A 43,246-nucleotide genomic window follows, 5' to 3' on the forward strand; every position below is an offset into this window, starting at 1 on the left:
TGATGCTGAAAAAGCTGATGGTAAACCAGTAGCACTGGTGAGAATGAGGGTAGCAGTAAAAGCTGTAAAACTGCTGTTCAAAATGCTGATTGAGGTCAGGAAAGAAGCAGAAAAGTTTTAGACTGAATCTTGACAAAAGAGGTAGAAAGAATTGATACTTAGTTAATAACACTGATATCAGAAAGTAAAATACTGATGTAAAAATTGCTAAAACTATTCGTGTTGTGTTTATTCAAAAATCCTTTCGTCAATATTACTTAAGACGAAAGTGTTCGGAAGATGTTTTTCAAGTAACAAACCGCGCTGAAAAACTACTGTAACAGATGAATAAATTAATCATGTTTGGCTAAAACTGTGTCAGGTTATTTAGGGATTAACAGACCCCATGCTGGTATTGAAGTCAGAAGTAAAATCTGCAATTGTATAGCTTTTAGACAGCATAAATCTGGTTAGTTATATCAACTGATTGTTGTATTTACTTAAAAAATCAACTTCTATACCAATCAAATTCAGTGAGGATGAGGACGAATGACCTACAAGACTAAATCCGCTTTTTTTCCGCCCAAAACACTTGTAATTTTGGCTACAGCTTCTCTGTGTTCATTAGCAATTTCTCCCCAGGCTGAAGCTCTTACTTCATTAGGATCTTACACCGATTCATTCACTAATCAGATTACAGAACTTAATGGCACTCCTCTATTAACACTTCCTAAGTACAATGGTCCTGATACTTTACAGCAGGTAGTATTTACTGTCAGTTCCACATTGGCTAGTTCAGGTACTGTTACTAATACAGCTTCAAACTCCCAGACTTTTACGGTTACTCTCTCTTCGGATTATTATGATCTGTACGCATCTACTGGCTCTCCTGCGGCTTTATCAGCCTTGGTCAATCCAGGTACAGGTGCTACTTTCTCACCTTTTTATGACTCTGGTGTTACACAAATCGGTCGAACAAGATACGTCGGCTTGGCCGCTGGTGGTTCAGCCAATTTTGGACCTTTCAGTGTTAATGGCTCTACTGGTTACACTTTTACCAATCCCACTGATGTTGCAGGATTTGTAGGTTCAGGCACTTACTCTTTTGAGCCTTTTACTGGTATGGTAACATCTATTTCTGGAGGGGGTGGTAATGTTGCCACTAATGTTACCACATTGGCATCAACATCTATTACAGTAGAATACTTTGGTACTGTTACTCCTGTTCCCTTTGGATTTTCCACAAATGCGAGTTTAGTAGTATTTGGTGGTGTATTCTATGGTTTCAATAAACTCAGAAAAAACATGGCGGCAAAAAAGTCTCAGGCGTAAAGATAGAAAACAATACTCCTGGATTTAGATTTTATTACCCCGATAAATTGGGGGATAAATTTCTCAAACTCCCCTTAAAAAGGGGAGTCTGGTAGTTTTTTTAAGATTTGTAGCATCTGGCAGGTAAATATAGATCAACAATTCAATGCTTGCAAAAGCTGTTCAATTTCTGCTCCAGTATTATAGTGTGCTAATCCAATTCGTAGGAAGCCGCCAGAAGATTCTACACCCAACCTTTCTGTAAGTTCAATTGCGTAAAAATTACCATGCCAAGTAAATATTCCCTTTTCTCCTAACGTCTTCGCTACATCTATAGGTGTTTTTCCGGCAATTGTGATCGAAACTGTAGGAGTTCTCCACATAAATTGGTTAGGGTCTGTAATACCATAAACTTTTACACCAGGAACTTCTAACAACCCAGAAATCAACTTTTTACTTAATTCTCTTTCATACTGTTGAATTGCTGACATTGCAGCTAACAAAGCCGCACGACGACTATGATAAGCAGATGCTAACTCATGACTTGGTTGTTCTGGAGAAGTGAGAAACCGGGGACAATGAAAAGTAGTTAAACCTTCTCTATCTGCTTCTATTAAAGAATCAAGTAATTCATTATCTAAAGTTGGAAAAACGTGACAACCCAATTTTGCTAAATAATTAATTGTGGCTATTACTCCTGCTAAACCTTCGTGATTCAAAGTTCCGGTTTCCCATCTAGAAGGAACTTCATTAGATGCAGGTCTGACTTTATAGGGAGAAAACCGCTCTAAATGTTCTCTTTTTGCGTATAAAATACCCACGTGGGGAGCAAAGAATTTATAAGCTGAACAAACCAGAAAATCACAATTTAAATGATGAACATTAATAGGTGCATGGGGAGCATAATGAACAGCATCGACAAAAACCAAAGCCCCAACAGCATGAGCTAATTTAACGATTTTGGCAATATCATTAATAGTTCCCACAGCGTTGGAAGCATAAGTCACCGCTACTAATTTTGTGCGAGAATTAATTTTTGCTGCTAAATCATTTAAATTGAGGGTACAGTCTTCAACATTAATATCAACAATGCGAACTTTTACACCCTTTTCTTCTAAAGCATACCAAGGGGAAATATTCGCTGCATGATCCAGTTGGGTAACAATAATTTCATCACCTGGTTGCAGTTCTCTAGCGATCGCACGACTGACGCTAAAGGTGAGAGTGGTCATATTTGCACCAAATACCACCTCATCATTATTGCATCCTAAAAAATCTGCGATCGCTGCTCGTGCGGAATTAATCACCGCATCCGTTCGCGCACTAGTAGCAAAATATCCATGAGCATTAGCATTAGACCTAACTAAATAATCACTCATTCCATCCAACACTGCACCCGGTACTTGAGTTCCACCAGGACCATCAAAAAAGATTGCTGGATGACCATTAATTGTTTGGGTTAATGCTGGAAATTGAGAACGAATCCATTTTATATCTAGAGATTCCATAAATTTCCTGATTATTTACCTACAATACTTTGTATCTCCACAATAACCTCTTCTTCTACAATTGGCATCATCACCAGTTCCCTGACTGATTTAAGAAGTTGGGTATCTATATCTATATGTTGAAATTTTTATGTTTAATAAAAGAGAATTTTAACTTTGGTTACTATTTTCTATTCTATATTATTTTTCAGTAAATTGCCAAACACCATCCCAATTATCTGGTTTACCATTTCTCAATATATTAATGACTCGACTTAAATATAAATGGGCGGCTTTATCATCAGGATTGATAGCTAAAACTTTTTCTAAATATGTTTTGGCTTTGTCAAAATTACCCTGCCGATAATATTCTACACTCTGCTCAAAATCTGGCTGAGTTTGTAGTTTCACTAATCTGACTTCTTCTTTTTCTGCATCTAATACTTCATAAACAGAAATTGGTTCACTTCTACCCTTAACAACTACCCGGTCTAAAAAGCGAATTTGATATTTATTCACATCACTAAGATTGCCTAAAGCTTGTTCAGAAATTAATAAAGACACGCCGTAAAATTTAGTTAATCCTTCCAAACGTGCAGTTAAATTCACATTGTCAGATAAAGCATCTCCTTGAATTCTATTTTCTTCTCCTACTATTCCTAACATCATGTGACCTACATGAATACCAATACCAATTTTAATGGGAAAATAACCATTTTCCACCCGCTTTTTATTATATTCTTCTACTCGGTTAATTTTAGAAATACCAGCAGATATGGCATCATCCGCACCATCAGGAAACACTGCCATGATGCCATCACCTAAAAACTTGACTATCAGTCCATAATTATTACGAATTTCGGGACTAACTCGTTTTAGATAAGCATTCACAAAATTAAAGTTGTCCTGGGGTGTCATTCCTTCAGAAATGGTAGTAAAGGAACGAATATCACTGAACATGACGGCCATGATTTTACTAACATGATCACCTAACTGCACATCCGTAATACTTTCTTTACGCAAAAATCGCAGATATTCATGCGGCACATACCGTCCATAAGCTTGTAGTAAAGATTCTAGCTGGGCATTAGCATCAGTGAGTTCTTTTTCTCTAATTTTCACCGTTTTTACCATTTTAGTAAACACCCTTGCTAGTTGTCCTAGTTCGTCACTACGTTTAACAACTTCTGCTAAAATATCGGGTTGAAAAGCATCTCTTTCCACATCAGAAGCGGCAGTTGTGACTTTGCTAACCTGTTCAATATATGCTGATTGACGCATAATTTCAGCTTTAAATAAAGCTTCAGCTTCTTGACGTTTGAGAAAGTTAATATAAGCTTGGGAATGGTAACGAATACGGGCAATTAATTCCATTGCATTGGGCAGTTTTACCAAGTAATCATTTGCTCCCAATTCAAAAGCTTTAGCTTTAATATCTGGTTCTTCTTTACTGGAAAGAACAATTAAAGGTATATTGGCTGTAGGAGAATCTTGACAACGCAGAAATTTCACTAATAATAACCCTGCCATTTGGGGCATTACTAAATCTTGTAAAATAACTGTTGGTTGACATTCTTTAGCCATTTTCATAGCTTTGGTGGGGTCATTACAGTAGTGAAAAACAATATCAGTTTCTGGTTTTAGCATTTGATGAATAGCTTCACCAATAATATATTGATCGTCTATTAATAAAACTGTAATCTGTTCTTCCATAATCCGAACCTGTCACCTATTCTCTGAAACTTGAAACCGAGAAATTTCTGTTTTTAATAATTGTGCTGCTGCTGCTAATTCTTCTAAAGCATAATTAGTTTCTCGCAGTGCATCAACTGTTTGCTCAGAAGCTTCGCTTATTTGTGCCATCGCTTCACTAATTTGAATTGCTCCTTGAGACTGTTCTTGCACACGGTCACTAACTTCTTCAAACTGTGGAGGTAAGCTTTCTACTTGATTAATAACTTTGCTCATTTGATTATTAATTAAATTTACTTGTTTAACACTATTATGTACAGAGTTGGTAAATTTATCCATTTCCATTACACCTATAGCAACTGCTGTTTGCATATCTTGAACTATTTGATCTATTTCTAAAGTAGCGATACCAGTTTGATTCGCTAAACGCCTAATTTCTCCTGCTACCACTGCAAAACCTGCCCCATATTGACCGGCTTTTTCTGCTTCTATGGCAGCATTTAATGATAAGCTATCTGTTTGAGTAGCAAATTTATTAATTGTCAGGACAATATTATTAATATTACTGGCTTTTTTATTCATCACATCTAATTTAGATGTCAAAGAATTGGTAGCTTCTAGTAACTGTTGCATAGTAATTTTCATTTTTTGTAATTCATCTCGGCTTTGACTAGCAGCAGTGGATGTCATGTTAGTTATATCTTCTACTTTATTGATCATGTTGACTAAATTTCTGGAGGTAGTAGCAATTTCTTGTGCGGTTGCAGTCACTTCATTTGTAGATGCTAATTGTTCGGTAAATGTCGCTGCTAATTGTTTTCCAGAAGCGGCAATTTGGGTGCTGGAAGTTGTAATGGTTACACCAGAGTTTTGAATACTCAAAATCAAGGAATTTAAATCTTTATTCATGCTGTAAAAAGCATTTTGTAATTTCCCAATTTCGTCTTCAATTTCTGCTAATTGAATTGGTGTAGTTAAATTACCACTGGCAATTTTTTGGGCAATGTTAACTAATTCAGAAATTTTATGAGCAACTGTGTTAAAAGCAGTTTGTAGTTTAATAATTTCGTTATTTTCTTGTGATTGCTCTATTGAATAATTACTATTAGCTATAGTTGTGGATACTTTAACTAATTCTTCTATGGGTTTAACAAACTTATTGGCAATGACATTAGCTAAAATAGCAACTATTAATGCTAAAATTACAGCAGCCATTAATAATAGCCGTTGTAAATTATAAATTTGCTGATATGCTTCTGCTAAATTTATTTCGGAAATAATCGCCCAATTTACACCTTCAATGTTTAAAGGCGCGTACGAACTAAGCACGGTTTTATTTTGATAATTTTGATTGATAATTAATGTACCAGATTGCTTTTTAATTGCTAATTTAGCTGCTGCTGTATTCACTTGTTGCAAGAAAATTGAAGTCTTTAGTTGTTCTATTAAACGAATAGTCTTGTCTGATATACCCTGTGATTTTAAGACATTTGTATAAGCTGCGGCATCTTCCAATAACAGGCGAGAATTTGAACGCATCAATAAATCAGCACCTACCATATAAGTTTCTCCAGTATTTCCTAAACCGTCATTTTTCCAGTTTTTATTACTGGTCAAAACACGGTCGATTTGATCTATAGGTAATTGAACAGCGAGGATACCTACTAACTTTTCACCATTGTAAATAGGTGCAGCAATAAAAGCAGCAGGAGCCATATAGGATGGTTGATATGGTTGGAAATCTACGATCTGAACCACACCCTGATGGGGATTTTTTCTCACTCTATTTACTAATTGAGCGAAGTTACTTTTTGCCAGTATGCCGGTATTTAAATTTGCACCAAAATCAGTTTCTTTATAAACTGTATAAACAATATCACTTGTATTAGGATCAATCAAAAAGAAATCATAATAACCGAATTTCTTAATCAAATTTTGAAAAAGTTTATGATATTTACCATGAATATTACTATACCTACTTCCGTCTTGTGCAGCTAGGAGTTGATCCTTTTTACCTACGGGATAGGGATTATTAGCTAAATAATTATATTGCAAATAACGGGCAGCATTGCTAGAGGGTTTATTGGTCGATAAATTAGGTTCTTGAACAAAGGATTTACTCAGACGGGGAAAAAATTCTTGTTGATAAAAACTAATAATTTGGTTGTCCCAATCAATGGGAATAGGTTGTTGATTAATTTCTTGAAAAGCCTGATTAAATTCCATCATTGCTTCCACAACCATTCTATCTTCGGATAGAGTTTCTAAATGGTGGTGCAGGGTTTGTAAATAAAATTCAATCTGGTAGGCTTTAGAATTTCTCACACTAGTTAATTGATTAAAGATTTGTGTCTTGAGAGATTCTCTTGCCCAGGTTAACCCCAAATAGCCGACTATAAAAATAGAGCTAAAGCTGACTAATAGAAGTATGAGTTGTAATTGAGATTTAGTGCTTAAATGGTTAATTTTTTTCATCTTATTAATAGTTGTTGTATTATTTTAACCCCTAGGGGATTGGATAGCAAAACTTTTTAATAAGTTGGCAGCAATAGATTCTAAAGACAATACCTGAACCGCTGCATTCAACTCCACAGCGGCTTTGGGCATTCCGTAGACAATGCAACTTTCTTGATTTTGGGCGATGGTATGCCAACCTTGGAGTTTTAAAACACTTAATCCCTCGGCACCGTCTTTACCCATACCTGTAAGTAAAATTGCTGTTCCTTTATTTTGCCAATGTTCCGCAAGACTTTTGAAAAATACATTCACAGAAGGACGATAAGGATAATCCAGAGGATTTTGAGTATAAGTTAATGTTAAATCTGGTTTTAAACAGAGATGATCATTTGTTCCTGCTATTAAAACTGTGCCTTTTTGCAAGCGATCGCCCGGTACTGCTAATCTTACAGGTAAGGGTGTTTGCTGATTTAACCAATCTGCAAAACCGCTGGAAAAATTACCATCAACGTGCTGAACAATTGCCACTGCCGCATTAAAATTAGCAGGTAGTTTTGATAAAATTGCTGCTAATGCTTTGGGTCCACCAGTAGAAGCCCCAATGGCCACTAATTGCATTGATGTAAATACTTGATGGTGACGTTCTAAATTAATTTTACGGGGGATTTTCCTGGGGATAGAACTATTTTTAATTAACTTAGCAATTCTAGCTATTTTACCTAATAACTTATCAGTCATTTCTGAAAAGTTTTCTGTATCTATAACTGGCATATCAACTGCATCTAAAGCCCCGTGACCCATTGCTGCATAAACTTGAGAAATATTATCTTGTGTACTTTTAGTGACAATCAGAATGGCACAAGGTGAATTTTTCATAATGTATTGGGTTGCTTCTGCTCCATCCATTGCCAACATCATGATATCCATTAATATTAAATCAGGACAATTTACCCGACATTTAATAATAGCTTCATCCCCATTTTTAGCAGTCCAAGCGACTTGATAATATGGTACAGCTTGGACTATCCGCCGTAGTGTATTTAATCCTATTACTGTATGATTAACAATGGCAATTTTCATATATCAGTTATCAGTTATCACGGTTTATTGTTCACTATCGTTTATCCTTTGTCGGTTGCCACTAACAACTGACTACTGACCAATCAAATCAATCACTGCATTAATCAATGTATCATCATGAAAACTACTTTTGGTCAAATAATAATCAGCACCGACTTCTAAACCCTGAATTCTATCTTCTTCTCTGTCACGGTAAGAAATAATAATCACTGGCAAAGAGTTTAACCGAGGATTCGCTTTGATTTGCTTGACTAATTCAATTCCATTCATGCGGGGCATATCAATATCACTAATTACTAAATCATATTCTTTAGTACGCACCGCATTCCAACCTTCCACACCATTAACAGCAACATCTACTTGATAACCTCGATTTTCTAATAGTTTGCGTTCCATTTCTCGCACTGTAATAGAGTCATCAACTACCAAAATTTTGCGGCGTTGATGTACATTCTCTAATTCAGCTTGCATCATCAGCTTAGATAAATTGCCACCTTTGAGAATGGTATCCATAGAGCGCATCAAATCAGAAATATCAATTATCAATATGGGTGAACCATCTCCTAATACAGCAGTAGCACTAATATCAGGAACTTTGCCTAAGCGGGGATCTAAGGGTCTAACGACTAAACTTTTCTCTCCTAAGAACCTATCTACGACTAAGCCATAGCTACTATTTTGGTCACTAACTATTACAATAGAAACTGTAGCAGTTTGCTGTTTTGCTGGGGGTAGTTCTAAAACTTGATGAGCAGCAATTAAACCAATATTTTGGTTATTCAGGGTGAAATATTGACGATTTTCTACATCATAAATTTCCGACCTTTCCAAGTTGATAATTTGGTCAATTCGCGCTAACGGAATAGCATAAGGTTTTTCGGAAATTTCTACTAATAGTGTTCTGACTACCGACAAAGTGAGGGGAAGTTGAAAATGAAAACTTGTACCTTTTCCTGGTTGAGAATTTGCCCGTACTATTCCCCCTACTTCCTGGGCCATACTTTTGGCAATATCCAAACCTACACCCCTACCAGAAATTTCTGTTAACTGTTGGGCTGTAGAAAAACCAGGTAAAAATAGAAATTCTATTAACTCTGCATCGGAGAAGTGGTCAGCCATATCTGCTGTGACTAAATTCTGATTTATCAGTTGCTGACGTAACTGTTCACGATTGATACCTTTGCCATCATCGCTAATAGTAATAACTAACATTCCTCCGCGATGAACAGCTTCTAATCGAATTGTTCCTTCAGGAGATTTACCAGAGGCAATACGTTCTTCTGGTAGTTCAATACCATGATCTACAGCGTTTCTGAGAATATGAGTTAAGGGTGCTTCTAATTTGGTAAGAATATCACGATCAACAGGAGTAGATTTACCGACAATTTCTAACTTTACTCGTTTATTTAAATTCCGTGCTAAATCCCGAATCATGCGCGGAAAACCTTGTAAACCATCTTCAAAAGGTCTCATCTGGGAATTGATAACTTCTCGATAAAGACGATTTGATAAACTAGCAGTACGACGCACATATAACTCTAATTCATCCAAGCGATCGCCTATATAATCCAGACATTCCTGTTTTTGTTGTCGCACTTGTGTTAAATATTCTTTACCCTCTTGCTCATATAAATTCTGATCAAGAGATTCCTGCAACTGTTCCAAATTGCGGGAAATATCTACCATCCGAGATTTTAATGACATCATTGAATCTGCAAACGGTTGTAACCAATTTGCCTCAATCAATGATTCCCCTGCTAAATCCATAATCCGATTTAAATTATCAGCACTTAACCGCACCACACGATCATGATTTTTAGCAATATTTTCCACCCGACGATTAGTAGATGAAAATGGGAAATTGGGGATTAAAGATTGAGGACTGGGAACTAGAGACTGGGAACTAGGAATTGGAGGCTGATCAATTATCCGTACATCAATATCAATTTTGGCTTTTTGGTTTCTATCTCCCGGCTGTAAAATTGCTGCTACATGATCACAAATTTTCTGAAAATCAAATTGATGTTTTTCCACCCAACCGATTAATTCAACATCATTCAGTTGACTAATATTTTGCAGCAAGTCTACTCCTTCTAGTAACACATCCACATCTTCAGAAGTTAAAGTCATGGTTTGCTTTTGAGCAGCTACAAAACAATCTTCCATCACGTGGGCTAATTCTACGACTCCATCTAAACCAACAATTCTGGCTGCACCTTTAATGGAATGAGCCGCCCGCATTAAAGCCTCTAAATCGGATGCTGATTTAGGCTGATTTTCTATAGATAGTAATCCATTATTCAAGATGCTAACTTGCTCTTGTGCTTCCAACCTGAATAAATCCATTACAGAATTACCATCACTACTTATCTGTGGCACTTCTAAGGAGGAGGGATTTTTATTTTTATTGCTTACTCCTTGTTTTTTTTCTTCTACACTGTCACCTAGAACTTTTTCTCTATTAATTAAATTGACAATTATTTTCTCAGTAGTATTCCAATCCCAAGCATGATCCGTCATCCAGGAATCAAAATTACCTGCTGCGGCTTTACTCATACTCAAGAGTAAATCACTAGCATGAAGTAAGATATCAATTTCTTCCACTCCCAAAGAAATATTTTGTTTTTGAACAGAAATTAAACAATCTTTTATCAACTGCAATAAGTTAGCTGCTGCTGCCATTTCCACAATTGTGGTAGTTCCCCACAGAGATTGAGTAGCTTGTATTGCTTGGTCAATTTCTGACCAGGAAAACTGCTGATTTTTCAATAAAGTCAGACATTTTTTCAGGATAGCAATATTCGTTTCCACTTCCTGACGCAATAATTCTAATATTGTGTAGTTACTCATAAATATCTGGGAATATTGAATAGGTAATTACAATATTTTATGATTAAGTGTATAAAACAGTAAATCAGAATCCAGATAATTAACTTTTTTACCTTCCCAATTAAATATGCCTCTCGTATAACCTTCTTCTGATTTAGTTATGACAACTGGTGCATTTTGTAATTCCCGGAGATGAAAGCGGAAAATTCCATGTACTTCATCTACTGGAAATACCCATTTATCTTCTCCCTGTCCCGCTACTATCATACGTTGAAGATTCAGCAGTTTTATAGAAGATTTAGTCTTGTGATTGGGATGATTATTTAAATTTTTCTGATCTGGTTGGATCTGTAAAAGATGACTCAAAGCGGCACAAAGTAAGGTTTCTCCACGAATGTTGACTAACCCTAAAAATAATTCGTTGCTGCGATGGGGTAGAGGTTGAATAACACCAGGAGTGGTGATTTCTTGTAGCATTTTTACTGGTAAGCCTAATCTCTCCTGACCAATGCGAAAAATAATCATAGAAATTTGTTCATTAGTATGAATAATTCTGGTATTGTTGGCAACAAAGGCAGGATTTTCTGAGGGTGCTTCCAGAATTTCAATCCAATTTTCCAAATAATCTGCTGATGGTTCTCTTTCTAAGAGACTATCACCTACTGCTGCATATACTGGACATTCATAACAATGGATAACGGCTGCTAATTCGCTACAAGAGCGATCGCCCTTGACACCGATTTTATTCCAGCAATCATTAAAAATCGGTTGTTCTATATTGATATCGTTATTTTCTGTCATGAGCATTTCCTTTTTGATGCTCAATTCTGAATGTGAAAATGGGAAATTCCTTCTCTTAATGATTGTGCTGCTTCTTCCAGTTGTTCCAAAGCACCATTAGTTTCTCGTAAAGCATCAACTGTTTGCTGGGAAGCCTCCGTTAATTGTTCGATTGCTTCGCTAATTTGGGCAGCACCATCAGACTGTTCTTCTATACATTCACTTACCTGAATAAATTGCGGTGGTAGGCTTTGTACTTGATTGATTACTTTGCCAATTTGGTTACTAATTCTATTCACTTGTTCCACACTATTATTGACAGAGTTGTTAAATTTATCCATTTCCATTACACCCACTGCGACTGCTGATTGCATATCTTTAACAATTTGTTCTATTTCCAAAGTGGCAACAGCAGTTTGATTTGCTAACCGCCGAATTTCTCTTGAAACTACTGCAAATCCCGCTCCATATTCTCCCGCTTTTTCTGCTTCTATAGCTGCATTTAATGACAAAATACTGGTTTGGTCAGCAACTTTGGTAATAGTAACAACTACATTATTAATATTAGTAGCTTTTTTATTCATTATTCCTAATTTGGCAGTAATAGAATTTGTGGCTTCTATTAATTGCCGCATTGTATCTTCCATTTCTTGCAATTCATCATGGCTTTCACTAGCACTAGTCGCCGTGATTTTGGTCATATCTGCCACTTTCTCCATCATTTGCACTAAATTTCTGGAAGTAGAAGCAATTTCCTGAGCAGTAGCAGCGACTTGATTTGTAGATGCAAATTGTTCGTTGACGGTTGCTTCTAATTGCTTTCCTGAAGCGGCAATTTGTGTACTAGAGGTGGTAATTTGTACTCCTGATTGTTGAATGCGCCGAATTAAAGAATTTAAATCTTGATTCATCGCATAAAAGGCATTTTGTAATTTGCCTATTTCATCTGTTCCTGCTGTATGTTGAATTTGTGTTGTCAGATCGCCACTGGATATTTTTTGGGCAAAATTGACTAACTCACCAATCTTAGATGCCACTGTGTAAAAAGCAGTTTGTAGTTTACCTATTTCGTCTTGTCTATCAGATATTTGCATTGATGCTAGAGAATTGTTGTTGGCTATAGATTGGGAAACTTTGACTAATTCTTCAATCTTGCTGACAATCGGTTTACTGAAATAAAAACCAAAACCAATGGCAGTTACTGGACCAAATATCAAAGCTAGTAACAACAAAAATGAACCTGTAGCAGCATCTCTTTGTGCTTGTTTATAATTTTCATGACCATTTTTTTCACTCAATTGAATATCTTCAATGAGTAATTTTGTGGCTGCGTTTAATGAGGGATGATTATCTATAGATTGTTGTCTGAGTTGTGCTAACAAAGAATTGGCTTGTCTAGCTAATTCTATTTCTGGACTATTTGCTTGATTGAGCTTGATTAATTCTAGTTCCCTATTTAGTGGATTGAGAATACCCAAACTTTCAAACTGTTGATTCATTTGCATGAATCTTTCATGATTTTGTTTCCACTCATTCCAAACGTTTTGAAATTGAGCATATTCTCTCTTTTCTTCATCAGTTTTATCAGTGGCTTCATATTCATTAAATCCCTCATCAATCTGTTCCCAAGCTTTTTGAATTCTCGTTACTTCTGCATTTCTTTCTACTAAGGTTAGTTCATAACTGAGTAAAGTATGTTCTGAAGCTTCTATCTGAGTTTTGCCTTCATTGATTTTCCACAAACCTGTGATACTGGGAATAGTATTGGCGCTTAAAACATTAATTGTATGAATGAGACGCGCATTTACACTCCAGCCGACTATAGCGACAATGAGAACAATTAACCCTATCAATAGAAATCCACTGATTAAACGCACTTGTAAGCTGACGTTTTTGAGCATCACTTGTCCTTGTTGATATTGGCGGATATTTAGATGACAATAACTATATTTGTGATTATTTCACAATTTTTGTAACCGTTGCCATCTTTGGCGTAAAATGTTTGCTTTTTCCCTATCTCCTTGTTGTTCTTTGAGTAAAGCTAAATGTATTAAAGCTTGAGAATTTTTAGGGTCGAGATAAACTGCTTTTTGAAAGCACTCTTCGGCTGCTAATTCTACTCCTTGTGCTTGATAAATTTCACCAAGTAAAAGATATGCTTCTGCACTGGTGGAATTCTGATATATATAGTTTTGGCATTGGGATATGGCTGCTTTTAATTTACCTTGATCTGCCAAATTACGAATTGAGTCTAATTGAGACTTTTGGATTGTTGGTAATTGTTGAATTATCCTCCCCTTTTCAGGAATAGTTGGTGTTTGCGGTTGATGAATTTGGTAACTGTCTCCTAAAACTTGAGGTGGGGAAATTACATACTCTGAAGAATTTGCAGGAGGATTTTTAGGATTTTTATTTGTTGCAGGATTTTCTCTTTGTTTCTGTCCGACAAATACACCATGCAAGCGAATTATTTCTAAACCTAAATTAGCTAATTCTCCGGTTTCTGATGCACCAACCAATAACAGTCCTTGATTCTTTAAGAGACGATGTAAATTTTTTAAGGCTTTTTCACGAGCAGGAATATCAAAATAAATTAAAACATTGCGACAGAAAATAATATCATAATTTATTCTATTTGATAACAAATTGGCATCAAGTAAATTGGCTTGAGTAAATGTGACAGTTTTTTTGACATTTTCACTTAATTGATAACCTTGTTCTGTAGAAATAAAATAGCGTTTTTGAAATTTTAAATCATTACTGCGGAAAGAATTACGGCTATAAATTGCTTTTTTGGCTTTAGATAAAGCTTGCTGACTAATATCAACTCCATCAATATGAAACTGATTAGGTAATAAACCTAAATCTAATAATGTCATAGCTAAAGAATAAGGTTCTTCTCCTGTGGAACAGGGAACGCTTAGTAAGCGAATTTTGCCATAGGAAGATTTATGTAACCGTTGATAACGGAGATATTTGTTGATAGCAGTATAAATTTGATGATCTCTAAAAAACCAGGTTTCGGGAACAACAAGCAACTCCACTAATTCGTCTAATTCCTGTTTAGATTTTTGTAAAATTTGTAAATAATTATCTACATTCACACCGCATATTAAACAGCGAGTTTCTACAGCTTTAACAATTTTCCTAATCCCAATAATCTTGGCATCAAAGCCAACTTGACGACATAATAATTTCTCAATTTTTGACCAGATCATTGATATAATTTTCTCCTGTTGTTAATGAGTAAGTATTTTCTACTTTAGTAAACAGTTTTTCTAAGTTAATATGCTGAATAATTCCTTTACTATCCATGAGTATTCCTCCTAAATATGGTGCTTCTGGAATGTGAATACCAGAGTCTATAAAATCTGTTTCTGGTTTGTTCAAAGTTTCTGTAATTCTTTCTGCTATTAAACCCAAGTATTGACACCCTTGTTGTTGATGAGGATAATTCACTATCATGATCCGGGTACTTAAACAAAATCTGCTGGGTGTACCACGAATTAAAGAACATAAATCAATTACTGGTACAATTTTGCCTCGGTAATTAAATAAACCAGCTACATATTCAGGAACATGATGTATTTTTCTCAACCCCACTCTGGGGATTACCTCTACTACACAGGAACTTTCAATGGCGTATAAGTCTTTACTAACGTAAAAAAGCAGCAATAACATGAGTTTTTAATTAAATGTGTTTGTAAATATACAAATTATAATTGAATTATATATAGGAAATCAGGAGTTTGAAGATTTGTAAACTCCTTACAACTAGTAGTTGGTTTAATTTCCCCAATCACCAATCACTAATTACCTGATAGCTAAATGCTGATTGGTAAAGCAACATTTATTAAAATATTCATGGGACTTATATCTTTAACTAGTTGCATTTGTTGGGCATTTCGTACTAGCAAAGCACCAGCAAATCCTAAAGAATTGATAGAAATTGACTCAAATTCTTCTTGAGAACGCGGTACAATTAACATCCATTCTCGCGTAGCTAAAAAATTATAAGCCCCAGATTGAAGATTCTTCTCAACAGGTTTAATACCAACTTTTTCCATTAAACTATGATACTTATCTAAAGTAATTTCGGCGCTTTCTCCTGGGTTAAGAGTTGTGAAAGCGTGTAAAAAAGGTAGTCCCGGTATAGTTGCAATGGCATCTTGAAACTTAGCCTCTTTTAATAATGGTGTAATGGGAATTTCTGCCCCAGAAAGAGGAATAATTTGTAAATGTTTATGCCTTTGACTTGCTCCTGCCAGTTTACCACTATTGTAAAATACTAAACCATCAATATCAGCTAAACAAGCCCACATTGCAGCAAAATCTTCTAAGGTCAGGAAGCTTTCCTGTTCTTCAAAAGCACGAGTAATAATCAGTAGGTGATAATCTACGACATTGAATTTATTTAAAATGCAGACATGGGTTTCAGAAATATCTGCTACAAACAAATCTTGTTCGTAAGGTAAGAAAGGATTAAATTCTTTACCAGTGGCAGCGGTTTGTTTTTCTTGTTTTTCCTTAGCTGCTTGTTTGCGGTTGAGGTTTGATAATATTCTGACTAAGAATTTTATTCCGTCTTGTTCGACAAATTCAAATTCTGTCGGTATAGATTTGAGCGCACCACATTTTAAAGCGTGTTCGGTAGTTTGTTTGACTTTTGTCCATAGTGTACCTGGTGCGAGTAATATTTTCCCCTGAGTCATTTTTTGTTATCTATGATGATTTTTACCTACGCCAACTTTTAGTAATTGCAATTATCATCAGAGCAATTGCCAAAAGTATGGCTACATTTCTGATTAAAGAATTATCCCAGTGTTTGAGTGCGATCGCAACTAAAGCCCAAACAGTTACACCTGTGTAAGGAATATCCTGGTATTTGATCACCATCACACTACTAATTGCTGCTGCTGCCAACAGCATAATTACAGTCCAGACTTCGTTAGTAATGCCCCAACTATTCCAGTTATAAAAATACAGCGCACAGGCAACATTGACAATAGTCGCTACACTAATCCAACTCAGATATATACTAATAGGGGCATGAAGACAAAACTTTTTAATTCTACTCACGCGCTTGCTGCCAATTTCTAATCGTTGGTGAATAATAATTAAGGGGATCAAAATTCCTAACATTGCTACTATTGAAAGCGTAAAAAATCTCCCTAGGAATAAATACACCCAGATAGATTGAGAAACTGAAGCGATTACCAATAAATATCCTGTCTTGCGTAAATCATCATCATTTTTTTGACTGGGAAGAAATTGGTAAATTCCTAAAGCAAATAAACCTAAGTAAATCAATCCCCAAATAGCAAATGCGTAGTTAGCAGGGATAATTAAAACATCTTTAAATAAGGTGTTGGAAATTGCTCCTATATTGAGTCCGTTGAGGGGAAAAATATTGGATACTACGTTGACGATGAAAGCACCAACGATAGCACCCAATGTGGTAATCTGCCGAATAAAATCCTGATTATTGCCAGAAGATGATTGTTGCATGGGATAGTAGAATCAAATATATATTTTCTACTTTTAGCTTACATCTTCTGGACTGGAATTTTTTCGACTGAAGCTATAATTGGTTATCTGCTTCTATTTTCAAATCATAATTTTGACATTGGGCAATGAGTTTTTGTTTGATGAGCGATCGCACATTTTCCGGTGAGACTATTTCACAGTCTTCCCCATAACGCAACACTTCCCGCACCAACCAAAAAGGGTTTGACACTTTTCTTACCACTTGACGCACTTCTCCTACAACTTCGTTACTGATGTCATTGGGTTTTGCTTCATAAGCTTTCACCATTCCTCCATAAAAGTGTAAGTGTACTTTTAGGGTATCTAGCCCTTCTTGCCGCCACTGTCCGTTCACTGGGACAACAACTTTGATTCTATCCAGACGTAAACAACGGTTATGTATTAGTTCTGGAAAGTCAGGTTTGACAATATCTTCAGTTTCATCACACCAAATATTTAAGTAAAAACGCTTCTCCTCAAAAGCAATTTCCCCATAACGCACTGTAAATGATAGGTCTGTTCCTTGAGAATTGGTATAGAGTAGGTGAAATGGTTGTTGACTTTGGCGAAATTGATCTGCAAGTATGCGCCATGCTTCCGTCGGTTGGCTAACTTGTTGAAGTAGTAATTGACGCATCGGTGCTTCAAGTTGCCCGCGTTCAAGTAACAGACTAGAGACAGTTTGCGCTTGTTCAATAAAACCGGAATCCTTGAGTATTCCTATAGCTTGCTGGAGTGCGGTTACTTGTGTTGAGTTGAGGGTGAAAGGTTCACCGACTTCAAACTCTTTTTGGGCGATCGCTACAAGTAAACCAGAGATACTGGGAGACTTACCCCAGAAGATCCGCAATTTGCGGGCGATTTCTTCTAGTTGTTCCTTTGTGCCAGCCGGAATTGACAGTGTAATTGTTTCTTTTTTCCTAGACATTCACAAAATGTAATTACATTATTGACATATTGCTGATTTATAGTTATTGTATCTGTATACAAGGGGGATAAAAAACTTTTTAGGGTAAACCTACTGGGATACTTGTGTTTATGAAAGACAACTTAGCTGATCGTATGCTTGAAGTGATGTCAGATGCTTGCTGGCATTCTACAGAAGAGTTAGTAGAAAAGGTGAGTCATCGGTTTTCTGCAACTATGCACGTTCTCAAGAAACAAGGTTATCAGTTTGAAAAAAGACGTACTCACGGTCAAAAGTATGAGTATAGATTAGTAAAAGAGTCAAAAGCGATCGCTTCGCTCACTATAGGCAACGCTTAACAGGAATTTATTACATATTGGGGGTAGTTTCTCCTACTCCCATTTTCTAAAAATAATAGCTGGTGAAGTCAAAAACTATGACCGATGATAATTTGCTGTCCAGAATTTCCATTGATGCAAATATTTGTTTTGGGAAACCTTGCATTAAAGGTCATAGAATTTGGGTATCACTAATTTTAGATACCTTCTGATTTTTTAGACTAAAATTAGTAGGATCTACACCAAAGATTTTTCACTAACTCAGTAAACCATGAACGAACAAACATTACTAGAAAGAATCACATTTAACCCCCAAATTTTTGGCGGTAAACCAATCATTCGTGGTCGTCGTCTAGCTGTTGAACATATTTTAGGAATGTTAGCCGCAGGAGATACCATTGAAACTTTGTTAGAAGCTTATCCCTGGTTAGAAAGGGAAGATGTGCAAGCCTGTTTAATTTACGCACGGAGATTAGTTGGTCATGAACGAGTTGAACCTTTATTGATAGAGTCTCCAAGATGAAAATACTGCTAGATACTTGTATTAATGCTAGGGTGCTTAACGATTTACAAACGGCAGAATATGATGTGATTTGGTCTGGAGACTGGCCAAAAGATCCAGGTGATGAGGAAATATTAGCAACCGCCTATCGTGAAGGTAGGATTTTAGTCACCCTTGATAAAGATTTTGGAGAGTTAGCGATTCTGCGAGGAAATCCTCATTGTGGTATTTTGCGTTTAGTGAATCTCTCAACCAAAGAACAATCAATAGTTTGTTTACGGGTTCTTCAGCTTTACGGAAATGAATTATTTTCTGGCGCAATTGTCACTGCTGAATTAGATAGAGTCAGAATTAGACCACCTGAAAATAGATTTTGAAATTACATTACAATTTCCATCCTTTAATATGATTAAACGCGGTAGGCTTTTAAATCGTCCTCCCATATCATTGGAAGAACGTTATTTTAGCGAAATTCGTCCCCAGCTTTATGAAAATCATGCACATCATCATCAATATGGTGTGAGAAAGGGTACAACCCTTGCAGAACATTTAGACTCTGCTTGTCAATTTATTTTGACAGTCAGCCACATAGCACAAGTACCAGAAGATAAACGACCTTTATTATTAGCTGCAACTGCTGTTCATGACCTTAATAAATTAGATCCTCAAGAACGAAAAGTCAAAACCTTAGCTAGAGATAAAGACTTTTTAAAAGAAGAATTAAAAAAGGCTTGTGTTCTGAGCTTTGTATCCACTGAGGATGATTTAGAATTAGTCAGAAGACTAATTGAACGCCATTCAGGTCATAATGTTAGCGATGGTGCTAGATTTTTACCAGAAGACCCAAATATTGAACGTTGGGCGGCTATGCTTACTGCTGCTGACTTGTTTGATTTAGGTATTCCAGATGAGCTAAGATTTCGCAAAATAGAAACAGAATTAACCGTTGCTTTTAGCAGAAAATGTAATCTTTTCAGAGTGCGTTTATCAGAAGATAAAGGTTATATTACATCTCTGTTATTGGGTTCTTGTGAAGAAGTTTTACAAAAGTATGGCTTTCATCCAATCGCAATTTTTCCAGATAGTGAACTGTTTGAAGGGTCAAATTTACCAAATGTAGATTTAACAAAAGAAATCGCTGCTGTTTGGCAAAGTAAAATTGATCAAGTTTTTGGTAATAATATTGAAAAACTTGTCAGACCTACTAAAGATGGTATCAAAGTTACTCATCAGGCTATTCAACAAAATGTTGATGAAGTTTTGATAAATGTTCAGGCTCTTTTAGAAAAGAAAAAGGCTGGTTATAAATTAGATAAAATTGCTAAAGATGTAACAAAATGGGGTGAAAATGCTGGTGAAGAAGCACTAAAAAAAGCTGTTGAACTAGGATTATTACCTGTAAGTAATGCAGAAGAATTTGCTATATCTGAAGGTTTGAAAGCAGTTTATCTGAGTTATAGAGAAGCAGGTTTAAATCCTAAAGAAGTTTGGGATAAAATCGCTCATCATACTGGAATTTCTGAACATCAACGTCTTGCACTTGAACCATTTAATGGTCAGTATGGACGACCTTTATTTGCAGCAAAAGCCGCTATTAATGGCATTGAAGGTATTAACGAAGCTCTCAAAGAGTCTTTTCAATTAAGAAATAATAGTACGGAAACTTCTGAAGAAATAGAAGTATCTGAAGAAATGATTTTAGCAGTTAACAGAATGGTAAATTTACCTTTTGCTAATCAGCTAATTGGAATTAATGATTTAAGTTCCTATGTAGAAGCTAATCCTAGACAAAGATGTTCTTTAGGTTCTACATCCAGTGACATAGATGAATTAATTTCCGCAAATATGCCTCCTGGAACAAAAGTACAGGCTTTTTCTAATCGTTTACCAGGTGGTATTAGTGCCGAACCAAAAAGACAAGCAGATTCTATTGCTGCTTTAGCTTATCAACTAATGACAGTGGGTGCTAATTTTCCTAAAGTTAGCAAACAAGAACCTCTTTATTTACATTTAGCATTACCAAAAGGTTCTGCACCCGAACTTTTGAGAATTTGGCGCGAACTGTTAAAAAAACTGGCTGCAACAAATACTGAAGGTGGTACTGTTACAGTTGATCAATTGCAACTTTATAGAGATAACAAACTTGAATTTAAAGCTAATAAGGTAGTTGGGGCAGCATTACCTAAACGACCGGATTTTATTCATACATCTGTGATTATTCCTTTAGTTTGGGGAGATGTTAATGCTTCTTTAGCTTTACTAAAATCACTGAGATTAGGATTAGAAATATCTTTATCTTTAGATATTGGTTTTCCTTTTACTTTAAGCAGCAATATGGAGGTAGATTTATTTGATGATGTGTATGGCAGAGTTGAAGGTATTCCTGCTGCACTGCAACCTTTACTGGGAAATGGACAATATGATCAAAGTCAGGATGCAGAAAAAATTCTTGAAAGATTACGTTGTCTTGGAGAATTAGCAATATCTGTTGCTAGTATTCAAAAATCTGATGATTGTTTATATGATTTGGCTCGTACTTGTGATAGACCAATTGAACTTTACTTTGTTTTGTTACGTTGGATTTTACGAGAACAAGATGAACCAAATTTGAGTGTTATTTGGAGTCGAATTTGTCAACCTTTAAATACATTAATGGAGAGCCTTATGCCTAATGATAATTCACTGCTGACTAAGTATTTGAAAGAAGCTGCTCAAATAGCAGCAGAAGCGAACCTCAAGGGAAGTTCTTTCAAACGTACATCTTTGACAGAACCATTTACTGCTTTTACTTCAGCAGTTCGTTCACATAAACCTTATATGGATTTAGAGTTTATGTTTGCAGCTTTAGCCCAAAAATATCATAATCGCCTAGACCGTATCCGTGAATATAGAGTAGGTGCAACAAAACATGAACAAGTGAAGGAGTATTACGAAGTTTTGAAAAAGCTTTATCAAGAAATTTACCAAGGTCGTCCTGAAAAACTTCTATCTGATCAAAGAAATCTTGAAGCTGCATATTTATTTTTTTGGCAAGAGGCATATCAGCAGCTACCAAAAAATAAATCTGAAGATGATTCTGAAGATTGATAAATACAAACAAAATTAATTCATTAGGAGATAATTATGTCACTTGAAAAACTTAACAAAGTTCTTGCTGCTGGTTACGAAAACTTTCCCAAAGGTCGATTTATTTCTCTAGTAATTTTGAGAACAACTCATTCTGAAACAATATTTCGTACAGAAGGTTCTGGTGAACCAATGTCTAGCGAGTTTGTACAAGCTGGATTAACTGATGAAACTATTATTCCTCGTTTGGTAATGACTAAACGCAAACAAATAGCTCCCGAACGTAGATATGGACGCGAATTTTTACGATCACATAATCTTCTATACACAAAAACAGTTAAGGATCAGGGAGAGGTTGTTTGTTCATTGAATACAAATAAACCATGTGAAATGTGTATAGATTGTTTCCTTTATGGCTTTGCTGCTGGTGGTGGTGGCGCGCAGAAAAGTCGTATTTGGACTGAAGATGCTTTTAGTGTTTTACCTGCTAACGATATTTTAGGAACTCGCACTATTAACGCCATCTACGAAAATGGCACAATGAGGTTAAAACGAGAAGAAGATACAAAAGCATCACAATCTCTTGTACCAGATGGTGAATACATCAAACCAGGAGTTCATTTTTTAGATGTTGTCACCCTCAAAGATGTAACTGCTGATGAACTGCGGTACATTGTTGGAAATATTCTTTTTACCAGTCGTTATGGTGCAGTTTCCAGTCGTGTAGGAAGAATGGAAAATCAAATATTAGGTGTTTTTGGCAGTATTACCGAATTACCTAGCTCTTTGGAACTTGTACAAGCTACCTATGATGCTTTAGGTGAACCTTTAGAACATCCTTTAAATATTAATCGAGTCATTGCAGCAACCAAGCAAGTCATTACAAATTGGCAAAACAGAAGAGGGGTTTCTGTGCAATTATCTGATGAAGAATTAGCCAATTTAATTACTGATGTAGAAACCAATTGGTCAGAAGCAGAACGTGATACTTTTCTCAAACGTTTAAGTCAATCCTATGAACCTTTCCGTCAAGTAGCACCTGAAAAAAACAAAGATAAAGGTAAAGGTAAAGGTAAAAACAAAAATACTCAAGTTGAAGTAGAGAGTTAAATTATGTCAACAATTCCTTTTTCACAGGCAAAACTTATTGAATTAAACTGTCTTGAACCAGTCTTTTTTGCCTCTAGGGAGTTGTCTGATACCTATTACACTGAGGGGTTACTTGGGAATTATGCTTTAACCTATGCTTTAGGTTGGGTAAATTCCCCCTATCGTCTCCAAGGTCAGGCTACAGGACGACCAACCTACAAAGAAGATTTTCAAACAATAGCCCAATCTTGCTACATTTTACCAGCTTCACCAATAGGCAGAGTTACATTTAGATTTGAAAGATTTAACGCTCTTTCTGATGCTTATTGGTACACCATGACTAATAACCGTGTAGCAACTGCCAGAGAAGATTTACCATTACAACGTCAATTACAACTTCAAAGCAAGGGCAAACCCAATTCATTTAGGGCAAGTAATTTTCCTCAAACTGGAAGATTACGCATGATTGAAAGAGGTAATAAATTTCAAACATTAGTATTTGGAAATCAACCATTACCAGATTATATTCGCCTGGGAAAATTCGCTAGTAAAGTTAAAGTGAAGGTCTTAAAAGAGTTTCCTATAACTTTACTCCCAGAAGGCGAATATAAAAGTCAATTTTATCTAAACGTCGCTGATTTACCAACACAAATAGAAGTATTTGCTTTTGATTTAATCTCTATACCTCCTGCACCGATATTAAAAAATCTTCATTTTCGAGGTGCAGCTTGGCAAATTGGAGAAATGATTGTACCCGCAGGTTTACATTATTGTGGTAGAGAAAACAGAAATGAGTAATCAAAAATTAGTTATCAGGTTAGAAAATCGGAGCATTTCAGCTTGTGCATCTCCACCAAGTGAATTATCTTTCATGGGTCAGAAACCACTACAACATCAAATTGATGTGTTTGAAAAATCAAAAGATGCCGATATTATCCTTGATTTAGCACCCACTGGAACAGGTAAAACTAAAGCAGGACTAACAGTTTTATTGCATCAACCTACAAAAAGTGCTGTTTATATTGCTCCAACTAATGCTTTAATTGAACAACAAACAGAAGCAGCAAAAAAATTTGTTAAAGATGCCAATTTACCTCATGTTGTTAAATCAGCTTCGGCTAAGGATATTAAAAGTTGGCCTAGTGATAAAGTTGGCAATCGTCCAGGAGAAAAGCTATATAATGTTTTGCGGAATCCAGCAACAGTTTTTAGTGATGTCAGTGCTAATACACCGATTCTGCTAGTAACTAACCCTGATATTTTTTACTACGCAACTTTTTTTGCATACAACAGGTTAGATAAAGGTAATATTGCTAGTGGATTTTACACTAAATTCTCTACAGTCATCTTTGATGAATTTCATCTTTATGATGCTAAACAGCTAGTAGGGATGTTGTTTTACCTTGCTTATTCTCACGTTTTTAAATTTTTCCAGCATGGACGGAAAGTAGTATTATTGACAGCAACACCTGAACCAGCTTGTGAATTAGCATTAGAAAATTTACAAAATGCAGGTGTGAGAATAGCAAAAATTGATGGAGAAGCAAATAATGGTCAGCTTTTACCGTCACAAACAGCAGTTTATTTAGAATTACGACCTAACCCAGATAGTAAAGAAGAATGGATAACAGAAATAGCAGCAGAAGTTGTTCAACGTTTTCAAGAAAAACCAAATGAAAATGGTGCAGTAATTCTTGATTCCCTTGATAATATTAATCTTCTTAAAAAGGAGTTAGACAAGCAAGGTCTGAATAATTTTATAGGACGTATCACAGGACCCGCACCGAAAAAAGATAGACATAGTGCTATGCAACGTCAAATTATTTTAGCAACTAGCACTGTAGATGTAGGATTCAATTTTGAAAGAACTCCTCAACCCACACGACAAAATTTAGACTGGTTGATTTTTTCAGCACGCGATCGCTCGGCATTTTGGCAGAGAATAGGTAGAGTAGGCCGTGTTTTAGGTAAATCTGAAACTAATATTGATTCAGAAGCTATTGCTTACTTACCTGCTGAAGCTTGGGAACAAGATATAACTTCTCTTGATACCACTGGTGGACGTGCAGCACTAAAAGAGATGTTAGATAAACTTCCCTGTTTAGATAAACCTTTTCTAAAAGCTTATTGGCATTCAGAAGCATCACTTGAAATAGCACGTCCTTTATTAGAATTGGAAGAATTACTTGATAAAATACCTGGTGCTGAATTAATTCCCAAACTGTTTGATACATTAAAAACAATTTTTGAAAGTAAACGGACTTGGGAAAAATGCCGCTACAGAATGAAAGTTTTACGAGGTGCAGAAGCTATTGCTGAAAAAACTATCCAAGAAATTAAAAAAGATTGGATAAGAATTAAAGGTCGTCAAGCTTTTATTAAAAGATTTATCGAAGTAACATCACCTGAAGAATGGAATGATTTACAAGCTGGATTTACAACCATAGAAAAATATGAGGATGAGTTTAGAAAGCGAGATGATATACTGGCTGATTTAAAAGTATTTGCTGAAATATTCAGTACCAGCTATGCACCTTTATTTAGTTTCCGCTATAGCTTATTTGATACTCTTCCGATTCGAGATCCGCATGGATTTATTTTAGATGAATCTGAAGAAACACAATTAGATCCTTTTCACTTATTGCGGTATTATGAATTTTTCCAAAACGGTGAAGTTATAGAAATCCAAAGTCGTGCTAAGGAAATCTATAACATCAGTTTTAGAATGCGTTACCCTGATAGCAAACAAGAGTTTGTTAATACAGAACTAAATAAATTAACAGCTTTTACAAATTGTCAAGTTGTTCGCAGTATTGGAGATGCAGTCAGACCAACACCTGCATTACAAATGTTATCAAAATATCTATTACCAGGAGTAATTATTTGTCCAATAACTAATGCTGCTGTTATTTTTCAATTACGTAAACAAGGAATAATTTCCTATCCTATAACTATTGTTTGTAATGATGGAGAAAAAGAATATCAATTTTTAACAGGTTTATCAGGTATCTTAACAATTGCCATGAAGTTTAAACAGTTACAACTTCCAGATGATGAAGTTTTGATTGCTTAATTCCCAATTTTAAAATTTCAGATCCCCCCAACCCCCCTTTTTAAGGGGGGCTTTTAAAAATTCCTAACCATCAATAATATGCCCCACAGTCTCATCCTCAACATCACCCCCCAATCTCCCATTTACCCCAATTTCCTCACCGGCAGACACTATCACGCCTTATTCCTTAATCTAGTCAGTTCTGTGGATAGAAAATTAGGTGACTACCTCCACGAATCAAACGCCGATAAACCCTTTACCCTCTCACCTTTACAAATCCAAACTAAACACAAAACCCAATCTCATATCTTGCAATATGCCCATCAAAATCCTATTTCCGCAGGTACTTATTGTTGGTGGCGAATATCTTTATTAGATGACAAATTATTTAGTCAACTCACACCTTTATGGTTGAATCTTAATCCCGAACAACCTTGGCATTTAGGGTCAGCTAATTTATTTATTACTAGCATTCAAGGTACACCCCAATCTACCCAACCTTGGGCTAATGTTTGTTCCTATTCCCAATTATATGAACAAGCAAGTGAAACAGAACGCATAATTAATCTCATCTTCTCTACACCTGTAGCCTTTCGTCAAGGTGGTTTTGACAACGTTTTACCAACACGAGAATCTGTATTTAATAGTCTTCTCAATCGCTGGAATAAATATAGCGGTATTGAATTAACTAATATTCCCCTTGAATCAGTTTATCCTAGTGCGTTCAATATCATAACTGAAGTTATTAGCAACTATGAAAATAAATTTATTGGTTGTTTAGGAGAAATTAGTTATCGCATTCTTGGCAATGTAGAAGCAATAGGAATTAAACAAATTAATGCTTTAGCTAATTTTGCTTTATATGCGGGAATAGGAAGGAAAACAACAATGGGAATGGGTATGGCCAGAAGAAAGTAGGTTGGGTTGAGGAACGAAACCCAACGTTATCAATCAGATTATTAACGTTTTTGTTGGGTTGCGCTGTCGCTTAACCCAACCTACAGATTAATTGTTTTTTATTGTCGCAAAAATCAAATTGGGAATACTATATGCTATTATCTATTACCTCTCCAGAAGATTACGTTAATATCGCCTCATTAAATCAATATTCCTACTGTCCTCATCGTTGTTGGTTGATTCATTGTGCTGGTGAATTTACAGATAATCAATATACCATTGAAGGCACAAGTTTACATGAACGAGTTCACACAATGAGCGAAGTAAACAGAGATGAAACTTACCAAATACGGGCTATTTATCTAAAATCTGACCAATATCAATTAATTGGTAAATCTGATTTGATTGAATTTGAAAATGGTGAATATTACCCTATCGAATATAAACGCGGACGCAAGGGAGAATGGGATAATGATGAATTACAAGTGTGCGCTCAGGCTTTGTGTTTGGAAGAAATGACGGGTAAAAATATCAATTCTGGTTATATCTATTATGCCCAAACACATCAACGTCAATTAGTAGAAATTACTCCAGAATTACGCGCAAATACTATTGCCACTATTGAGACTGTAAAAATGTTGTTGTTTACAGGTGCAATGCCGAAAGCTATCAAAACAAAACGCTGTGATGGTTGTAGTTTATTTTCTCGATGTTTACCCCAAGCTGTTGATAAAGTTGAGCGTTATCAAGAAGTAAATTAATTATCAGTAGTAATTGGTAATTGGTAATTGGTAATTGCTTAAAACTGTCACCTGTCACCTAAAAACTATCAACTATTTGGAGAATGTTATCATGGGTACTCTTTACATTTCACAAGCTGATTCTTTTATTGGCAAGGTTGATGAACGAATTCATGTGAAGTTTGAGAAGAAAACTATCATTGATGTGGCTTTTATTAAGTTAGATGGTGTGGTGGTTCTGGGTCGTTCTACTGTTTCCCCTGCGGTAGTTTCTGAGTTGATGGAACGTCATATACCGCTATCTTTTATTGATGAAAGAGGTCATTATTTAGGACAGTTGCAACCGGAAATGTCTGGTAATATTTTTGTGAGAAAGGCGCAATGGCAAGCCGCAGGAAATACTACCCAATCTGTTCATGTTGTCCAGGGTTTTGTGAGAGGTAAATTAAAAAATTATCGGCAACTTTTGGTGCGTCGTCAACGCGAGGCTGATAATCTTGATTTATCTGCTGATGTTACTCGTTTAGAAAATGTCATTGCAGCAATTGATAAAACTGAAAGTATTGATTCTTTACGGGGTTTAGAAGGTGCTGGTAGTGCATTTTATTTTGGTTGTTTTAATCAGTTAATTCGTAATTCCAATTTTGAATTTACCAAGCGTGTCCGTCGTCCACCTACTGATCCGGTAAATTCTTTGTTGAGTTTTGGTTATTCTTTGTTGCGTCATGATATCCAAGCTGCGGTAAATCTTGTCGGCTTTGATCCTTATTTGGGATATCTCCATTTTGACCGTTATAATCGTCCTTCTTTGGCTTTGGATTTAATGGAGGAATTTAGACCTTTGGTGGTTGATTCTTTGGTCTTAACTTTGTTGAATAAACAATTTTTAAAACCAGAGGATTTTATTAGTGAACCTTTGAGTAATGCTGTTTCTCTGACTCCTGAAGGGAGAAAAATTTTTCTGACTAATTATGAGAAGAAAAAACAATCAGAGTTTAAACATCCGGTGATGGGTAAAAAGTGTACTTATCGAGAATCTTTTGAGTTACAAGCTCGGTTATTAGCTAAATATTTGATGGGAATAACTGAAAAGTATCCGCCTTTGTTTATTAGGTGACAGGTGACAGGTGACAGGTGACAGTAAATAGTTTATTACCTAACCACCAATTACCAATTCATTATCAACTATCAATTGTCAATTATCAATTTATGAATGTTGTTGTTTCTTACGATATTTCTGAGGATAAACGACGGACTAAAATTCACAATCTCCTCAAGTCCTATGGCCAATGGGTGCAGTATAGTATTTTTGAGTGTGAGTTGACTGATACTCAGTATGCTAAACTGCGATCGCGTCTTAATAAACTCATTAAGTCTGATACCGATAGCATCCGTTTCTATTTCCTTTGTGCTTGCTGTTTTGGTAAAGTGGAAAGAATCGGTGGTGAACAACCCCGCGATCATACTGTTTTCTTCGCTTGATGCGCGGATGGGTGGGTGTAAAAATTTCAGGTCAACAAAAAATGGCTGGAATCTTCTCTACATCAGCTTTTGATGGATTTTATCAAAGTTACCCACCCGCGCACCTTACACCGTAAGGGTTTCAGCAATTTTCGCTCTTGACACGATCTCTGAAATCGACTATGATTATGACATCCGCGCAACTGAACCTTGAAAACTATATATACTAAGGGTTTCAAAATGCCGCAGTTGAAATTTCCATTACTCCCTATTAGGGATTGAAACACCGCAAACAGTATTTAATTTGCATTGCTCAAGACGTTGAAATTTCCATTACTCCCTATTAGGGATTGAAACTTTCGGAACTGATAATTTTATAGAACCTTCAAAAGTTGAAATTTCCATTACTCCCTATTAGGGATTGAAACATTACTACTTGGTGCTGACCGAAAAGTATGACGTTGAAATTTCCATTACTCCCTATTAGGGATTGAAACTCAAAATTCAAAAAATAGAAATTACCAAAATCTTCAAACGTTGAAATTTCCATTACTCCCTATTAGGGATTGAAACCACTAATGTTTGTTCAGTAGGTTGATCATGGCTTGGTTGAAATTTCCATTACTCCCTATTAGGGATTGAAACTATTACGCTGGTACTAGAGAGAATAGTACAGAATCGTTGAAATTTCCATTACTCCCTATTAGGGATTGAAACTTGACAACGATATTCTCTACAAGAAACCAGTACGCGATGGGTTGAAATTTCCATTACTCCCTATTAGGGATTGAAACGTTTTTAGAAACTTAGATTTTACTGGACACCTAGCACCGTTGAAATTTCCATTACTCCCTATTAGGGATTGAAACTAGCTAAGAATATAGAGATTGAAGCTTATGCTGCGTTGAAATTTCGTTGAAATTTCCATTACTCCCTATTAGGGATTGAAACCTTGATGGCAAAACAGGATTTCGGAGGATATGGCCATTTCACGTTGAAATTTCCATTACTCCCTATTAGGGATTGAAACCTATAGCCTGGATGTACAGTATCCATGCCGATGAGGTTGAAATTTCCATTACTCCCTATTAGGGATTGAAACTTGTCTTCGGACGGAGGATGAAAATTACTTTTGAGTTGAAATTTCCATTACTCCCTATTAGGGATTGAAACGAAATTTGAAGTAAGGGTAGAGGGTAATAAAGATGCGTTGAAATTTCCATTACTCCCTATTAGGGATTGAAACTAAAAGTGGGGATCTATTAATTAAAATTCTTCCCAAGGTTGAAATTTCCATTACTCCCTATTAGGGATTGAAACCCCCTGATAGTTGCATTGCAAGTATATTTAATAATAGTTGAAATTTCCATTACTCCCTATTAGGGATTGAAACCGCACCCGGTTCTGCTACTTTGCGCCGCCGAATGGGTTGAAATTTCCATTACTCCCTATTAGGGATTGAAACTACCTGCTGAATTTATAGATATAAAAGCTAATTTTTTAAAGTTGAAATTTCCATTACTCCCTATTAGGGATTGAAACTCTACCTGGTGAGAAACCCACTGAACAGAATTTGCAAGAGTTGAAATTTCCATTACTCCCTATTAGGGATTGAAACATCTTGAAAGTTTGATGATTGATTGCTTTTTATTTTGATGCTGTTGAAATTTCCATTACTCCCTATTAGGGATTGAAACTTCCTACAATCATTGCAAGTATAGGAGGAGAAGGGTTGAAATTTCCATTACTCCCTATTAGGGATTGAAACAAATCATCCAACCCTAATCTATGGCAATAAAAAAGGTTGAAATTTCCATTACTCCCTATTAGGGATTGAAACATATTTGGCGGCGTGTAGTGTGCCGTATTCAGCCTTGAGTGTTGAAATTTCCATTACTCCCTATTAGGGATTGAAACGTACTATCAAGTTCAACGCAGGTGCAAAATGCACGTTGAAATTTCCATTACTCCCTATTAGGGATTGAAACCATCAATTGCTGGAGTTTGCGAACCATCAACGACAGAAGTTGAAATTTCCATTACTCCCTATTAGGGATTGAAACTCCCCCTTTTCGATGTTTACTATCTCTAAATCAGGGTTGAAATTTCCATTACTCCCTATTAGGGATTGAAACTTTTGCACCGTTGCAGCAGAGCCGAAGCCATAGCCTTGTTGAAATTTCCATTACTCCCTATTAGGGATTGAAACTTGTTTTTAAGTCTTTTAAATACTGCTGTCCTTGTTGAAATTTCCATTACTCCCTATTAGGGATTGAAACAATAGGTTATGAACCAATACCATTTAAAAAACCAGGTTGAAATTTCCATTACTCCCTATTAGGGATTGAAACTCCTTTAAATTGCGTAGTGTTTCTCCATAGTCCTCTCTCGTTGAAATTTCCATTACTCCCTATTAGGGATTGAAACAGATCAGCGGAAACCAACCGGCTGATTCAAATTCAGAAGTTGAAATTTCCATTACTCCCTATTAGGGATTGAAACATGGTTCTTTGCAGTTTGCTTGCTATGATAGTTGCCGTTGTTGAAATTTCCATTACTCCCTATTAGGGATTGAAACCTGATAATGTTTGAATGTTTAATGAAGACTGCGCCAAGTTGAAATTTCCATTACTCCCTATTAGGGATTGAAACAATTTATTGACCTTAAAACGGGTGTTTCTCAAAAAACGTTGAAATTTCCATTACTCCCTATTAGGGATTGAAACGTAAATTTTCCCGTTAGCGAGAATTTCGACTGGAGTTGAAATTTCCATTACTCCCTATTAGGGATTGAAACCTTGGGGGACTCCGAATGGTTGGATATCAGTGGGATGGTTGAAATTTCAATTACTCTCTATTAGGCATTGAAACTTGTCTAATACTGAAATTGACACTCCCCTGCCTAAAGGCGAGGGGATTCTTGGTTCACAGACTCGCCATTAGACGACAGGTTGACACCAATCGCCCAAGAGGGCAAATCTCCCCAAGCGTAGCTTCCGGCGTGTCCCGCCGTAGTTAATCCCAGCTTTAGGATATTTATACTGGCGTTGATATCTCTATCTTCAACGAACCCACAATGAGTACAAACATGGGTTCTAGTTGATAGAGATTTTTGTACTTTCTGGCCACAATTAGAACAATTTTGAGAAGTGTTATGAGGAGGAACTGCAACAGTTACCTTTCCATATTTATGCCCAAAATATTCTAACCATTGCCTAAAAGTAGACCAACCAGCATCAGATATTGATTTAGCTAGATGTCGGTTTCTTAGCATGCCTTTCACATTTAAGTCTTCATAAGCTACCAAATCGTGAGATTGGATGACGGAATATGCTAATCTCTGGCAATATTCTTTTCGCTGCCTACTTACCCTTAAATGTTTACGGGCATACCTATTTCTAGCTTTGTGATAGTTGTTAGATTGTCTTTGTTTTGCCTTTTTGCGTTCTGGGCTAAACTTCTGGGATTTTTTACGATTAGCAGTAAACGCCTTGGTTAGCTTTCATCCCTTGCCTAAAGTACGTATAAGTTTTTCCGCCACGCTCCAAAACTTAACCGTTCGGCTGACGCTCACGGCGAAGCCTCAAGGGTTTTCATCTGTTTTCTTATAATAGCAACAATAAATTTTTTTAATCTAAAATCTAAAATTCCTGGTCTCCTGTCACCTACCATATTTCCATAATCATTGCATAAGCCCTAACAACTAATTCAGTATTTTGTCTCTTTTTTTATATCCAAAGTTGATAATTTTGCATAAATTTACTTCCTCAGACACTCACAGATGGAATAGAGATTATGCCATCTGACACATGAATTACTGAGAAAAGATACTTATGATCAAGGAATTAAGAGGAATGAATACCTCTTAGTCAAGTCTGTAACGTAAGTGAGGTAAATAATCATGTCAAATCAAACTACCCTATTTGATTTACTCAAAGAGTTATCCACAGAGGAACAAGAATTATTAACTGGTGGACAAAATACCGGACTACCACCTGGATTTCCAGGCACAAACAATCAAACAACCCCTCCAGGGACAAACAATCAGACACCCCCTCCGGGTACAAACAATCAGCCAACCCCTCCATTTAATCCACAACGCAGAGGTGCGACTGGGTATATAGTTCCTGACGATAACCCACGTCAATACTATACCTGGAGACTCGACAGCGTGTAGAGTGATGTTGGGCGATCGCACTTGTTTGTCCACAGCCCAAATCAATACTACACCTGAAAACTCGACAAGTCATTTTCACCTTGGCAAATAACAAACAAGTTGAGAAAGACTAAAATTCCCATCACAAACAAAATCCCCCGCAAAAAAACCGGGGGATAGCCTAAACAGATAGGACAATTGTACTATATTTATGGAAGTGCGATCGCTATTCCTCTACATTTTCCTTTCTAGGAATCGCTAAGGTGCTTAGAATATCCACAAATGATCAAACCCAGATACCAAAAGACTTTTCAAGCTGTCACCTGTCACCTATCACCTGTCACCAAGATCTCAAGGTCATCCTCAGACCCGCAGGTATGATTTTCAAGCTGTCACCTGTCACCTATCACCTGTCACCTGTCACCTGTCACCTGTCACCTGTCACCTGTCACCTATTACCGCCTTTGCCCTTGAATTTTGTCAAAAATAGCACCATCATCAAAAAACTTCTTCTGCACACCATCCCAACCCCCTAAATTACCCACAGTATAAAGTCGGGAAATCTTGGGAAACTTACTCTGTACCTCTTTAGCTACAGTTGGGTTAACTGGTCTAAAACCAACCTTAGCAAACTCACGCTGGGCTTCTGGTGTAAACAAAAACTTCACAAAAGCCTCTGACACCTCACGAGTACCGTGTTTGTCTACATTCTTATCAACCACAGCCACAGGCCCTTCTATAGAAATATTGGTTGATGGCACCTCATAAGATACATCTGTTTTACCCTGTTGTGCTGCTAAAATCACTTCATTTTCATAATTTAGCAGCACATCACCTTGATTTTTTTTGTAAAACACATCACTAGATTCTCTAGCGTCCTTCGGTAAAATCACCACATTCCTAAACACCTGAGTTACAAAATTCAAAGCTTGGCTTTCATTACCGCCATTTTTAGCAACTGCACCCCACAAAGCTAAAAAATTCCACCTTGCACCACCAGAAGTTTTAGGATTAGCGGTAACAATCTTTACCCCAGGTTTAGCTAAATCAGCCCAAGTCTTAATCTTTTTAGGATTACCAGGACGAGTTTCTAAAGCTACTACAGAACGGGTGACAATAGAATTATTGGGCGCTTCCTTTTCCCATCCTGGATTAATCAAACCAGCTTTTTCAATCTTTTTCGTATCCAAAGCCAAGGCTAAAGCTACCACATCCGCTTGTAAGCCATCAATCACAGCACGGGTTTGAGAACCAGAACCACCATAACTCTCCTTAATTACCACATCCTGACCTTTTTCCCGTTTCCACTTGGCCACGAACTGGGGAATGATTTTGCTATAAGCAGCTTTAGTCACTGCATAAGAAACCAAAGTAATTTCTTTTTTACCCTTTTGACTAATTAACTGCGTCCTTTGGGCTGTAGTTCCCGCAGATACAGGTAAGAAGGTACTCGCACTCAAGCCCAAGGCCAAGAGTACGGATGAAACTGTGGTTGATAATAATTTACCTGATTTTTCCGTGTTGTATGTCATAAAAGGTTATTGCTGGTATGAAAATAATCTACAGTAACTTGGTAGGAAAACAGTAATAAGCTTACAGACACAGACATTATCAGATACTATGGAGAAAATCAAGTCAAAAATACAAATTACCTATCGGTAAATGCGTGTATGATTGTTTAATCAACCCCAGCCAACAACGTATAAGTCTTGATTATGTATATACCGATATTTGACGAATATTTTTGATGCCAACAAAAACTGATGTCCCCTGAACCTGCTACAATCCCCCTATTCCCTATCGTAAATGTGAAGTTTACCCGCAATTGAGATTCAAAGGAGAAGAAATCATGACTTGGCAACAACATCCACGACCAAAAACAAACTCGTTGAAAACCTTGATATCCCTGTTTTTAGCCAGCACATTTTTGAGTGTGGTGTTAGCGGCTTGTGCTGGTGGAAACCAGAATAATACCAACACAGAAAATGCTACAGCCACCAAAAAACAGGATGTAAAAATCACCCTAGTTTCCTTTGCTGTCACCAAAGCTGCCCATGAAGCCATCATTCCCAAATTTGTGGAAAAATGGAAACAGGAAAAAGGGCAAAATGTCACCTTTAAACAAAGCTACGGCGGTTCAGGTTCACAAACTCGCGCCGTAATTGATGGTTTAAACGCAGATGTTGTTCATTTAGCATTGTCTGGAGACACAGAAAAAATTCAGAAAGCGGGACTAATTGAACCAGGATGGGAAAAAGAAGTTCCCAATAATGGCATTGTCTCTAAATCAGTAGCAGCTATCATCACTCGTCCAGGCAACCCCAAAGGCATCAAAACTTGGGCAGATTTAGTCAAAGGTGACATTAAATTAATTACCGCCGACCCCAAAACATCAGGTGTTGCAAAGTGGAATTTTCTAGCACTGTGGAATTCTGTGATTAAAGCTGGTGGAGATGATGCCAAAGCAACGGAATTTGTTGCTAACGTTTACAAAAATGTGCCAATTCTCACAAAAGACGCACGAGAAGCAACAGATGCCTTTGCTAAACAAGGACAAGGAGATGCTTTAATCAACTATGAAAACGAAGTTGTCTTAGCACAACAAAAAGGTGAAAAAGTTGATTATATTGTTCCTGACGTGAATATATCCATTGATAATCCAGTCGCAGTAGTAGATAAAAATGTTGATAAACATGGTAATCGTGAAGTAGCAGAAGCATTCGTTAAATACCTGTTCACACCAGAAGCCCAACAAGAGTTTGTGAAATTAGGTTTTAGACCAGTGAATGAGACTGTAGCCCAAACCAAAGAAGTCAAAGACAAATTTCCTCAAGTTAAAACTCTGGGTACAATTCAAGATTTTGGTGGTTGGTCAGCAGTTGATGAAAAGTTCTTCGCCAATGGCGGCATTTTTGACCAAATCCAACTCAAAAATAAGAAGTAATTGAAAATAGGTGACAGGTGACAGGGAATTTTAGATTTTAGATTTTAGATTTTAGATTTTAGATGAAAAAATTTGGTATGGATTCGGAGTCCTTCAGGACAGAAAAATTGTCAATCCCAAATCCAAAATTTTCAATCTCTACACTTGAGAGTGGAGTCCATCCGCAATCCAAAATCGTAAATCCAAAATCGAGTGATAGGTGAGAGTCTATTTTACCTTCTCCTCAGTTCCTGTTTTTGAATTTTGTTGACGTAGCCTGCTGGAAGCACTATTTTGAATCTTGAATTTTGAATTTTAACTTATGGCTGTATCTCCCACTGTAGAAAATCACACTAAACCTCCTATTTGGAAGGTGTTTGTAGATAGTTTAATTCGTCTACCTTGGACTTGGCGAATTACGATTGTGTACTTGACTTTTATGTTATTTATGCCCATAGTGGCCATGTTCATGAAAGCCAGCACAGAACCACCAGATAAATTTTGGGCAATTGCTACCAATGAGTTAGCATTAGCAACCTATAACGTTACCTTTGTCACTTCATTATTTGCAGCGGCTATTAATGGTGTCTTTGGTACATTAATTGCTTGGGTTTTAGTCCGCTACGATTTCCCTTTGAAACGCATTATTGATGCCACCGTCGATTTACCCTTTGCCTTACCCACATCTGTGGCAGGTTTAACACTAGCAACAGTCTACAGTGATAATGGTTGGATAGGTTCTTTGTTAGCACCTTTGGGAATTAGAGTCTCATTTACCCGCTTGGGAGTGGGGGTAGCAATGATATTTATTTCTCTACCTTTCGTTGTCAGAACTGTACAACCTGTACTGCAAGAAATGGAAAAAGAAATTGAAGAAGCAGCTTGGAGTTTAGGCGCTTCCCCATGGCAAACTTTTACCAAAGTGATTTTACCACCTTTATTCCCGACGATTTTAACAGGTGTAGCTTTGGGTTTTTCCCGTGCAGTGGGAGAATATGGTTCAACAGTAATTATTGCTTCTAATACACCATTTAAAGATTTAATTGCACCAGTATTAATTTTCCAAAGATTGGAACAATATGATTATTCCGGTGCAACAGTAATAGGAGTAGTGTTACTAAGTATTTCTCTAGTTTTGTTAATCACAATTAACTTGTTACAAGCTTGGTCGAGAAGATATGACAACAGATAAACCAAAGACTTCCCAAAAGCAAAGTTTTGTTCCTGGCCTGTTAATTGGTATTGCCATCAGTTATTTATTTCTGGTGCAGTATATTCCCGCAATTAATGTGTTTTACCAAGCCTTTAAAAAAGGAGTAGGTCCATTTTTAGATAACTTAAGCAGAACAGACTTTCTCCATGCAGCTTGGTTAACACTCTTATTAGCTGTAATTGCCATACCTTTAAATACCGTCTTTGGTTTATGTGCAGCTTGGGCGATCGCTCGCCATAAATTCCCAGGACGTGCTATAGTCCTCAGTATCATTGACCTACCCTTTTCTATCTCTCCAGTCGTCGCAGGTTTAATGATAGTCCTACTTTATGGCAGACAAGGATGGTTTGGCCCTTGGCTACAATCCCATGATATTCAAATTATCTTTGCATTTCCAGGCATGGTATTAGCTACCGCCTTTGTCAGTATGCCCTTTGTCGCTAGGGAAGTCATCCCCGTCCTAGAAGAATTTGGCAAAGACCAAGAAGAAGCCGCAAAAACCCTCGGTGCAAATGATTGGCAAACCTTTTGGCGTGTGACTTTACCTAGCATCCGTTGGGGTTTACTCTACGGTTTAATCTTAACAAATGCCAGAGCAATGGGTGAATTTGGTGCTGTTTCTGTAGTATCTGGAAACATTGCCGATACCACCCAGAGTTTACCATTATTTGTAGAAGATGCCTATAAACAATATGAAACAGAAGCAGCTTTTTCTGCGGCAGTGCTTTTGGCATTATTAGCTGTTGTTACTTTAGTATTAAAGGAAATTCTAGAACGGAAAACCCGCATTAAAGATGTTGAATAATTGATAATGGATAATTGACAATTGATAATTGTTTCATTTAAGGTTTAAAACCTTTCCTAGCAAGGAGAAAAATGCAAACAGTTCCTATTTTGCAATTCTGTCACTTATAGGGAGAGGTAATTGTCAATTGTCAATTGTTAATTGTTAATTGTTAATACCTCTGATTATAGAAGGCATGGCCTTATTGAATTCATTCCCATACAGAGTATGGGAACGAGAGATTCAAAATTGGTATGAAAAGTTTAACAGTTTACCACCAACCGCCGCCATAGGATTGATTGGAGTAATCTTTGTGAGAGTAGCCTTTATGGGAATGATGATAGCGATGAGAATGACAAGAATGACCTCCTCCCATAACAGTTTGTATTTCCTGATTAGCTAGTTCATTCAAAAAGCTGGCAGAATCATCAAATAGTTCATAACCAACAGGAAGCAGTGTGGAAACTTGAATATTAGCCATGAGAATTCCTCCTTTATATATATGTTGAAATCTCTGAAACTGAGAAATAAAATCTGATGTGATTTCAACTAATCTATTTATGATGATTTCAAATAAAAACTTATAATTCAAGGGTTTGGCATCAATGGTCTGGACATAATTAATATATTTTTGTCTATTGAAATATGCACGAATTCCTATTAATAACTTAGATGCCGTAGTTCTTTAATATTGCGAATTAATAATCGAGAATTTCTATATATTAGTCAAAACAATTAAACATAACCCGCGCCAGATATAAAACTTAGGTTTATTAACAAATCGGGAATTTGTGCAGACAGAATCAGTGTAATTATGTCTGAGAAGATCATTTAATTTCTGTACCCATATCCCTTGAATACCAAGATCCCCAACTTCTCCAAAAAGTCAGGGATCTGAAACCTGAAATGAAAGAAAAAACCCCTACACCCCTACACCCTTACACCCTTACACCCTCGTTTCTTCAGAGAGGATCATATTTACAGCAGTAAGCAAATTTTTCACAATTAAGTCAGGTTGGTAGCTTTCTAATTGAAGGCGATCGCGGATGCCACTTTCTACCGCTATCATTTTAATATCATGTTTTTTGGCAGCAGCAATATCAGCTTCTGTATCTCCCACCATCCAGGTATTAGCAGCAGGAGGTAGTTCTGCTACAGCCCTTGTCATCAATAGGGGTTTGTCTTCAATGTCACGGGTTTTTACATAGTCATTACTGAGACAATAACGACGATTTTCAGGGAAAAAATTACCTAAATTGTATTTATCAATAGCATAGTCCAATTCTCGCACCCTACGCATAGTCATGACTACTAAATCAATTCCCGCTTGTTGAACTTTAGCCAAAGCATCCAAAGCCCCAGGGACGAGGATATCATACTGAAAGTAAGGCTGTGTATGTACTGTTTGCTTGCGAATTTTGGTAAACTCTTGGGCTTGTTCTTCATTTAAACCTGATTTTAAGGCAATATATTTTTCGGGAGTATGCGATCGCTTGAGTTGCCAAAATTCCGCTTTAGAAAGTTGTGTCACCTCTTGGTCAGGATATTTAGTTTTCTGCAAACATAATTGATAAACCTGATAGTAGCGTTCGGAAACATCCATAATTGGGCCATCAAAATCAGTAATTAGTCTCAGCATTAGTCACTCATGTTAATTTTTTTCATTATCTCAGAGGATGTGATTAGATTTTGGATTTTGGATTTTGGATTTTTACCTTTTACTTATAGCTGTAGACAAGGCGCTTAAGGCATTAACCAAACATAAAACTCAAACACTCAAAGCCTTTTACCACTGTCACCTGTCACCTGTTACCTGTCACCAGCTATATTCTCTGCTTCAGCCAAAACGAGTAGCATAAACTCTGCTTTTCAGGTTCGGTTTCTTGCACTATCATCTGCTCAATATCTTGATAAATTGATTAGTAATCCAGCTAATCTCCAGTAATTGCCATGAGTAATCTTTCCCATCATCAGTCAGATTATTTTGCACCTGAAGAAAATAATGATAGGCTTTGGCAATATGTAAAATCTTTGAAACCAGAAACTGTTGCCCAACTTTCTCAACCTCACTCACCAGAGGTATTACAGTTAATTGAAAAGTCTATTGTTGCCATGTTGGGTAATTTGCCTGGTGACAGGTATAACATTATGATTACTACTAGCCGCGATGAATTAGGAAAGCTATTAGGTTCAGCTATGATTGATGGGTATTTTTTACGTAATGTTGAACAAAGATTAGAAATGGAAAAGAATTTCCAATTAGTAGATTTTCAGTAAAAATTAAGGTGAAAATTGATTATATGTTGGCTTCCATACCCGCCCAGAAATGAATTTCCGGGCTAATAACCAAAGTAAACTAAAGTTTACTAAAAATTTTTGGGTTATTTAGTCATCTTTAGATGACTTTTGCTATGAGACTGGGAATTAATTCCCAGGCGGGTTATGGTTTTACTTATCTACATCCTAAAGATTCACGAGTATCAACACCAGTTTTAGGATTTACACCGCTGGCATTAACACAAAGTTTTTTCACCTGTACACCATCTAAAACTGCATTGGTGAAATCTGCACCAGTAACATCAACATTATCAAAAGTGGAACGCAACATCATTGCATCGGTTAATATTGCATCACTTAAATCAGCATTCTTAAACTTTGCTAAATAAGCAATACCTTGACTAAAATCTACACCATGCAGATTGACACGCTCTAATACAGTACCGTTAAATACTCCGCCCCGTAAGTCAGCATTGCTAAAGTTTGCATTTTCTAAGCTGACGTTGGTAAATTCTTTACCTATTAAACTTTGTCCAGAAAAATCCTGACCTTGCAGTTCTTCCCCAGCAGAACGGGTAATGCTGGAAGAACTTGCTGCTTGTGCTGTTGGAGGAAACACAAACAACACCACGGCTAAAACCAAACTAGCGAGTATTTGCCAATACTTCATAACTTTTGCTTAATAAATCTCAATAATTCCACTATTCATTATTAAAGCGCACTAGGGAGTGCAGATTAATTCTCTGCCAAATTAGAACTCTTCCCGTAGGATAGATAGATGTTGATGTGCGATCGCTTAAAATACCTGTGGCTAATCAAGAAGATATCACCCAATCTCTAGCGCGAACCCCTTTATATCAAACTGGTGTAGAACTCAAAGCCCGTTTTACCAGCTTTGGTGGTTGGGAAATGCCAGTACAATATAGCGGTATCATCCAAGAACATCAAGCTGTGAGAAATGCAGCGGGGATGTTCGATATTTCCCACATGGGTAAATTTACTCTCCAAGGTAAAAACCTAATTTCCCAACTAGAAAAATTAGTGCCTTCAGATTTAAGTCGTCTGCAACCCGGTCAAGCACAATACACAGTATTATTAAATTCCCAAGCCGGAATAATTGACGATATCATTATTTACTACCAAGGTGAAGACAATACTGGTATTCAAAAGGTAGTAATTATCGTTAATGCCGCCACCACCGACAAAGACAAAGCCTGGTTATTAAAATATCTTGACCTTGATGCAGTCCAATTTCAAGACCTGTCACGGGATAAGATATTAATTGCCGTTCAGGGTCCAAAAGCTACCAGCCATCTCCAGTCTTTAGTGACAGCAAATTTAACCCCCATCACAGCCTTTGGACACCTGGAAACAACCATCTTCGGTCAACCAGCCTTCCTTGCCCGTACAGGCTACACTGGGGAAGATGGTTTTGAAGTGATGGTAGATCCCGAAGTGGGTATAAAATTGTGGCAACATCTCTATGATGCTGGTGTTATCCCCTGTGGACTCGGTTGCAGAGACACCTTACGTCTGGAAGCAGCAATGGCGTTGTATGGCCAAGATATTGATGATAATACAACACCCTTAGAAGCTGGTTTGGGTTGGTTAGTACATTTAGATACTAAAGGCGATTTTATTGGTCGTAGTGTTTTAGAACAGCAAAAAGCTGAGGGAGTGCAGCGTAAACTTGTAGGTTTACAAACCCAAGGCAGAAATATTGCCCGTCATGGCTACCCCGTATTATCATCAGGTCAAGTAGTAGGAGAAGTAACTAGTGGTACTCTCTCACCTACCCTTGGTTATCCCATTGCTTTAGCTTACGTTCCCAGTCAGTTAGCAAAAGTCAAACAGCAGCTAGAGGTGGAAATTCGCGGTAAAGCTTATCCCGCAGTCGTGGTTAAACGCCCCTTTTATCGCTCAAAAAATCGTGTTAGTAATTGATAACCTTTGAGGTTTTTAAGGAATAATGTCTTTTGGGTTACTCTGGTAACACTAATTTTTCTAACGTGGAAGAGGAAGTTTTATGTCTTTGGAATATCCGCAGGATTTGCGTTATCTAGATTCTCATGAATATGTACGCTTAGATGATGACATTGCCACTATTGGGGTTACGCAGTTTGCTATAGATCAATTGGGTGATATCGTGTTTTTAGACCTGCTAGAAGTTGGTATCGCTGTTAGCAAGGGAGACTCTTTGGGTACAATTGAATCAGTGAAAGCTGTGGAAACACTTAATTCACCAGTCAGCGGTACAGTTATAGAACGCAATGATGCTTTGATTGAATCTCCCGAAGATGTAGGAGACGACCCCTACGGTGCGGGGTGGTTTTTGAAATTGCGTGTCGATGACGCGGAAGATATTGAGGAGGATACCATGACAGCAGATGAGTATAGTGCTTTGGTTGAAGGTGAGTAAGTAATTTACAATACCCTGGTATGTGACATTTAGAGGCGTTTCATGAAACGTCTCTACAATATTGTTGGATAACGAATATTTGAATTTACCTGGCCTAATTTTTTTAAATTAATTAGATAGTTCTTCCTTATCGAAATCTATTGTATCAGGTTTTGAGTTGGCCGTCAATACCCTCATCTGATAATTTCCGCACAAATGACTGACAAATTACTGTTAAGGGACTTCCAGAAATTAAATTATCCAATTTTGATAGCGAAAAATTTTTCCTCCCCTGCGTCCCC

Annotated in this window: 35 protein-coding genes, 2 pseudogenes and 1 CRISPR repeat array; of the genes and pseudogenes, 20 read left to right on the forward strand and 17 right to left on the reverse strand. The window is 36.7% G+C overall.

Features of this window, described 5'->3' with window-relative positions:
- The first annotated feature begins 528 nt into the window (after positions 1–528).
- Positions 529–1,311 (forward strand): choice-of-anchor E domain-containing protein, encoded by a 783-nt coding sequence (locus tag A0J48_RS14835; RefSeq protein ID WP_200324261.1) that lies wholly within the window; start codon positions 529–531, stop codon positions 1,309–1,311.
- A gap of 134 nt (positions 1,312–1,445) precedes the next feature.
- Here the strand turns inward: A0J48_RS14835 and A0J48_RS14840 are convergent, their stop codons facing one another.
- The 12 genes from A0J48_RS14840 to A0J48_RS14895 all read right to left on the reverse strand — a co-directional run bounded on the left by A0J48_RS14840 (position 1,446) and on the right by A0J48_RS14895 (position 18,069).
- The gene (locus tag A0J48_RS14840; RefSeq protein WP_200324263.1) at positions 1,446–2,798 is read right to left on the reverse strand and encodes a cysteine desulfurase-like protein; all 1,353 of its coding nucleotides are present in this window, start codon (positions 2,796–2,798) and stop codon (positions 1,446–1,448) included.
- 180 nt (positions 2,799–2,978) lie between these two features.
- Positions 2,979–4,490: a response regulator gene (locus A0J48_RS14845; protein WP_200324265.1), complete on the reverse strand. Its 1,512-nt coding sequence runs from the start codon at positions 4,488–4,490 to the stop codon at positions 2,979–2,981.
- Positions 4,491–4,502: 12 nt separating this feature from the next.
- The gene (locus A0J48_RS27030; RefSeq protein WP_234300935.1) at positions 4,503–6,944 is read right to left on the reverse strand and encodes a methyl-accepting chemotaxis protein; all 2,442 of its coding nucleotides are present in this window, start codon (positions 6,942–6,944) and stop codon (positions 4,503–4,505) included.
- A 24-nt stretch (positions 6,945–6,968) separates the two neighbouring features.
- Positions 6,969–8,006, reverse strand: a complete 1,038-nt coding sequence (cheB, locus tag A0J48_RS14855) for a chemotaxis response regulator protein-glutamate methylesterase (protein ID WP_200324267.1) — start codon at positions 8,004–8,006, stop codon at positions 6,969–6,971.
- Positions 8,007–8,078: 72 nt separating this feature from the next.
- A complete protein-coding gene (locus tag A0J48_RS14860; protein WP_200324268.1) occupies positions 8,079–10,856 on the reverse strand; it encodes a hybrid sensor histidine kinase/response regulator in 2,778 nt (925 codons plus the stop codon).
- 27 nt (positions 10,857–10,883) lie between these two features.
- Positions 10,884–11,636 carry a chemotaxis protein CheW gene (locus A0J48_RS14865; RefSeq protein WP_234300936.1) on the reverse strand — a complete coding sequence of 251 codons (753 nt, stop codon included), beginning with the start codon at positions 11,634–11,636 and terminating at the stop codon, positions 10,884–10,886.
- A gap of 20 nt (positions 11,637–11,656) precedes the next feature.
- Positions 11,657–13,516, reverse strand: coding sequence for a HAMP domain-containing methyl-accepting chemotaxis protein (locus tag A0J48_RS14870; protein ID WP_200324271.1), 1,860 nt, complete (start codon positions 13,514–13,516; stop codon positions 11,657–11,659).
- 60 nt (positions 13,517–13,576) lie between these two features.
- On the reverse strand, positions 13,577–14,833 hold the full coding sequence (locus A0J48_RS14875; RefSeq protein WP_200324273.1) for a CheR family methyltransferase: 1,257 nt from the start codon (positions 14,831–14,833) through the stop codon (positions 13,577–13,579).
- The gene (locus A0J48_RS14880) at positions 14,814–15,296 is read right to left on the reverse strand and encodes a chemotaxis protein CheW (protein ID WP_200324275.1); all 483 of its coding nucleotides are present in this window, start codon (positions 15,294–15,296) and stop codon (positions 14,814–14,816) included. Before A0J48_RS14880 ends, A0J48_RS14875 begins: the two co-directional genes overlap by 20 nt.
- 143 nt (positions 15,297–15,439) lie before the next feature.
- Positions 15,440–16,327 carry an ATP adenylyltransferase family protein gene (locus A0J48_RS14885; RefSeq protein WP_200324277.1) on the reverse strand — a complete coding sequence of 296 codons (888 nt, stop codon included), beginning with the start codon at positions 16,325–16,327 and terminating at the stop codon, positions 15,440–15,442.
- Positions 16,328–16,349: 22 nt separating this feature from the next.
- Positions 16,350–17,123, reverse strand: a complete 774-nt coding sequence (locus tag A0J48_RS14890; RefSeq protein WP_200324279.1) for a tryptophan-rich sensory protein — start codon at positions 17,121–17,123, stop codon at positions 16,350–16,352.
- 73 nt (positions 17,124–17,196) lie between these two features.
- Entirely contained in the window at positions 17,197–18,069 is an 873-nt protein-coding gene (locus A0J48_RS14895; RefSeq protein ID WP_200324281.1) for a helix-turn-helix transcriptional regulator, read from the reverse strand.
- A gap of 110 nt (positions 18,070–18,179) precedes the next feature.
- Here A0J48_RS14895 and A0J48_RS14900 point away from each other — a divergent pair, with 110 nt between their 5' ends.
- The 12 genes and pseudogenes from A0J48_RS14900 (at position 18,180) to cas2 (ending at position 29,214) form a co-directional block, all read left to right on the forward strand.
- Positions 18,180–18,407, forward strand: a complete 228-nt coding sequence (locus A0J48_RS14900; RefSeq protein ID WP_200324283.1) for a hypothetical protein — start codon at positions 18,180–18,182, stop codon at positions 18,405–18,407.
- 77 nt (positions 18,408–18,484) lie between these two features.
- Positions 18,485–18,589, forward strand: a pseudogene (locus tag A0J48_RS14905) (DUF433 domain-containing protein); the annotation flags it as partial.
- A 68-nt stretch (positions 18,590–18,657) separates the two neighbouring features.
- Positions 18,658–18,909 carry a DUF433 domain-containing protein gene (locus A0J48_RS14910; RefSeq protein ID WP_200324285.1) on the forward strand — a complete coding sequence of 84 codons (252 nt, stop codon included), beginning with the start codon at positions 18,658–18,660 and terminating at the stop codon, positions 18,907–18,909.
- Positions 18,906–19,265 (forward strand): DUF5615 family PIN-like protein, encoded by a 360-nt coding sequence (locus tag A0J48_RS14915; RefSeq protein WP_200324287.1) that lies wholly within the window; start codon positions 18,906–18,908, stop codon positions 19,263–19,265. Before A0J48_RS14910 ends, A0J48_RS14915 begins: the two co-directional genes overlap by 4 nt.
- A 28-nt stretch (positions 19,266–19,293) precedes the next feature.
- Complete coding sequence (locus tag A0J48_RS14920) at positions 19,294–21,975, forward strand: CRISPR-associated protein Csc3 (RefSeq protein WP_200324289.1); 2,682 nt, start codon at positions 19,294–19,296, stop codon at positions 21,973–21,975.
- Positions 21,976–22,011: 36 nt separating this feature from the next.
- Complete coding sequence (gene cas7d / locus A0J48_RS14925; RefSeq protein ID WP_200324291.1) at positions 22,012–23,064, forward strand: type I-D CRISPR-associated protein Cas7/Csc2; 1,053 nt, start codon at positions 22,012–22,014, stop codon at positions 23,062–23,064.
- Positions 23,065–23,067: 3 nt separating this feature from the next.
- On the forward strand, positions 23,068–23,841 hold the full coding sequence (gene cas5d / locus A0J48_RS14930; RefSeq protein WP_200324293.1) for a type I-D CRISPR-associated protein Cas5/Csc1: 774 nt from the start codon (positions 23,068–23,070) through the stop codon (positions 23,839–23,841).
- On the forward strand, positions 23,834–26,116 hold the full coding sequence (cas3, locus tag A0J48_RS14935) for a type I-D CRISPR-associated helicase Cas3' (protein ID WP_200324295.1): 2,283 nt from the start codon (positions 23,834–23,836) through the stop codon (positions 26,114–26,116). The genes cas5d and cas3 overlap by 8 nt, the downstream gene beginning before the upstream one ends.
- Before the next feature lie 78 nt (positions 26,117–26,194).
- Positions 26,195–27,013, forward strand: a complete 819-nt coding sequence (gene cas6 / locus A0J48_RS14940; RefSeq protein ID WP_200324297.1) for a CRISPR-associated endoribonuclease Cas6 — start codon at positions 26,195–26,197, stop codon at positions 27,011–27,013.
- Between the two features lie 131 nt (positions 27,014–27,144).
- Complete coding sequence (gene cas4 / locus A0J48_RS14945; RefSeq protein ID WP_200324299.1) at positions 27,145–27,753, forward strand: CRISPR-associated protein Cas4; 609 nt, start codon at positions 27,145–27,147, stop codon at positions 27,751–27,753.
- A gap of 91 nt (positions 27,754–27,844) precedes the next feature.
- Positions 27,845–28,849, forward strand: coding sequence for a type I-D CRISPR-associated endonuclease Cas1d (gene cas1d, locus A0J48_RS14950; protein ID WP_200324301.1), 1,005 nt, complete (start codon positions 27,845–27,847; stop codon positions 28,847–28,849).
- Positions 28,850–28,941: 92 nt separating this feature from the next.
- The gene (cas2, locus tag A0J48_RS14955; protein ID WP_200324327.1) at positions 28,942–29,214 is read left to right on the forward strand and encodes a CRISPR-associated endonuclease Cas2; all 273 of its coding nucleotides are present in this window, start codon (positions 28,942–28,944) and stop codon (positions 29,212–29,214) included.
- Positions 29,215–29,441: 227 nt separating this feature from the next.
- A CRISPR array of direct repeats spans positions 29,442–32,064; the repeat unit is 37 nt; unit sequence GTTGAAATTTCCATTACTCCCTATTAGGGATTGAAAC.
- A gap of 31 nt (positions 32,065–32,095) precedes the next feature.
- Here the strand turns inward: cas2 and A0J48_RS14960 are convergent.
- Positions 32,096–32,674: pseudogene (locus A0J48_RS14960) on the reverse strand (RNA-guided endonuclease InsQ/TnpB family protein); the annotation flags it as partial.
- Between the two features lie 420 nt (positions 32,675–33,094).
- Between A0J48_RS14960 and A0J48_RS14965 the strand changes: the two are divergent.
- Entirely contained in the window at positions 33,095–33,370 is a 276-nt protein-coding gene (locus tag A0J48_RS14965; protein ID WP_200324303.1) for a hypothetical protein, read from the forward strand.
- A 434-nt stretch (positions 33,371–33,804) separates the two neighbouring features.
- Here A0J48_RS14965 and A0J48_RS14970 read toward each other — a convergent pair whose 3' ends face one another.
- Positions 33,805–34,881, reverse strand: a complete 1,077-nt coding sequence (locus A0J48_RS14970) for a sulfate ABC transporter substrate-binding protein (protein WP_200324305.1) — start codon at positions 34,879–34,881, stop codon at positions 33,805–33,807.
- Positions 34,882–35,198: 317 nt separating this feature from the next.
- On the opposite strand from A0J48_RS14970, the gene A0J48_RS14975 reads away from it, so the two are divergent.
- The 3 genes from A0J48_RS14975 (at position 35,199) to cysW (ending at position 38,290) form a co-directional block, all read left to right on the forward strand.
- On the forward strand, positions 35,199–36,293 hold the full coding sequence (locus tag A0J48_RS14975) for a sulfate ABC transporter substrate-binding protein (protein ID WP_200324307.1): 1,095 nt from the start codon (positions 35,199–35,201) through the stop codon (positions 36,291–36,293).
- Between the two features lie 301 nt (positions 36,294–36,594).
- Positions 36,595–37,464, forward strand: a complete 870-nt coding sequence (gene cysT, locus A0J48_RS14980) for a sulfate ABC transporter permease subunit CysT (RefSeq protein ID WP_200324309.1) — start codon at positions 36,595–36,597, stop codon at positions 37,462–37,464.
- Entirely contained in the window at positions 37,451–38,290 is an 840-nt protein-coding gene (gene cysW / locus A0J48_RS14985) for a sulfate ABC transporter permease subunit CysW (RefSeq protein ID WP_200324311.1), read from the forward strand. The genes cysT and cysW overlap by 14 nt, the downstream gene beginning before the upstream one ends.
- Positions 38,291–38,540: 250 nt before the next feature.
- Here the strand turns inward: cysW and A0J48_RS14990 are convergent, their stop codons facing one another.
- Positions 38,541–38,750 carry a hypothetical protein gene (locus tag A0J48_RS14990; protein ID WP_200324313.1) on the reverse strand — a complete coding sequence of 70 codons (210 nt, stop codon included), beginning with the start codon at positions 38,748–38,750 and terminating at the stop codon, positions 38,541–38,543.
- Between the two features lie 465 nt (positions 38,751–39,215).
- Complete coding sequence (locus tag A0J48_RS14995) at positions 39,216–39,908, reverse strand: HAD family hydrolase (protein ID WP_200324315.1); 693 nt, start codon at positions 39,906–39,908, stop codon at positions 39,216–39,218.
- Between the two features lie 311 nt (positions 39,909–40,219).
- Here A0J48_RS14995 and A0J48_RS15000 point away from each other — a divergent pair, with 311 nt between their 5' ends.
- Entirely contained in the window at positions 40,220–40,546 is a 327-nt protein-coding gene (locus A0J48_RS15000; RefSeq protein ID WP_200324317.1) for a DUF760 domain-containing protein, read from the forward strand.
- 175 nt (positions 40,547–40,721) lie between these two features.
- Here A0J48_RS15000 and A0J48_RS15005 read toward each other — a convergent pair whose 3' ends face one another.
- Positions 40,722–41,216 carry a pentapeptide repeat-containing protein gene (locus A0J48_RS15005; protein ID WP_200324319.1) on the reverse strand — a complete coding sequence of 165 codons (495 nt, stop codon included), beginning with the start codon at positions 41,214–41,216 and terminating at the stop codon, positions 40,722–40,724.
- Positions 41,217–41,353: 137 nt separating this feature from the next.
- Between A0J48_RS15005 and gcvT the strand changes: the two genes are divergently transcribed.
- Entirely contained in the window at positions 41,354–42,490 is a 1,137-nt protein-coding gene (gcvT, locus tag A0J48_RS15010) for a glycine cleavage system aminomethyltransferase GcvT (RefSeq protein WP_200324321.1), read from the forward strand.
- Between the two features lie 82 nt (positions 42,491–42,572).
- On the forward strand, positions 42,573–42,965 hold the full coding sequence (gene gcvH, locus A0J48_RS15015) for a glycine cleavage system protein GcvH (RefSeq protein ID WP_200324323.1): 393 nt from the start codon (positions 42,573–42,575) through the stop codon (positions 42,963–42,965).
- Positions 42,966–43,246: the final 281 nt, after the last annotated feature.

Source organism: Sphaerospermopsis aphanizomenoides BCCUSP55 (assembly GCF_001586785.1).
In the GTDB taxonomy this organism is placed as follows: domain Bacteria; phylum Cyanobacteriota; class Cyanobacteriia; order Cyanobacteriales; family Nostocaceae; genus Sphaerospermopsis_A; species Sphaerospermopsis_A aphanizomenoides_A.

What these genes read in the sequence shown, in the direction of transcription:
- A0J48_RS14885 (WP_200324277.1), bottom strand. Translation starts at nt 16,327, where the DNA reads ATGACTCAGGGGAAAATATTACTCGCACCAGGTACACTATGGACAAAA.
- A0J48_RS14970 (WP_200324305.1), bottom strand. Translation starts at nt 34,881, where the DNA reads ATGACATACAACACGGAAAAATCAGGTAAATTATTATCAACCACAGTT.
- A0J48_RS27030 (WP_234300935.1), bottom strand. Translation starts at nt 6,944, where the DNA reads ATGAAAAAAATTAACCATTTAAGCACTAAATCTCAATTACAACTCATA.
- cheB (WP_200324267.1), bottom strand. Translation starts at nt 8,006, where the DNA reads ATGAAAATTGCCATTGTTAATCATACAGTAATAGGATTAAATACACTA.
- cas1d (WP_200324301.1), top strand. Translation starts at nt 27,845, where the DNA reads ATGGGTACTCTTTACATTTCACAAGCTGATTCTTTTATTGGCAAGGTT.
- cas7d (WP_200324291.1), top strand. Translation starts at nt 22,012, where the DNA reads ATGTCACTTGAAAAACTTAACAAAGTTCTTGCTGCTGGTTACGAAAAC.
- A0J48_RS14900 (WP_200324283.1), top strand. Translation starts at nt 18,180, where the DNA reads ATGAAAGACAACTTAGCTGATCGTATGCTTGAAGTGATGTCAGATGCT.
- A0J48_RS14840 (WP_200324263.1), bottom strand. Translation starts at nt 2,798, where the DNA reads ATGGAATCTCTAGATATAAAATGGATTCGTTCTCAATTTCCAGCATTA.
- gcvH (WP_200324323.1), top strand. Translation starts at nt 42,573, where the DNA reads ATGTCTTTGGAATATCCGCAGGATTTGCGTTATCTAGATTCTCATGAA.
- cas4 (WP_200324299.1), top strand. Translation starts at nt 27,145, where the DNA reads ATGCTATTATCTATTACCTCTCCAGAAGATTACGTTAATATCGCCTCA.
- A0J48_RS14860 (WP_200324268.1), bottom strand. Translation starts at nt 10,856, where the DNA reads ATGAGTAACTACACAATATTAGAATTATTGCGTCAGGAAGTGGAAACG.
- A0J48_RS14920 (WP_200324289.1), top strand. Translation starts at nt 19,294, where the DNA reads ATGATTAAACGCGGTAGGCTTTTAAATCGTCCTCCCATATCATTGGAA.
- A0J48_RS14875 (WP_200324273.1), bottom strand. Translation starts at nt 14,833, where the DNA reads ATGATCTGGTCAAAAATTGAGAAATTATTATGTCGTCAAGTTGGCTTT.
- A0J48_RS14890 (WP_200324279.1), bottom strand. Translation starts at nt 17,123, where the DNA reads ATGCAACAATCATCTTCTGGCAATAATCAGGATTTTATTCGGCAGATT.
- cas3 (WP_200324295.1), top strand. Translation starts at nt 23,834, where the DNA reads ATGAGTAATCAAAAATTAGTTATCAGGTTAGAAAATCGGAGCATTTCA.
- A0J48_RS14880 (WP_200324275.1), bottom strand. Translation starts at nt 15,296, where the DNA reads ATGTTATTGCTGCTTTTTTACGTTAGTAAAGACTTATACGCCATTGAA.
- cysT (WP_200324309.1), top strand. Translation starts at nt 36,595, where the DNA reads ATGGCTGTATCTCCCACTGTAGAAAATCACACTAAACCTCCTATTTGG.
- A0J48_RS15000 (WP_200324317.1), top strand. Translation starts at nt 40,220, where the DNA reads ATGAGTAATCTTTCCCATCATCAGTCAGATTATTTTGCACCTGAAGAA.
- A0J48_RS15005 (WP_200324319.1), bottom strand. Translation starts at nt 41,216, where the DNA reads ATGAAGTATTGGCAAATACTCGCTAGTTTGGTTTTAGCCGTGGTGTTG.
- A0J48_RS14995 (WP_200324315.1), bottom strand. Translation starts at nt 39,908, where the DNA reads ATGCTGAGACTAATTACTGATTTTGATGGCCCAATTATGGATGTTTCC.
- cas6 (WP_200324297.1), top strand. Translation starts at nt 26,195, where the DNA reads ATGCCCCACAGTCTCATCCTCAACATCACCCCCCAATCTCCCATTTAC.
- A0J48_RS14865 (WP_234300936.1), bottom strand. Translation starts at nt 11,636, where the DNA reads ATGACAGAAAATAACGATATCAATATAGAACAACCGATTTTTAATGAT.
- A0J48_RS14975 (WP_200324307.1), top strand. Translation starts at nt 35,199, where the DNA reads ATGACTTGGCAACAACATCCACGACCAAAAACAAACTCGTTGAAAACC.
- A0J48_RS14915 (WP_200324287.1), top strand. Translation starts at nt 18,906, where the DNA reads ATGAAAATACTGCTAGATACTTGTATTAATGCTAGGGTGCTTAACGAT.
- A0J48_RS14895 (WP_200324281.1), bottom strand. Translation starts at nt 18,069, where the DNA reads ATGTCTAGGAAAAAAGAAACAATTACACTGTCAATTCCGGCTGGCACA.
- cysW (WP_200324311.1), top strand. Translation starts at nt 37,451, where the DNA reads ATGACAACAGATAAACCAAAGACTTCCCAAAAGCAAAGTTTTGTTCCT.
- A0J48_RS14965 (WP_200324303.1), top strand. Translation starts at nt 33,095, where the DNA reads ATGTCAAATCAAACTACCCTATTTGATTTACTCAAAGAGTTATCCACA.
- A0J48_RS14845 (WP_200324265.1), bottom strand. Translation starts at nt 4,490, where the DNA reads ATGGAAGAACAGATTACAGTTTTATTAATAGACGATCAATATATTATT.
- cas2 (WP_200324327.1), top strand. Translation starts at nt 28,942, where the DNA reads ATGAATGTTGTTGTTTCTTACGATATTTCTGAGGATAAACGACGGACT.
- cas5d (WP_200324293.1), top strand. Translation starts at nt 23,068, where the DNA reads ATGTCAACAATTCCTTTTTCACAGGCAAAACTTATTGAATTAAACTGT.
- A0J48_RS14835 (WP_200324261.1), top strand. Translation starts at nt 529, where the DNA reads ATGACCTACAAGACTAAATCCGCTTTTTTTCCGCCCAAAACACTTGTA.
- A0J48_RS14870 (WP_200324271.1), bottom strand. Translation starts at nt 13,516, where the DNA reads ATGCTCAAAAACGTCAGCTTACAAGTGCGTTTAATCAGTGGATTTCTA.
- A0J48_RS14990 (WP_200324313.1), bottom strand. Translation starts at nt 38,750, where the DNA reads ATGGCTAATATTCAAGTTTCCACACTGCTTCCTGTTGGTTATGAACTA.
- A0J48_RS14910 (WP_200324285.1), top strand. Translation starts at nt 18,658, where the DNA reads ATGAACGAACAAACATTACTAGAAAGAATCACATTTAACCCCCAAATT.